The sequence below is a fragment of the Klebsiella sp. RHBSTW-00484 genome (genome assembly GCF_013705725.1).
In the GTDB taxonomy this organism is placed as follows: Bacteria; Pseudomonadota; Gammaproteobacteria; order Enterobacterales; family Enterobacteriaceae; genus Klebsiella.
Genome location: NZ_CP055484.1, coordinates 1 through 53,759, shown reverse-complemented (window position 1 = coordinate 53,759; position 53,759 = coordinate 1). Strand labels below are relative to the sequence as shown.

Genomic DNA, 53,759 nt, shown 5'->3' with positions numbered 1-53,759 from the left:
GTGTTCTTATACAACTGGCTTGTCACTATAAAATAAATGAACTAGTTAACCCCCATGAATGTTTCAACAATCAAACAGCAATTTTAAAAAAAACCATGTAATCACAGTCACAACTATGGACGCGCCTCCGATACAAACCTTGCACCTTGAAGTTCGGGCGATTTTTGTTTCATCCTTAACAGATATCCCGGCATATATCATTGAAGGCACTATCGACTGAACCAGCCCGGATACCATAATAATTTTGAAATAGTCAAATGAATAAAGGCATGCAATAAAAACAAGTTGTGTAATCAGAACTGACATTGCAATGATAACGTATTCTTTAAAGAAATAATTCCGGGAAAATAACGCACCGAACAGAACAGGGAACATCAGGAACGTTACAGGAAAAACAACAAACCAGAAAACCCGATTTCCTTCCGGAACGTCCCTTACTTCTGAGGCCAGCGCCGGAATAGTGATAAAAAACAGAGCAATACATCCAGCCCGAAAATAAATCATCCGTTAATCCTCAAAAGTTTGGTTTAAAGTCACTGGAGACATAGAGGAACTGTTTCGCCAGGTCGTCCTGGCTGATAAAGCCGTAACTGAGGGGTTTAACCTGCCCGCTTTTGGGATTGACCAGCATCATCGCGGGGAAGAACTTCACGCCGAGCTGTTGTGCCTGCCCCTGGTCCAGCCGGCTGTCGGGGAGCATGGGATTCACCACACCGTCGACGGAGACCGGTATCACGCTCAGTCCGTAGGTTTCGCGGAAGTTTTTGATGACCTGGACCAGTTGCCCGTCGATGGCCTCCCGGCCGCGGTAGAAAAACATCACGCCATAGTGCCGGGCCAGGGAGGAGATTGCCTTGCGCTGTTCGGCGTAGTCGGCAGCCAGCTGGTTTTTCACGGTGCCGTTGTAGTGGCTGTACTGCAGGTTGTAGTCCAGCTCGGGGTTTTCCAGCATGGCTTTCTTCGCGCTCATCGAGAACAGGCCTGCCTGCTGCGTCCAGTAGTTCTGGAGCCGGAAATACTTCACGAAATTGTCAGATGAGGGGTAAAGAATAGCCTCATACAGCGACCGCTTTGTGGCCGTCTGCAGCTGCGCCAGCTTCTCCAGGATGTCCTGCTTTGCCGGCGGTGGCGGAGGCGTGGCAGGCGTTTCCGGGTCTGTTTTTTTTAGCTGCTCGTTATACCACTGCCAGCCCGCATCTTTCGCCCAGGCCGGCATCAGGGTGCAACAAAGGCACCCCGCCAGTATGGCGGCATGTAGTTTTCCCATAATGAATACCTTTTTGACTGAATTAATTCGGCTGGCGTGAAATATGTTGATAGACGGTGTATTTATCGAGACTGACCGTTTTCGTTTCAGGGTCAGTGCGTCCCTCAAACCGGAAACCGTTGCAGTACAGTGTCAGATTATTCATTTCTAATGCCGTACGTTCACCGTTCCTGATAACCCACGCAGCCTGCGAGCTCCTGTCACACTGAATACCCCAGGCCCGGTTGGTGGCCAGAAACGCATTAATTTGTTTATCCCGCCACAGGCTGTAAGACATGATGCTGATCAGAAAAACGACAAACACGCCGACAAACACGATCACCAGCCCGTATGATTTGTTCTCTTTCATCCCTGCCCCTTATTTTCTTTTTTGCAAAATCCCTACTAAAGCAGAAATAAACAGGTGACTCATCAACCAGAAAAAGCCGACTATAAGGATAAAAACCACACTCTCAATATAATCACTGCCCGATGTCCCTTTGACGGCATCCCATGAAAAATACAGCACAGGGGAGATAATAATTATCGTCAGCACCAGTCTCAGAGAAAAATCGACAACAGGATGTTTAGCAAAGCTAACTATCACTTTTATCCTCCTTACCGGCATCGGTCTTTTCATCACTGAACCCCGTGATGAGGACGTAGATGACAATAGAAACGGCACCAAATCCGGCAGCCGCTGACAGGCTGTGCGCGGTAAACAGCGTGACCAGCATGGCGACGGTAACCTGGGTGACCAGCGCACCCAGGAAGAACATCAGTGCCCCACGTGTCATGGCCAGCAAGGCCATCAGCAGCGGAGTCGCCAGGATAATAATAAATAGCACAACGGATTTTAACATCGGCATCGCGCCGGTGCTCAGCCACGACATCGCACTTAATATGATAAATACCAGGATAAACGGATAAAGCATTTTCCCTTTACTGTACTTATTAAAAAGGCCATGTGTTTTCATGTTTACTTTCCTTTTTTATTTTGATGATGACTGTGTGAGAAGTTCTTTAATTCGCTGTTTTGTTTTCTCTGTCAGTTCCGCATTATCCGGGATTTTTTGGTTATTCATTAAATCCTCCATGAAGTTCGCAAAATCCAGCCGGTTAAAGTTAATTCCCTGGAGTTCAGCCATCGTGATCCCCCGGCAGTTCGGGCTGCTGGCGCCCCCGAAACTAATATGCAGTTGTCCGTTGCGGCCCTGTTCCTGAACGATCTGGGCCAGCTTGGAGTCAAACTGGCAGTAGCTGCGTTTCTTCTCCAGGCAGATCCCCAATACCTTCTTAGAGCAAAACTCCCCCACGCTAACCGTCAGCTTGTTCGTTTTTGCTTTGGCCAGTGCCTTCTCTTCGCTGCTGCAGCGTGCCAGGCCAACGTCCTGCCCCCACCCACTGTCTTTGCAGCAGTTACTGAATCCGGCCGCGAATTTTTTGCAGTACTTCGCTTTACCGGTGAACGCCTTCACATCCACGCCGTTCAACTTAGCAACATCCTCTCCTGCCGCCGCCAGCGCCGCGAGCTCAGAAACCGCCTGTCCAAAGTCGTTGTTCGTGCCGCTGACCGCTTTATCGCACTCGCCATCGAGGCAGAACACATCGCCACCACAAACCATCTGCTTTCCGCTGGTCCGGGTTTCGCAGGAGAACGTGGCATACTCGTGCAGACAGGTCCCGTCCTCCGAGCTGAACGCACACTGGCGTGATGACAACGTACAGGCCGCATTACTCATCAGGTTTTCACAGGAGCCGTTATCCGCCGGCTGAGTCAGCCAGGTGTCTTTGTATTTCCAGCATGCTTCTGTGAAGGAATACGCCTTCCCGCCCAGGTTGAGGGTTTTCGTCCCGCCCGGGCTGATACATTCTTCGCCTGTTTTCGTGCCCTCGTCCTTGCTGAACGGACAGCTTTCAACCCAGACCACCTCTGGTGCAAATACGGTTTCCGTCTCTTCCATGACCAGTATGACCGTCACCTGAATGGATTTAACATTCACTGATGGTTGGGTTTTCGACGTTTTCGTTACCGCAAAGGTCTGCCCTGCAACAACGTTCCGGTCCATGCTGAAAGACTGGTGAATTTTCCCGGTACCATCGTAGTAATGGTGGGTACAGTGCGTATTCTGGCCACCGGAGCACGTCGTCATCGTATGAGGCCAGGTCATCACATCGACAGGGAATGTTTTATCAAAGAGGCTGATTTTTTCACTGACTGCAAGCTTGCAGCTATCTCTGACCTTTCCTTCGTTGTCACACTCATCAATCCAGGGAACGGGAAGGGGTTCACCATCAACGGAAACACTTAACAGGCGCCCTGTCGACGGGATCGTCAGCGTCCCGCCCCATCGGGTGCTGTTCCGGGTAAAGGACAGCGGGACGGCCTGCTGGTATGTACGACTGACCTTTTGCGTCGTGGCGTTGTCTTTCAGCGTCGCCTCCCGCGTGCAGAAGTTCTCCACCTGCAAATCCCGCTCACACGTATGGTTCGTGAACTCGCTACGATTAACCACCTGTGCCGTACAGGCCTGACCGGTATTCCCCACAATCGAATCCGCTCTGGACTCGGTCTCTTTCGCCGCCTGAATGAACGGCGCGTCGGCCGAAATACTGTCCGGGGGACGGTTAGTAAACGACTCCGTGATGCTGTTCCCCACATCACTGCTGGCCCATTCCGCTGCGGAATCGCTTTTCAGGTTACTGTCACCGCTGGCGGAGACGCCGCCGTAATATTTCGTCTGCGCCGGTTTGCTGGTATACCCTGGCAGCGTGTCAGCCCCGTTGAAGTTCTTCAGCGCGTCAGTCCCGCTTCCCTGTATCTGTTTTGCATAATCAGCGCCCGCTTTGTAATCGGACGTGCTGTCAGCACAGGCCGGAGCCGTAAACCAGATAAATGTCCCGAGTACAGCGGCGTGCAGGGTAAGAATGAGGGGAACCGCTTTCATGACAGCCCTCCTTGTTTTTTCACAAAGCTTGCCATGATATTGAAATCGCCTCGCAGAGAGCCCCTCCGCCAGCGATTTATCCTTTTGTGAGGCCGGGTCGGGCTCAGCCGAAAACAAAGAGAATGCGCTGAATTAAAACTGCCGGTGATATCCCACCCCCAGCTGAGTTCAGGCACGGCTGACTCTGCATCCTCACACAGACATCGGCTTAGCCGGGAAGCCTGCTCTGTCCGTGCTGTGAAGGCAATATAGGGTGTAATAATATCCACCGGGTAACCATGTCCCTGGCAGGACGCGTATGTCCTGAACTCACAGGCGTTCATACAGGCAACCAGATACCGGATATCCTCGTCGATATGATGATATGGCCTCTTTTTCACGACGGACTCCTTTGCGTATCCGAAGCGGCTCCCAGCATTTTACGGGCCGTGTCTGCACAATCCCCTTTCTCAACCACCTTTTCCAGGGCCTGCTTCAGGCGAATATTGCCCTGTATGACGTCAAAACCGGCTTTGCAGCGCACAACCAGCGCGGGAACACTGCGGATGTTGTACTGAGAATAGAGCGTCGGGTCGATTTGCACGCCTTCTGTGATCCCCGCTTTAACCAGCCCCATCACTGCATCGGTCGTGGCTTTCATATCGTTATTGACGAGCCCCCGGAGCGTGGCGGGAATACCGTAGCGGTGGGTTTCATGCAGCATCCGTTTTAACCCCTCGTCCGGTATTGAGAAGGAGATGAAATACACGGCACCTTCCGCCGGTTTATCCCGGGTGGATTCACGCTGCTGACTGGCCAGGTTATCGATAAACTGCTGATCCTGGCTGGCCAGAGGGTTACGGCTGATTTGAGCTTCAAGCTCCTGCTGCAGCGCCCTATCCGGATGCTGGCGCAGTTGCTCGCTGAAGTCTTCCTGCTGTTTCAGCCACTGGCGGTTTTCCGGCGTATTAATAGTGTCTGCTGCTGAAGCAGCACTACAGAGCATACTCAGCCCCCAGGCCAGCCCGGTTATTATTTTATTCATGTTTACCTCACTCAAAGAACAATATTACTGACAGGTTGTAATACCCCTTACTGCCCATGTTATTCAGTTACAGTGATATTTCCCCACGGGGTATGCTTACTTCAGTTGTCGTTCCACAAGAATCATTAAGATGTATATACCTATCAATTTTCTTAAATAAATTGGTCACAACAATAAATTTTGTATTGACTAATACACACAGTTACGTTTTCGCCACATCAGATAGCCGAAGTTCTTTCGGGTAACCGGCGGGTTTTTCCCGACCTCCCAGCGCGTGACCGTTCGCCCCAGGGGATGGCACTGCGCGCTGTCGGGGTACATATTCACCATCTGGTACCGCCAGCGCTCCTTGGGAATAATCGGTGACGGATATTCGTAACAGACCGCGACATCGGCCCCGACGGTCTCCAGGATCTGTCCCTGCCGGTGGAGCTTGTAGGCCATGCGTTCACTCAGCAGCAGCGATGACTGCAGCGGGCTGGATTCGTTGCTGACCCACCCGCTGAAGGGATACATCGAGCCCTGAGAGCCGGCACACCAGAAGAGGATGTCCAGCGGCTTGTTGAATGCGCTGGCGATGGCATCAGCGGCACAGGCGCCCTGGGCAATCGGGTTCGCAAACAAAACAGCCTCGGGGTTCAGAATGGTGGTCAGGCTGCTGTCCACCCAGGTCGGGTCAATTTCAGAGAGGTAGGCGATATCCATATCTCCGCCCTGCAGGCAACCCGCCGACGTGATAATGCTGAGCCAGCTGGTCAGCGGATATTTGTACCAGTGCACGTGATAGAAGGCCCCGTTGACCTGCTTGTCGTCCTTTTTCGCGGTCCCCATCCCGGTTTTTCCCAGGTTGAGGCTAAACCCGCCCATATTCACCATGCACCCCGGAGAGCGGCTGACATCCGTCAGGGCCATCGGCTCCCAGTAACCGATCGCCATCCCAATACGGTAAAAAATCGGTGGCGGCATGGGGCACGTTTGAACAGGGCTGGCCGGATTCACCGTGTCCGGGCCGCCACCGGCCGCCACAGAGGCACTCCCGATGGACATCGGGAAAATGCACTGCCAGCACACATCGGAAATCGGGTTAACAAAGCGGCCTTCGCAGGACGGGTCGGCAAGGGCATTCAGACTTTGCCCCCACAACAGCACAGTGGTGAAGAAAAGCAGTAAAGGTTTCACGGCAACATCCTTATTGATGAGCGGGGAATGTCTCGATGTTCAGCCGCTCACCAGAGGGCGCCGGGGTAATGCGCGCCGGCACCCTGGTCAGGCCGAACCGTTTTGAAAGCACACCGTTCTGGTCAAAATAAATTCGGGCATCGAGCGCCACTGACGTATCCGGTACGCTCCCTTTCACCAGAATAATTTTGCTTATCAGGGTGTCGGGGACTTGCAGTTTCATCCAGGCGACCTGGTCCGGATCGTCACCGTCGATAAAGTACAGCGTCTGCATAAAGGGGACCGTTTTCAGCGGATTCAGAACGTCGCCTTTGCGCGCGAACACCCGCCCGTTGTGATCTTTCAGGTCCTCAGTCAGCCGGATACTGGGGTCGAACCAGCGCTGTTCATACTTATCCGCTTTCCCTACTCCCTCAACCGGCGCCGGTCGCTGGCTGTTCTCAATCACGCGTCCTTTGAACGCTTCCATTTCCTGCGCCCATTTCCCCGACTTCTGTAGCGCCTCGAGACGCTGAGTAATGAGCGTCAGCATGTCCTGCTCCTGAACCGGCCACAGATCACCCCAGGTTCCCAGGTCAGCCGCCGGCACGCCCGGGGAAATCAGGCAAAACGCCAGCACGGCAATACCGGTGCGTTTCATTCCCGCGTCCCCTTCATTCGGGTGGCAATGTCGGTCTGGATTTTACGGGTGACATCGGGTGCGCCCTGAACCACGGCCGGTGAAACCAGGATCAGGACATGATTCGTTTTCTGATAGTCGGCCAGGCTCTGCTCCAGCGCTGCGTTAAAGCGGTCTGAGAGCGCTTTTGACTGCGCCTCTGACAGCGGCTTCTGACTGACGCTGTCCATAAAACTGTCCAGCGTCTTCTTCATATCGAAGGCCACCACCCGTGGCGCGGTATGTGCCAGCACCAGACGCGTGATAAAGACATTGGTCGCCAGAATGGTGCCCACGAGGGCGATAACGGTCAGACTCCGTCGTAAAGTGAAGAATGTCGTTCTTTGCTGCTCAGAGTTGTTGTCCATCAGGCTACGTTCCTTATGTTGTCATGGGCAATGCGGGCTTCCAGGTCAGACATTTCTGCCGGGAAATTCCGGCTGGCCAGCTCGTACACCGCGTCGTGAATGTCCGTTCCCTGCTTTTTGCGACCTTTGATGTACTCGAAATCGGCCCCGCTTGAGGAGTACATTGCGCGGCTGAGGGGATCGACGAACAGACGATGCCAGGATGTATGTGCCTCCACCTGCAGCATGAAGGAGCTGAACCACTGGTCTTTGGCTGACCCAAAGCTGTTAATCATGTCCCGCTGCATTTGCGTAAACTGATCCGGGTAGAGCTGGTTATATTTGGCAAACTCTTTGGCAGACTGCTTAAGGATGACTTTGTATGAGGAGTTACCCCAGGCCGCCCGGGCCGCACTGGATGCGGTGGGTGAGTCGAAATCCACAATATTTTGCGTGATGGTGATATATGACCCCAGGTGGCGGCGCGCGGTACGGTAACCCTTCTCAATAAAGGTGCCGACTTTTTCGTTTTTGAAGTCCAGCAGCCGCCAGCCCTCGTCAATGACGTTCAGTTTCTTCAGGCTTCGGGGGGACTGATACATCCGGTTTTCAATGTAGATAATGAGCGAGAACATGACCGCGACCAGCAGGGAAGGCCGCGATTCAAGACCGCCCAGCTCGAGGACCACCATCCGGGCATCATCGTGCAATGACGGTTCATCGGAGTTGAAGTAATCGCCGTAGATACCATTCACCGTGTACTGGTCGAGCAGAATAATCATCTCGTCCAGGCGGCTGCGAATGGTCGGTGACTCGGCGTACTCCTGACTCTCTTTCGCGGTTTTGAGAAAATCGACCACATCATCGATACGGGCCTTATTACGCTTGCTCAGCCAGGCCGCCTGCACCGCCTGTAGCAGCAGACCTTCATGCACCTCATCCAGGTTGCCGTTCGGGCTCGCCATCACCGACATCTGGTCGCGGATACGCTCAGCCGACAGGTCAAAATTGGCGTCATCCAGAATGTTGGCAAACGGGTTGAATTTCAGTGAGTCACCGTCGAGGTAAACCCCGCCCATGTTCTCGCATAAGGACTTATAGCCGTCGCCCATGTCGAATACCCAGGCAAAACCGCCAGAGTCCAGCACGCTGCGGATCAGTGGCTGAATAAGGCCGGTTTTACCCGCCCCGGAGGTCCCGCAGACCGCCATATTGAAGTTGGTGTTGTTCATCCCCTCATAGAACAGGTCGATGAACGCCAGCTGGTTGCGATAGGTGGGCGCCAGTAATCCGGCAGGCGCTAACGGACTGTCGGCAACAACCGGCAGCAGGTTGGCCACATTGAAGGTTTCTGCCCGCTTGACGACACCTGCAGCCTGAAGCTCTTTGAAAAGCCCCTCACCGGATTTAAACGGCAGCATGGCCAGATAATTTCGCAGATGGTGGTAACGTGCGGGCAGCAGCTCAAAGCCGCCTTTACGATAGCTGTTGAGGATCTGCTGCTCGGTCGCCAGAGAGGCTTCGGCGTTATCGTCGGTGTAGGCCGTGATATTAAAGAAGTAACTCACCAGCGAGGACTGATTCGTTGCCAGCCTCTGGCGGATGTCCCCCCACTCCTGAACCTCTTTTTCCACGGACGGGAAATACTTCGCATAGGACGTTTTGCTTTTTTTCTCCAGATCGAGGTACTTCAGGTTGGCCTCGTTCTGGGTCTTCACCTGGTCCTCCACCATTAACGTCAGCGTGATGACAAACGGGCAGGAGATGGAGAGCTCCGGGTTCAAGAGGTTGGCGTAGTTGTCCGCACTGGTCCAGAGGAAGGCGATTTCCGGATCGCGGGCCAGATGATAATTGGTAACACGGGTGACTTTCTCTTTACCGTTCCGGTCCAGCAGACCAATCTTCAGGTGGTTTGCAGTGACCTGCATATCAAAACTGTCATCCACACACTGATAATTCAGGTCCTGGTACGGGTCCAGTTTGTAAGGCTTACGGTACATTTCACCCGGATCAGGGTTCACCTGTTCACGCACGATATCGACCAGGCCCTGGGCATCCAGTATCCGCGTTGGAATTTGCGCCCCCTGCAGGGAAGCCCGGATGATTTTTACCTGGTTCTCCAGCTCGACGATCTGTGCTTTCGAATGTTTCTTTCGGGGTACACAGCAGGAGATAAAGACACGGTAGTTACGCAGAGTCAGGGGTAAATCCATCCCCGGAGGCAGGGAGAACTGTGTTTCAGCCGCCCGAAGATAATAGGCGCGGGTAATGGCATTAAACTTTTTGGCCTCTTTACCGCTCCAGCTGAACTCCCGTAACCCATACTCAATATCGTCCCCGACCAGCTTGCTCGAGATAAGATTAATGGTCACCGGAACACCGCGGGGAATTTTGGTTCTCAGCAGGTTTTCCAGTGAGGCCACGATATGTGCGTTAGCGCCCGGTAAAGGCCGGGCCTCAAACATAAAGCCGACGGTTTTGGTATTAATAAACAGTCCGGTCGCAGAATCATAATCCTTATAGGGCAAAACCCGGCTGAACTGTGGGAAATTCATGCTGCCCAGCATGTCGTTGGCTTTGGCAGATTCGTCGGGCAATTTAAACGCAGACACCAGCGAATTCACGGCCTGAGCGACGGTATCCATGATGTTATTACTCATGCAGGCGTTCCTTAATGAGGGGGTAATTAACCATCTAAAATACAAATCAGATCATCGCGAAAATATCAGTATTAACGGTTTAATCACCGCAGGAGAAGGTAAGCAGGCATAAAAAACAGCAATAACATGGCGGCCCCCAGTTGCCAGAAGAAAATAACGTCCCACAAAAGCGCTCCCCGCCATAAACAGATAAGAAACGTAATAACTAACGCGGCCACATGAAAACCAACAACAGACCAAAAGAGTACTGCTGAGATTTCACTACCACTGTCTTTAATTCGTAAACAAGCAAGATAGAACACCAGTAAGCTACAGATAATAAAAACACCATCATGACTAACGCTCTGAATGAAATCAGGCGTGTACTCTCCCGCCAGTCCGTTATAAGTTAATCTGACACCAAGATAGATTAGCCAGTAAATAGCAGGAATAAGCAGAAATCCATTTTTTTTAACAAACCCCATTGTCATCACCCCTTTCATTTATTGATACCGTTCAGAGCTTTCAGTTGTTTTTCGCGAAATTTATTCATTTCACCCTCACGGATTTTTTTGCTTTCCATTAGCATTTCTTTTTCTTTACACCCTGACGCGAGTTCGTTTGCGTAACCGAGAGTTAACGGCTCAGACGAATTATCATCGTTAACGTCAAGGGCCAGCAGCAATACTTTACCCGCACAGGGTGTTTCTTTCGCAATTTCGCTCAGTTGTTCTGGAGTAGCTGGTAGTGTTTCAAGATAATCCTTGTAAAAAATACACAAAAGTAACACGCCAGGGATGCAAACTAATATAAAAATCAAGGGAGGTTTTAAAAAAAATATCTTCATTTATTTTTAGCCTCATACAATTTCCACTGCCGGATATAAACGTCATATTCAGGTTTAGGGACATTGATAGTGACACCCGCACAATCCAGTTTGTTGACAGTATCAGTAAACGTACCTGTTGGAATGTTCACCTCCAGGAGCTTGCAGTCACTCTTCCAGTGTTTCCCGGCTTCTAGGGAAGGTGCGAACAAGTTCCTGATATGAGATCATCATATTCATCCGGAGCGCATCCCAGAGGGACATCATGAGCCATCAACTCACCTTCGCCGATAGTGAATTCAGCACTAAGCGCCGTCAGACCCGAAAAGAGATTTTCCTCTCCCGCATGGAGCAGATTCTGCCATGGCAGAATATGACCGCTGTCATCGAGCCGTTTTATCCCAAGGCGGGCAATGGCCGACGGCCCTATCCGCTGGAGACCATGCTGCGTATTCACTGCATGCAGCATTGGTACAACCTGAGCGACGGTGCCATGGAAGATGCCCTGTACGAAATCGCCTCCATGCGCCTGTTTGCCCGGTTATCCCTGGATAGCGCCCTGCCGGATCGCACCACCATCATGAATTTCCGCCACCTGCTCGAGCAGCATCAACTGGCCCGTCAATTGTTCAAGACCATCAATCGCTGGCTGGCCGAAGCAGGCGTCATGATGACCCAAGGCACTTTGGTGGATGCCACCATCATTGAGGCACCCAGCTCGACCAAGAACAAAGAGCAGCAACGCGATCCGGAGATGCATCAGACCAAGAAAGGCAATCAGTGGCACTTTGGCATGAAGGCCCACATTGGTGTCGATGCCAAGAGTGGCCTGACCCACAGCCTAGTCACCACCGCGGCCAACGAGCATGACCTCAATCAGCTGGGTAATCTGCTGCATGGAGAGGAGCAATTTGTCTCAGCCGATGCCGGCTACCAAGGAGCGCCACAGCGCGAGGAGCTGGCCGAGGTGGATGTGGACTGGCTGATCGCCGAGCGTCCCGGCAGGGTAAAAACCTTGAAGCAGCATCCGCGCAAGAACAAAACGGCCATCAACATCGAATACATGAAAGCCAGCATCCGTGCCAGGGTGGAGCACCCGTTTCGCATCATCAAGCGGCAGTTCGGCTTCGTGAAAGCCAGATACAAGGGGCTGCTGAAAAACGATAACCAACTGGCGATGTTATTCACCCTGGCCAACCTGTTTCGGGTGGACCAAATGATACGTCAGTGGGAGAGATCTCAGTAAAAACCGGAAATAACGCCAGAAATGGTGGAAAAAATAGCCTAAATAGGCTGATTCGATGTGTTTGCGGGAAAAAAATCGGCCCAGATCCGCGAAATTTTAATCAGCGAGTCAGCTTGGGAAGAAATGACCTGCTTATTCGCACCTTCCCTAGCTCATCCATCGTGAATGCCCCTCTGGTAAAGACGACAACCGTGACAAACGCAGCCAACGTTATAAGCACACTAAAGATAAATGTATTACCTCTGTTGACTCGCAGATTAATTTTTTTAGGGATGATAAACATGGCCAGTGCCACGACAAACCCGGCAAAGATAAGAAATAAGCATACACCATTCAGCCAGGCAATATTAACACCGTCGATATAGTAAGCAGTCATTTCCCACCCCGGTGTATAGAGTCCATCGCATCGTTCAAAGACTCACTGATTTTTATTTCAATGCAGTACCAGAGTCTGATGCAAATAAAATGATATTCTTTCACTATCGTCTCAATCGAGATTATTGAAATTGCATGACTTCCAATCCATTCATTCATATCAGCAGTGGCTTGCGTTTCATCACGAGAGATAAAGAATGAACTCTCTTTATCGCCAGGAAAGTCTATAAAGTTAATCATCCTGTATCACTCCTGATTTTTGGATTTGTCATAAGCAGATATGGCCATGTCGTACCTGTCCGTCGCGACATTAACAACAATACCTGAACAATCCAGTCGGTTAATGTTACTGGTTAAAAAGCCGGTAGGAATATCAACCTCCTTCAGGGTGCAGTCAGTCGACCAGTATTTACCGTCCCTAATTAAGTCATCATCGCTGGGTAAAGATTCCTTGTAAATTAATAAAGCAATTATCAACACGCCAGTCAGGCAACAAAAGAAGTTTAAAACGTTATCATTACCCATAATGCTCTCCAGAAGAAAAAACACGCTACCGCCCATCCCTTTCAACGCACAGGGCACTCGTTTTAAATCCGGTATTAATTCAGTATTCACAGCGCCATTAACGGCGCTGCTAATTAGTTAATGCGGGGCTGGCCCCACGCCGATGGTGTAACAACAAATACAACCGTTGTGGGCTGGTGATAGACATCCTCAGAATCAACGTAAGGCGCTATCCATAATGACGCTGTTTGCTCACCCTTTCTTAGCGGCCTTGGATAATTACCGGGTACCGTAGACGGAGAGGTATAGGTACCAACACTAACCGGCCTGATATATACCGGAGCAGTCCGGGTTCTCAGGACGTCATCATGATTGACCGGTACCGTATTCAGGAACCCGGATTTATTGCTCACCGTCACAGCTGGCGCAGTATTTCGCACCGGATTAATGACTGGCTGAGGCGGCAGCGGGTATGAGTTTGGCGAAGACGTCCTGAAATTTCCGTCAGCCAGTCGTGGCAACCCTGCCGCAGCCGGCTTTGCTGATGCGTTTTCCTCCAGGGCTTTTGCTTTCTCATTCGCCTGCTCCATCGTCATACAGGTATCGGATGTTGTGGCATTACATTCAAAATCGGACTCTGTGCCCGCGCACCCGGTTAAGAGCAAAGCGCTGCCCAGAGGAATTAACAGTATTAATTCCTTCATATATTCCCCTTTATATTCCTGGTGGGTTATTTATGGTGTTTAACCCTTGTTGATACCCTGACTTACTGACCTGAGTTTTCGCCCCTCGACATGGCTCCCGGCGAGAACTGATGCGGGTCCAGCTTGCCCAGCTTCTTCAGCATCTCATCGGTATTAAAACCATTCAGGTTCCCGCCGGATTGCTCTGACCTGCTCTCAGGTTGTTCGGGTTGCTCCTGGTTCTGCGCCTGCTGTTGTCCATTTTTCTCCGCTTCGAGCTCCTCAATAGTTTTCAGCTGGAAACCGTCCTGAAACACTATGGTGACTTCGTTGCCCGCGCCGATCGGGATCACCGCGTGATACTGCTCAGCGCGTTTGATGTAGTAATCGCCTAACGTCTGTGCCGCTTTCGATGATCCGCCGCCAATCCCCATTTTCAGGACATCACCGGCGCCAACGGAGGCTGTGGCACCCAAACCAACAGCTGGCTGCGAAGCTCGCTCAATCCCTTGACCAATCCCTTCAACAAAGCCTGCCCCCCAGGCCCAGCCGAGGATTTTTCCGTTACGCATCACCACTTCCCCTTTTATGCCATTCTTGCCCATGAAAGAGACGTGCCCGGCTATCGGCTGGTCGATAGTTTTGTCGCCTTTGATACAGCTGATATTGCGGGTGCGAACGATGGCGCGCTCACTCGATACGTCCCCCCAGGCTTCGAGGCCGACAAAGCAACCCGTCAGGTCATAGGTTTTGCTGTTCGGCATTTCCACATGCCCAATAATTCTCAGCGACATCGGTACGGTTGATTCATTCCCGGTAACGGAAGCGTTGGCATCAGCACCTTCGATCAGCTTGCTTTTGGCAAAGCTGCCTGACGGAATGTAGGGCAGTGACTTCGTTTTCTTACCGCGGTCATAGCTGAACGTTTTGCGCTGTATCTGGTTCGGTACCGGTACGGCCTGATAGCTAACCTGTGGAGCCTGCACGGTGCCATTGCCAGGATAGAACGCTGTTGGCGGAGGGACTGCACCACCAGACTGCGCGGGGAAATTTGCCGGCTGCGGCTCCCCTTCCGGTCCCGGCGGCGGCGAGGGTGGCGAAGGCGCAGGCTCGCCGCCAGACACGGCTGGTTTCACGCCCAGCGTCTTCAGTTGCTCCTGCATGGCCACATTTTCATTGCTGAGTTTGTCGATACGGATCTGGTCTGCGCTGCGCGCTTTACTGAGCAAATCCACTTCCCCCTGCAGAGCGCCAAAGCGCTTATTCAGATCTGCTGCAGTGGCCTGCATTTCCGTGGTCGCATGTTGCTCCACCTTACTGTTGAACTGGCTGTCCACCACCCCGGTCATGTCCGGCGCCGGTTCACCCTGTACGGGGGCTTCTTCTTCTGAACTCAGATTCAGATCGGACAGATACATCCCGCCAGCAATCGCACATGCACCACCGACAAGAATGAGGACCAGCCAGAGATACTGTTTACGTTTGATTAGCGTATTAAAGTTGGCCATCAACGTGACTCCTCTGCCGTGGTGACCCAGACCTGCATGCGACCACCGCCAACCAGCTGACTCGCGGAGCCACTGAGCATGATGGCGCGCGTTCCCGCCTGCCAGAAATCGCTTTCCCGGATGTTTCGCGCCGACAGCGTTACATTTTCAACGTTGTACAGAACAACTTTTAGATGGTGACCGGTCCAGACCCGGGCCGCCGTGGCGCGAAGGCCGGCAGGCACGGATAACACTTCTGATGTGACAGGGATGGACTGGTATTCATCAGGGATCTGGCCCTGGCGAACAGCGCGGTTCAGCGAAACAAGAACGCTTTCATACGGGTTGGATTCCTCCCATGATTTAGCCGGCCCGGGCGTGCCAGTGAGCTCGGATACCAGCTGGATAGTCCGGCCCACTCCGGCACGCGGCACCGCACGGACAGAAAAGTTGAGGCCGCGCTCTGTTTCCACAATAAACGTGAATGGTTTCTTGCTGACCGTAGCAAGGATCGCCCCGCCACTGTCGGTCTGCTCCTGGTTCGTCAGCCCGCCATCCAGACTGTTAATGGCGGTGATCCGGTCTCCTGGTACCGTGAAGAGGTTTGGGTCTGTGTTGCTGACAGCGATGTTTGCCTGTCCGCCGTTGGCCAGGGGTACAACAGTCGGTGCCAGCGTACCGCTGAGGGTGGCCGATATCGCAGGTAGCGAAAAAAACAGGCAACCGGAGATAAATAACGGGTTAATTATTTTCATTATTTATTTCTCCAAAACGCGCCAGCCAGCTGACACCATCAACACGATTAAACTGCAGGACGTAACTTTTAATTTCACTGTAGGGCGCAGAATCCCCTATCCAGGTTTTCAGTTCTCCACGGTAATCCACCCGATTTTCTGCCGGATACGCACGAACAGACGTCATATAAAAAGTGGAGTTCACGTTATTGTCTTTTATCCGCTTCGCATCTTCAGCCAGCTGGACCTTAAGACTGTTCTGTGAGGCAGGTAATACATACCGGAGCAGCTGTTGATGCTGGGCGTCGACCGTTTCCGGCGTGACATTCAGACGTAATGCAATAAAGCTCATGCCCAGTTGTTCAAGATAAGAAGCGTCCGCCTGATTCTGAGAAACAGCGAAAGGCGCATTGAACAGCATGGGAGTCACCGCCACCTTCTGTTCGTTCTGAAGGCGGTAGTTATTAATCCCCAGAATGATATTGGTAGACAGACTGAGAAGAAGGACTGTCCCCATACAGATATATCCCAGCGCAATGACACGCGAGGTGCTGAGTCGGGCGCCATGTTCCATGTGTTATTCCCCACTGTTTTATTTAATCCACTGCCGGAAACAGGAGTCCGGGATATCGTGAAAAAATCCTTTAAGAAGGGATGTCGGCAGATACCAGTAAATAAGGTCGCGCAACCAGGTACTGCCCCGCCCTTTTTTGAGTTTCTTAATACCCCAGAAAACCAGTACCGCTGCAGCTATACCAAAGAGGAACTTACTGGTCCAGAAACCCCAGCCGAGGCAAATGACGGCCGGGATAAGCTCATCGAGATATAAACCAAACCAGCGGGACTGGTTTGTCAGTGTTTCCGGGAAACGGTATTTCTTTAATTCGTCTCCCGTCATCACCTTTATCCTGTTAGTAACCTGCGACCGACATACCGACGGTAATAAAGGTCGAAATGATGGCGAAGCCAAACAGGAACTTCACGTTTTTGGTCATCATATACATGATGCCGCCCGCGATAACTTCAGCCAGAACAACCCATTTGACCACGCTGGAAGACTTGCCGAAGGTGCCTTTCACGGTGGTATCACCGGATTTCATCAGGTCTGTTGCGGTGGTGGTGGCCATAGCAACGTCCGGGAAGAACGATGCCAGAACAGCCAACGGCAGCGCAGCCTTGGTCACTTTCAGCGCTGTCTTTTTATTGAAAACGCGTGACATAAAAGACGGTTTGGTTTCTTCAGAGAAAGCATTTCCCTGAACACTTAATACAGCATTCATATTTATTTCCTTTAAAAAGAATGATTATTTAAAACAGCTAGAAAACTTTAAACTACATAATTTATTATGTCTTTTTACCTCCTGGCTCAGTGATTTCTGAATTATAAAAATCCGGGAAACGTTCAAGGTGATCTTTCAATCGCAAATATGCCTCAGACGTTTTACTTCTTCTGCTTCTGTCTTTAGCTTTGATTAGCCGACGATTAGTCTCTTCATCCAGCTTCAGAAGCACATTTTTTCCTGGCGCAGATCGTGCGTTACTCCTAACCGCTCTTTCCAATCGTCCTCCAAAAAAACAGTTAATAAACTTTAATAAAGTTTACATTGACAAGAACAAAAGTAAACAAATAAAGGTGGGATTTTGAGTAAATCCCACTTACATTCATTTACCGGAAATGTCCTTTGATTATAGAAAACCCTTTTCGGGCAAGAGGCTTTGATATATTAGAAATGAGTATATGGTAAAGTGATGATGAGATTTGAAGTAAAATTAATTCATCCTGGTTACTAACCTTTAATACCCTTCGTATTTCCAAGGAATAATTTCTCGATGTTTTCTCACTAATACCAATAAGATTTGAGATCTGACCATGAGTAAAGCCGAAGGAGTGTAAATGTAGCACATACCATTTATTAACGTTCTCCTTAGCCAAAGAAGATATAAGATCGAGAAAAGAATTTTTAAAGGAAACCAACTTATCGGAAAAATCAAAATCCAGAGTTTTAATGTTAACAAAAGTCCACTTCGTATAAACCCTGTCACATACAAAAAAACCTTCAATTAAAATGCTACAATTATATTTACCGATCGTAACACCATCAACGATTTTCCCCCCTCCATATGTAATTACACGGACATCTTCCTCGTTAAGAGATCTTAAATCAGAGTGTGAGAATAGAGAAAAAACCTTACTTATATTAATATCTTCTAAAATTTTTGAAGTTAACAATAGATTGCTATGGACGATGATACCCGATGAATCCCGAATGAGACATGGACAAGACGAAACATCAGCCAGATGGAATAAAGAATTCACCAATTCCGTTTGACTGCATACTGAGTTTTGACTACGATCCTTCGCACACATAGGTTGCCTCCTTAGAAGGTTCTATGGATAGTTAGCGTCAGAGGGTGCATCCTCTGACGCTAATGTTTCTCAATTTTTAAACTACACCTGAATTATAAAACTCACTTTCAATAAAGTCACCAAATAAGCATAGATCTTTATTCTGAATAATCATCAATGAATAGAACAATTATTCATCCTTGAATAAAAAAGCACTCTATTTATACAATCAATCACCTTTCTACGAAAAGTCTTATTCTACTCTTCGTCTTCGCTCTCCTCGTCAGGGAAAAATCGGAGCATAACCTCCTGAACATCATCCCGGATATTTTCAATAAGTCCCGGCCACTCCCATCTCGGATTTCCACTGACATGAGGACTCAGGCATTCAATGCCGAGAACTTTATTAACTGTAAATTGCGTTTTAATCACACTTTCCAGTAAGGCCTTGTTGAAGGCCATCTGATTGAAACCAGATTCTTTGCGTTCCATCTGAGCTTCATAAACACGCAAGCCTAGTTCCAGCAACATTGTTGATATGCTTGAAAAGCTGATGTCCTTATCTTTTGCCCCTTCAACACGTCTTTTCTCAACAATCGCATTAATTTTATCAGCAACCTCATCACTGACATAAGCCTGAACTTTAGCCACGTCATACTCCTTATAAAAATCCAGATTTCATATTTTATAAACTCCAGCCATTACGCATGAATCGTCCACGATTCGAATCGTGAATCGAATCTAGATTCATACTGTTTTTTTGCAATTCACCAGGCGAATCACATCACGAATTGAATCTAGAGTCAATTCACCTTAACCACCTGAATTTAATATTATGAATCGTAAGCGATTCATTAGCGATTCGTTAATGAATCGTCGGTAATTCATTGACGATTCGCTATCGTATAATCTTATATTAAATAAATTAATTTAACTCACACTAAACCACTGTTCTTAAATGCAAATCTGCAAAATTTTAATTTTGCGTAGTGTGTGGTGATTTTGTGGTGAGGAGTGCATATTTGTTGAGTCTGGCCCTGGTCTGGGTTAACGTATTTGCAGGAATCGGCCCGGAGGGAGTCTTTTGAGAAAAAAACTGGCGTTTGCCGCCCTGCTTTTAATATCCACGCCTGCATGGGCTACGGATTGTTTTGATATGGCGGGTCGGGATTATCAAATAGATCCGGATCTGCTCCGGGCTATTTCATGGCAGGAGTCTAAATGGGTGGTGAATGCCATCGGAAAAAATCCGGGATCGGGCTACGGTGCCGGACTGATGCAAATCGATTCGCAGCACCATGCCCGGTTATCGGAGTTCGGTATTAAACCGGAACATCTTCTGACGGATGCCTGCCTGAATATTTATACCGGTGCGTATTATCTGGCGCTGGCGTTTAAGAAGTGGGGCGTCAGCTGGGAGGCAGTCGGTGCCTACAACGCAGGATTCCGCAGAACGGACAGGCAGGCCATGCGACGACTGGCATATGCCAGAAAGATTGAAGCTATCTACCGGGCCATCAAGGCAAATAAAAATGCCGGACAATCCCGGCTGGTTAAAAACGAAAGACCTCATGAATGAGGTCTTTTTTTCAGGTATATGATTAGTCTATCGCCCGCCAGATTAAATGCCGTTCGGGATGATGAATAATGCTGAGATAATCTTTCAGCGCATCCTGACGGGAAACAAGATATTTACAGACGCGGGCATATTCCGGTCCCATATCAGCCACTTGCCATGACAGCCAGTTCATTATCATTAGTGTAGCAATAATTCCTGCAGCATCGGCGCTGACGTCACCGTCAAAATAATTGCCGGGGATGCGCATCCTGTAAGACTGTTTTCCTTCCGGTGCGATATACCCGGTCTGCGTAGTGATGAACTGGATGCGATTAGGCGTGATATTTCCGCCGACACCCTGCGGAATGATCCAGTAAGACCAGAAACCACCGTCGTAATCGGAGTGCTGGCGTAACCAGCTAGCCGCCATATTATCTGCTGACGGCGTAAAAAAGAGGGCCGGGATAAAATCCAGACGCTCATCACCATCGGTCACTGCATAACGCAGATATTTGTCTGTTTTAAATTGTTCGTCTGATTCACGAGTGGCGGTGTTGACCTTGGTGTTGACGTTAATTGTGTGCATGCTGAACTTCTCCTTCGCGGTTTATTAAATCGTTCGACTTCATCACTGAGCGGCAAAGGGCAATTTGCAGCCGACGGGGAGGAAATAAAGGGGCGCGAAGCGTTTATATACCCCTTTATTTTCGCCACGGCTGATGCTAAAAGCCGCCCTCCGCGAAAAGATGATGTCGGGCGATATAGCGCGGGGGTGAGCATGCACACAACCCGGAACGCCAATTCGGTCTTTATCGAATTCACGTTCCGGCCATCAGAGTGGCGGGTATTTATCGCCACGGTGACAGCGGCGCATCCTGATAAGGATGCAGCAAGCGCAATTTTGAATTTGCGTCAGGATGGAAGCCCGCTGCCCGGAGGTTTACCGAAGGGCCGGGCAGAGACAGCTTGCTGGCTCTGTTCACGACAGCCGTGTCCCGCCAGGGACGACGCCCGGACCAGTTTTTATTATTTTCAGCGCAAAGGGTAAATACCAGAAGAGATAAACAGCAGGATGCCGGATGAAATATAACAGTGACAAATAAATATTAATGAAGAGAGAAACCCGCGACGGACTAATACGGGCGGCGCGTAGCGCAGCCGGTATTAGTCTGCACCGCAGGTGCGCGGCCTTTTTTCCGCAGTCGGGCAGGTTATCCCCTGCCCTTCCGGTTATTTACGCAGCCTCCGGTATTCCGCGCATAAACTCCAGCATAGCCCGGTATCGGTTCTGGTCTGCCAGACGTTTTTCGAACTCATTGAGATAATACACGGGGGTGTATCTTACCCGCCGGATCTGCATCGTCAGCGTGTTCCCCGTCACCACTTCGGCGGCTATTCCCAGCACATACAGCTGGATGAATGCCATATCCGCCGCCACCGGATCGATATCGATGCAGCTGCCGAACATGTGCATGGAAGGATTGATATCTGCCTCAAGCAGGCACTCCGCATACGCAATCAGCATCCCGGCGGCACCACAGGCCGGGTCGCTGACCGTGGCTATCCCTTCCCGGCGGATAGTGTCCCTGACGCCCGGCATCAGCATCCGGGCCATGAGGGACTGGACCGGATATGGGGTAAAATACTGCCCGCGAAAGTTATCGCCCAGCTCAAGCACCATGAAAATGGCGCCGAGGAAATCATGAAATTTAGCCTCCAGTGCGCACACCATCATGCAGAACATCTCCTGCATCTTCGCGATATCTGACGCCTCATAACGCGCGCAGATTTTCCGGCAGTGCTCAATGCTTTCCGGCGCTCTTATCCGGGCCATATCCAGTTCACTGGCGGCCAGTGACAGAAAATCACTGAACACCTCCCAGCGTCCCAGATGGCGACCCGTGTCTTTAAACACGTGGATAAACCGGCTCCGGCTGTGCTGCTCACTCATCAAACGCTGAACAGAAGGCACCACTTCCGCGACCTGCGCCCTGACCTGGATCACAGGGCTATTCTCAGCGGTTTCTCTGGCCATGTTGAACACATCGGCAAAACTCAGCTGCGACATACAATTACCTCCGCTGTTGCCGCTCCCGAAGGAGCGGCTCACCTTATCAGTTACATGCGCGTTTGAGTTCAAGCGTGCGGAGCACCTGCCCGAAGGCGGTGTTGTTCATCGCCGGGATATGGACGCCGCGCCCCTTGCGAATGCTCCGGGCAATATGCCGTCCGAAGGCTTTCAGCGCCGGGTCAATCTCCCGCGCGGCGATGTCATCGCGCAGAATGCGCTGGTGACGGCGGGGCTTTACAGCCTCAGTGGAAGGTGAAAGAATAGTCAGGGTCATACAGACCTCCATATATCGTGTATGTGAAGCCGAAAAAATCGTTCCCGCGACTTTTACGGCGTGGATAAAGCAGGGTTTTCCCTGCTTTTTTCATTTCCGGAACAGGTTAAATTCCTCCTTAATGCGCGTTTTAATCTGCGCATGGCTCAGGTTGCACACATCCCGCAGCCGGAAATATCTGGCTCCGTAGCGGGCATAAATCTCTGTCACGTCACCACAGACCATTTCCTGCAGCATGAACGTCTCCCAGCCACCGCTCTCACTCGTTGACCAGTTGAGCGGGTACATCAGACCCAGCGCATCATGGAAGGCGTGAACATCGATTTCAGCGGGCGCTTTCACCGCTGCTTTCTGGCGACTCAGCCAGTATTCGCGCTCGGCTTCTGCTGTGACCTGCATTCCCGGACGGGCTGAGGATTCGGTGAGATGTAAGTGCATGGTTTTCTCCTTCGGGTTAAGGGATGGCAGCTACATGCCGCCATCCGGGGTTGTCTACTCGTTTGCCGCCAGTTCACTCAGCAGCACATCGCGGGCTTCCTGCGCACACTCTTCTTCGGCTAACGTCAGCAGATACCCACGTTTTGCCGCCGCACCCATGAATGCCGGGCGGTCTTTCAGCGGCAGCGCGCCCAGATAATCCAGCGCATCGCCCAGCACGCGCGCCTGATACAGCTCGTAATGCATCCCGCAGCAGCGCCCCGCCTCTTTCTCGATGCGTGCCAGCACCACATCGGCGCGGATAACATCGAACGGGTTAGCGGCGTGGATGTTGCGCACAAAGCCATCAGTACGCAGAACGGACGATATGGAATGAACGATGCGGGTATTCATGAGTGTTTTCCTTTTTCTGACTTTGAGGTTTTAAAACCGTCACCCGTTGAGTTGCCGGGGCCGCGGTTTTGACGTTTTGCGGGGACCTGCTGCTCTGCTCCGCTGGTTGTTACCTTCACCCGTTTGAGAGCCGTTCGCCGCAAGGGCGTAAACGAGCACGGCCCGGTGAAGCCGTCCATGCCGGACGTGAAAAGTTTTTGCGGATTCAGGCAAAAATTTTTTATGGCCGTGCGCCAGCAGTGCATGGACGGCAAGACGGGTTGTGCTTGTCTCAGCCCCGGCGAAAGGACTCAAAGGGGTGAAACGGCACCAGGTAAGGAAAGAGCAGGAACCCGCCGCAACGTCGGAGAAGCGGCAGCGAAAACGGCGTTGCCCCTTACAGCCCGGCGTCAGTTTGCCGGGGTGCGAAAAGCGCAGGTGACGGCGCGTAAAAGGGGCGGCGCATCCGGAACGGATGCTGCAAGCCTGCCGTTGACGTCAGGCATCAGACACTAGCCGGCAGGCCCGAAACCGCCTGGCGGGTTCGGCGGAGCTTACCGCGTCCTTTCGCGGTTAGCGGAGTGTGGCTCGACGACCGGACGCGCAGCGGTCGGGAGCCGAAGGTGTCCCCGGGTCTGGCCTGTCAGAAAGAAACAGCAGAAGAGAGAATGGAACAGGGGAAGATATCAGCAGAACAGCCAGAGTCAGCCCGAAACAGAGATACCAAACCTGTGACAGAGTGGCCGTGGCGGCGCGTCAGCGCAGCCCTGCCACGCGCCGCAGGCAGGTTTTCGGCGGGCGGTCAGACAGTGACGGGGGAACGAGTCCCCCGCCAGTGCATCAGACCACCGGCGGCAGCGCCCCCGGATAGTGCCGCGCGATAATGTCGTTCACCTTCTCCACCAGGTCTGGCCGGGTAAAGGTGACGTGCGCGGAGCCTTTTTTGTATGTGCGTACTGTGAAATACTCGCACGTAAACACCTCCCCCACGCTCTTCGCACCGCCCTGACTGATAAACGCGCTCAGGTTTGCCCCCTCGGAGACGCGATTATCGGGTATGGTCTTTCCGTCGAGGATCCAGAACGGGCGGGCAAGGTCATCGATGCGGTTCTGTGCATACGTGCGCACGGAAAAATACAGCCCGCGATGATTATCCAGGACACCATCAATGATAATTTTTTTTCCCAGAAAGCACGGGTTATGCGTTTTATAGTCCCATGAGAGGTTGCGGAACACGTCAATCACGCCCTGCTCAAACGTTTCTCCCTTGCTGGCGTTAAGCGCCCGGAACGTGGCGATCACGTTGTCGAGTGTGATTTCGGGGCAGTCGTCGCTGTAGAGCTGCGTGTCCCACTCCTTGCGCTGCGCCTCGCTCATCAGCGTAAACATGCCCGTGTCATTCATCAGGCGCGTCCAGATGTCGCGATCGGCATAACGGCAGATACTGCGTTTTAAGGCGGCTTCCCGCGTGGTGCTGCAGTCGGCTGACAGGCTGCGTTCGATGATTTCGGTCATGCCTGAGATCCACCCGCGCCCGGATGCTTCAAAAATGAGTTTCTGCGCGTCACGTAGCAGCCTTATGGCTTCCAGAAAAGCCGCCACGCCACTGTTACGCTGCGCCACAATGCGCTCGACGGGCAAAGACGGGATGACCTCTCCCGCGCCGCTATGGGGGGTAATGTCGACGCTGACAGCCTGTGTGGTGGTGTGATTCATGATGTCCTCCTTCTGCTGTTGCCGCCCCTTTCGGAGCGGCTCACCTGGTTAGTTAAATGCGCGTGTCAGTTCGAGGGTGCGGAGCACCTGACCAAAATCGGCGTTTTTCATCGCGGGGATGTGAACACCACGCCCCTTGCGTATGCTTTTTGCGATATGCCGCCCGAATGCCCTGAGCGTGGGGTCAATTTCCGGTGCGGGAATATCGACGCGGGGGATGCGGGAATGACGGCGGGGCTTTACAGCGCCGTCAGACGGTGAAACAATAGAAAGGATCATTGAGTTAACTTCCTTTGGTAGTTAATGAAGCCGCAAAAAATCGTTGCTGCGATTTCTGCGGCGTGGAACAAGCCGGGTTTACCCGGCTTTTTTCATCTCTGCGTTTTGCTCTCTGCTTCTTCTGCCTCCTTTTGCACGTTGTCGGTAATGTCTTCGGGATCGCCCAGAAACCAGCCCTGAACAGGTTTGTAACGCTCAATAAACGCCTTAATCGCGCCCTTTCCGGTCATGGCTTTCACGCGGGTAAACATCGGAATAACGCCTTTTGCATCGCGTCCGGTAAATGTGATCTGATAAACACGCATCGCCTGTGTCTGCATTTTTTTCCTCCTGATTTTTAAAGAACATCACCCGTTGAGTTTCATTCGTCGCGGTGTTGACGTTTCGTGGGGTGGCTGCCGGTTGTTTCCGGGTTGTGAACCTCACCCGTTTGAGAACCTTCGCCGCAACGGGAAAGAACAGACACGGGCCGGTGCAGATGTCCGGTACGGAGGCGACATTATTTGTCGGGTTTTCGGCAAAAAATGTCGCCGGAGAGCATCAGCGGTACTGGACAGCCAGGCGGTTTGTGGCGGGATATTCCCGGGCGAAGGGGCTTAAACGGTGAAAGGCGCACGGAGCACCAGGGCAGGCACCCCGGCAACGACGGGGCGCGACGAGCGAAACGGCGTTGCGCCTTACGTCCCGGCGTTTTTTTTGCCGGGATGCAGGGAGCGCAGGTCACGGCGCGTAAAAGGGCGGCGCATCCTGACAAGGATGCTGCAAGCCTGCCGTTGACGTCAGACATCAGACACTAGCCGGCAGGCCCGAAACCGCGAGCGGGTTCGGCGGAGCTTACCGCGTCATTTCGCGGTTAGCGGAGTGTGGCTCGACGACCGGACGCGTAGCGGTCGGGAGCCGAAGGTGTCCCCTGGTCAGGCCTGCCAGAAAGAAACAGCGATACTCACGCTGTCAGAAAGCAATATCAGAGAGGCAAAGGATTTGAGGGCGATAATGAAGTGCCAGGAAAAAGAGGGGCGCGTCAGCGCTCCTCTCTCTATCCGACTTTGTGCACTTTGTCTGTCAGATGTCGCAGGCTCCACATCGATGCACGCCTCAACCGTGCTTAACCAGATTCAGGTCTGAGATTTTCCCCGGAAATAGTCTGGTCGCCTCTCAAGCTCCCGATCTATCAGCTCATCAGCAAACAGAGGCGCTGTTTTGTTGACCCGCCGCTCAAGATTCCTTCGACGCGCAGCGGCTTTGCGCTCATCGCTCCAGCGCTTAATCTGCCGCTCATCGGGAAAATCCACGCACACCGCATACCCGGCGCCCGCCACCCAGAGCGACATAATGGATTCGGGCGCAGGCTGTCCGGCCTCCACCACTTCGGATGCCAGTTCATGCGGACCGGGACACGGTGATGGTAATTTCCAGCGCAGGGAGTAACGCCACCTCATCCCCGCCTCCGGTCTGTGAGCTTGTTCGGCACCTGCCAGCGCTCTGCCTGACGCACAGCCTCCGGGGTGTCACGCACAATGAAGCCGATTTCATGAATGACACCGTACAGCGGTTCCTTCGCGTCACGCAGCCAGTCCAGGGACGCCAGCGAGGCAAACCGCGACCGCCAGTGCCAGAAAGCCGGCTCCAGCTCGCGCGCGTCAAACTCTTCGGCCCACCGGCGGTACCAGCTGCTGACCGTCTCCGGGGACTGAAAGTTCAGCTCCGTGACGGCCTGCCCCAGCAGGTTCTGCCGCAGCCGCCAGTGATGCGCCAGCGTCCGTTCTTCCCGGCGCATCCTGCGGGTGAACGCGATGTTTCTGCGCTGTAACCGGCGTTCGGTCCGGGTATGCAGCACCTCCGGGAACAGTTCAGCCTGAACATCCACCGGCAGCGGCAGCGGGCAGCACTCCCCGTGGCTGGCAATCAGTTCATCAAGCGCCTCCTCCACCTGTTTGAGGCTGGTCAGGCGATGCTTCGGGTCCCAGTTGAGGCCGGGAATGCGCTGCGCCACGGTCGTGTTCATGCGGCTGTTCCCGGTCAGCAGACGCAGGAAGGTGCGCACGTGTGGCATGGCGGGCAGACGCGCACTGACACGGCGAGATTCCTCCACCGACAGGATCGCCTGCAGCGCTGCCTGTCGGGCTGGCTTCAGGGTCACCAGAGACGTTGTTGATGCGTTCACTGTGCGCCCTCCATGACCAGCATGCTGATGATGCTGGCCTGACTGTAGCCATCGGTATCGAGCCGGGCAACCAGACTCAGCGTGTGGCTGATGGCTTCCGGCGACCAGTCAGACAGGGTGCTGATAACCGAGAACGGACGACCGCTGGCGGGGATAAACACCACCATCCAGGCCGGAGAGATATCGCCGGGACTGCACACGGCGAGATGATAGTTACCGTGTGAAGGCGTGAAGCGGACCTGTACCGGGAAAAAGCCCCCGAACTCGCTGCGGTACTCCCCGTTCATGTCCCAGTTATCCGGGCAGTTCAGGTCACGCATCACGGCATGGGTCAGTTCGCGACGCAAATCCTCCCCTCCTTCGCGCCAGTCTTCGTACTCCTGTGGGATCATGGTGTTCAGGACTTCGGGGGTAATAATATTGCGCATCATCGTCTCCTTATCGCCGCCCCGCAGGGCGGCGTCTCCGTTATCAGGCAGCGTGTGAGGTAGGTTCGTCAGTGTCAGGCGTGATGTTTACTTCTTCCGGCGTTGCAGCATCCGGGGACTGCATCCATCCCGGCACCCATCGGGTCCCGGAGAGCCACTGTTCGGCATGACTGGCGGCATCGCCTTTCTTCATTTTTTCAGCATCCGAGGCGGCCCCGGTCAGTCCGGCGTCTTTCAGCGCCGCCACAATCTGATTTTTGCTGAGTAACCCGAGGAAGTTATCCGCCGTTGGCTGCCACCAGTCACGCAGGTGGAACCCGAGTGCCGCCTCGACACCGTCAAGGTCACTGCGGCGGGTATGCCCGTGTTCGCGGGTCTGGACGCCGTCCACGGAACAGGCGGTACAGAAGGCCATCAGCGACATCAGGGTCTGTCCGTCGAGGGCAAAGAAGGTGGTAAAATCGTTCTTCCAGCCCTCCGGCAGCAGCGCCTCCAGACGGGCTTTCTCCTGCATAAGCGACTGCCATGCCTGACCCTCTTCTCCGGTCGGGGCTTCGCTGGTGAGGCCGCTGTGGTGGACCTCAAGACGCATCACGAACGGGTGCCGGGTGGTGATACAGTAGTGGAACACGCAACTGCACAGCCGCCAGACCATCAGGGCCACGGCTTTCTGTGGCTGCCTGACCAGTTCCGCCTGTACCGCCAGCGTTCTCTCGGACGACATTTTTTTCAGGAGCGGTACGCTGATACCCTCTGCCACATCCGGGGTGCTGCTGGCGACCACATGGATGGAAGCCTGAGAAACGGTACTTTCCTGTCCGTCAGCGACCGCCGCCTGCGCCTTCTTCTGCACACCGCGCTGGATGCGAAGCTCGCCGTCACTCAGACTGATCACCACGCCACAGGCCGCTTTCTGCTCCGGTGTCCATGCCCGGATCGATGCTGCATCTTCAATCTCGTCAATCAGCACCTGAATGGCGGCTTCGTCCTCAAACGTTTCAGTGGCTTCCTGCGTGGCGTACAGCGTATCGAGACGCTGCTGTTCGTCAGCGCTGAGTTCGCCCTCCGGCTCCGGCAGGACCAGATAATGCTCGCGGTCGTCACCGTAGTTCCGCACAGCCCCTTCCCGTGCCAGTGACCATGACCAGCCCTCCTGCATTTCAATCGCCAGCGCGGCGGACTCCATTTTTTCCTGCACCAGACGCCCGACCAGCACCCCGTCTGCCGTTCCGTCGCCCTCCTGCACGCTGAACAGGTCCTCGCGCACTTCGCCCCCTGCGGCCTCATACGCTTCACGACCGACAAACATAAAGCGGGCGTCGCGAACCGATATTTCGGTGTCCGTGATGGCGCGTTTCAGCAGATGGGCCGGAGCGTTGCTGTATGAAGCCTTCACCTGCTCATATACCTGTATCTGACGCGCCGGGTCACTTTCCAGACTGAGCGCCTGACACTGCTCCACATCGAGCGTGTTCTCTGCCAGCAGGGCGATAAGCTCCGGGGCAAGGCTGGCGAGCTTCAGCATGCGCTGGACGTGGCGCGAACTGTAGCCCAGCTGGTCCCCGATTTGCGCCGGGGTCTTTCCCTGCTCAGACAACGTGCGGAAACCGCTGATTTGTTCTGCCGGGTGCATCGCCACCCGGTTGTTGTTCTCGACCATTGAGGCCACCACCGCCAGTTCGTCGCTGACGCGCTTGACGATGACCTGATGCCCGGCATCGATGCGCTGCTCGCGCTGTAAAAGCTGCAGGGCCGCCAGACGACGACCGCCCGCTGCGACGCCCGACAGTCCGTCCGGCAGGGTATGAACCACCAGATTCTGAATGAGGCCGACCGCGAGAATGGAGTCAGCCATTTCCCGCACGCTCTCCGGCGGATACGGGATAGTACGGACGTTCAGCGGGGATTTGACCAGTGCTGACAGCAGCACCATCTCAATCTGTGCGGCCTCAAGCGCGGCTTTCAGGGCGGCGGATTCGGCTGGTTTCACTGCTTTTTTGCTGGTTTTCGCGGGGGTTTTTGTTTTAGACTCGGTCACTGACATAGTTAATACTCCTTCAGATTATTGATGACTGTCTGCCGGACAGCCCACCTGTCCGGCACCTCTTACGGCTTATTGCGCTCTACGTACTCCGTAGTCCCGGATATAACGGTTCATCAGGAACTCACCGCCCGGTTCAAAATTCCAGACACGCCAGACCATGCTGTCGTCATCCTGATGACGGACGACAAGGCGAAAATGGGTACCCTGGTCATCTTCAATCGCCACATTCTGATACTGCGCCGCGACCGCTTGCGCCTGACTACGGGTGAAGGTGCCATCCGGCAGGGATTCAAGGGGGGACAAAACGTTGTGGTCCATGTGTTTCTCCTTTTCTGCCCCGCCTGAGCGGGGCGTGTTCATCATGGTTTAAAAGGGCACATCCTCATCGGTCAGCGGGTAATCGTCCGGGAAAGTCTGGGGAGGAAGCTGAGACGGAGTGGCGCTCTGACGGCCTTTTTTACCGCCCTTCGCTTTCGGGGATTTAGCCGGGGCCTGAGCAGGTTGAGCCGGGGCAGCAGGATCCTGCGGCTGCGCGGGCTGCTGCGGCACGGCGCTCTCAGGCTCACCAGTTCCACGACGACCGCCGAGCATCTGCATGGTGCCGTTCTGCCCGACCAGCACCTCGGTGACATAGCGCGTGGCTCCGGTATCGTCCTGCCAGCTACGGGTGCGCATCTGGCCCTCGATGTAGACCTCCGCGCCTTTACGCAGGTATTCGCCAGCCACTTCCGCTAGCTTGCCGAACATGACAACACGGTGCCATTCGGTGTTTTCGCGCAGTTCCCCGCTCTGCCTGTCACGCCATGTTTCGGACGTGGCCAGCGTCAGGTTTGCCACTGCGCCGCCGTTGGGCATATAACGCACATCCGGGTCCTGCCCCAGATGCCCGACCAGAATGACTTTGTTTACGCCACGTGCTGCCATGATGAATCTCCTTACTCTGTTGTTTGCTTTTAAAAACCATCACCCGTTGAGTTGCCGGGGCCGCGGTTTTGACTTTTGCGGGGACCTGCTGAACGTGCCCGCTGGTTGTTACCTTCACCCGTTTGAGAGCCGTTCGCCGCAAGGGCGTAAACGAGCACCGGCGATGGCAGATGTCCAGGGCGCGGTTTACCGCGTGCCATTTACCCTGGACGGCTGACAGCGACTGTGCTTGTCTCAGCCCCGGCGAATGGACTCAAAGGGGTGAAAAAACCAGGCAAGGAATGAGCAGTAACCCGCCGCAACGACGAAACGCGCGGGCGCGAAACGGCGTTGCGCCTTACAGCCCGGCGTCAGTTTGCCGGGGTGCGAAAAGCGCAGGTGACGGCGCGACTGGGGCGGCGCATCCGGAACGGATGCTGCAAGCCTGCCGTTGACGTCAGACATCAGACACTAGCCGGCAGGCCCGAAACCGCCTGGCGGGTTCGGCGGAGCTTACCGCGTCCTTTCGCGGTTAGCGGAGTGTGGCTCGACGACCGGACGCGCAGCGGTCGGGAGCCGAAGGTGGCCCGATGGCAGATTGTGTGAAAAGTAAATGAGGAAGAGGAAGAGGAAGAGGAAGAGGAAGAGCAGCAATATCAACAACATCAACAACATCAACAACAATAGCAGCAAGAGGCAAAGCCAGAAGCTGAAGCAGAGGCAGAGGCAGAGGCAGATTCAGATTCAGAGGCAGCGGAAGAGACAGAGACAGAGACAGAGACAGAGACAGAAAGAATTCCGGTCAGGACAGAGACTCACTGCCACCGTCTTCGGGCTTCTGGTATTCGGGCGCATTTGCGCGCGGCAGCTGCTGGCTGTTGAGACGATGCCCCCGGAGCCGTTCACGAAAATATTCGCGCAGATGTTCGGGCTGTTCCCGCTCAACGAGTTCGTGAACAACAGGCTTGTTCATGCGTTCCTGCCATGCAACAGCGGCGGCCGCTTTATCGACGGAGACTTTGTCCTGCTCGTCTTTTGAGAATGAGGCGATATTCCATTTTGACATATCTACACCTGCAACGTTTTCCAGAAAGATACTGTGGATACTACGCGCATTTACAGACTTCATCGACGGATAATGGGGAAGGAAGACAGGAGAGGAGAATGCGCGGCGCCGGAGGCGCGGCGATGTTTCTCTCCGGCAGGCGCAGCCTGCCAGGGTTTTGCGCGCGGGCAGACAGGCGTCCTCCGGCCCGGACGCCTGCCATCGAGCTTACTGCTTACTGGCCCTTGCCGCCCTGTAAAATGAAGTGTCCGCCGATGTAGACGGCACACTGACAGGTCATGTAATAGCAGATTTCATCCATCACCTGGGCGGTGGTCAGTTCCCGCTGACCGGAATCACGGCGGCGGGCATTAATCAGGGCTTTGTACTGGCGCAGGATCTCGCGGCTTTGTGGTGCAAGTTTCATTTTTTTCTCCTTAACCGGCGGGCTTCCCCGCCGGACATTATTCAGTTTCTGAAGACATAACCGTCATGAAACACATACCCGCTGCTGAATAAATCCCGCGCGTATGCCTCATAATCGAAATACACGCGCAGGGATTCAGGCACCTCGTTTAACAGGTCGTTGTCCTCAACAAAGCCATAAGCAAAATCTTCCTCGCTTTCCGCTTCGCCGTAATATGCGTCATCAAAGGCGTCATAGTCGCACTCGCCGGTATATTCCGCCCAGGCCACAAAGGCGGCGGCGCGCCCGTCATTCTGTGCCTGCCGGAAAGCCTCAATAAACGCCCACTTAACAGAGGATTCAGAGGCAAACTGTGACGGGATGCCCTCGATGTCCTGAAACATCAGCTCGGGGTCTTCCTCGCCAGCGTGCAGCGTCCGGCAGGCGTCATAAAACGCGTCTTCGTCGTCAAAATCGGTTAAATCAAACCATTTGCCAAAAATACTGCCGCAGTTGTACTGGTGATACGTGCCCACGTAGACGGCCGGAGTGGTGATGGATGAATTCATTTTTTCGTCTCCCTTCGGGGCGGCATAGCCGCCCCGGTCGTTAATCAGTCCAGCGCGGCGTAAATGGCGTTGCATTCCGGGTGAAGGGTGATGTGATTCCAGAGCTGGGCATCACGCAGCATGTAAAGGTGAGTCAGGGCCGGGTTGCCGCTGTCATGATTTGCCGCCAGACGACGGTTAACGGCCAGCGATGTCAGAATAATGCCCGCTGCGTCGGCGCTCACAATGCGATCAAACCAGTTTTCACTGTTGACCAGATGAACCCGGCCACAATCCGGCATCATGTAACCGCCGCCCTCTGGCAGCCGGATAAAGTGCCAGAACTCACTGCTGTATTCAGGCATCCATTGTTTCGCCAGCGCATACACCTGCGATTCTGCGAGCATAAAATCAGCGCCGAACATGTAGGGCATAAAAGACAGGCGGTCACACTCTTCAACATTCAGGACGGGGCGTGTTGTCACATACTGCATGGTAAAACCTCCGTAATCACATGGACTGCGACACCGGGCGGTGCCGTGCCGACACGACAGCCCGGCGAAAAGCGGAAGATGCAGGGGCGACACCGGAGGCCGCAGCGCAGATAAAGCGCGAAGCCGGTCTGGACGGTTTTGGAGCGAAATTTGAGCGAGAAAACGACGGGAAGAACGGCGAGACTCATTAAAAACACTGCGACCGGGCGAGGATGGCGGCGTCAGCGCACCCTTGCATCTGCAGCGGCCGGGCTAAAGTGAAGGCACGGCACAGCCCGCACACGACACGGCGATAACAGAGGCGGGTTTTCACCCAAAAGGCCCGGAACCCGGGCCGGGTGAATGCGGAGCCGGCACGGTGACATCCTTATCGCATACGGACATCCCGCGCCGGTCAGTGGGGGGAAGTGATTTTTCTTCCCCCTCCATCATCATTCAGTTTGTGCGGGCGTCGCCCGGGCTTCACTCACCACCTCGCGCAGTACACGGCGATCAAGCCAGCGGCGGGCCGGGTCGCCGGGGAAACGCAGCATATCGGTGATAACGCCTGCGGCTTCGATTTCCTCCCGTCGTTCATTAACCACGGTCAACAGGATGGGGCAGAACGACGCCCCGCGCACCAGAACAGCGTCAAGGACGGCATCCAGTACGTCAGTGTCGTTTTCATCGAGCCAGTTTTCATGCTCGTACTCGTCAGCCAGTACGCGCCAGTCACCAAACCGCCGGTCCATCAGTCGCGGCGTGACGGACGGTTTCAGCGCAGCGGCAAGGCGGTGCGCATCCGGCCTGACGATTTCCGCTATCTGCGTGAGGGAGGCTTTCAGGAAAGCCAGCAGATCGTCACATTCTGCCGCCGTCAGCCATTCCTGTGCATAAGGCAGATGAAGTGTCTGGACGTCCGCCAGTTTTTCCGGGGGCATAAAGCCCTTTGCCGGGTACAGATACAGCCGCGCCGGGGTTCCCGCCAGCCGTCGGGCGCTGGCTGTCAGCAACCCGGCCCGGCCATATGTCAGCGGCTGGCAAAGGTGCGTGACCAGCGCCAGAATTTGCGCGGCATCGAGCGAGCCGGTGGCGACTGACCAGCCGGGCATGGTTTCAGGCGCGATTTGCATCATATCCACGCAAGGCGGCCAGCCCGTATCCTTTAGCATCCGGTCGCCGTGGCGGAGTATCAGCGCGTTGAGTGTGTCGTTTCTCATGTTATTTCCTTCGGTGAATGCCCCGCCGTTCAGCGGGGCGGACGGGTCAGGCGGCCAGTTCACGTTTCAGCCAGGCGATTTCTGCCTGAGCGTCAGCGACACTCGGATAGTGATCTACCGTCAGCGACGGCGAATGCTCGTCTTCTCCGTTAATCGCCTGTGCGGCAATATCCGTGATGCGATACAGCGTATCTACGGGGACGCTCACGCGGGGAATGCCCGGGCGAATCCCGGCGTACAGCGCCTGCACGGTGCGGAATGACACGCCTTCTTCGGTGTGCTCCCCCGTTCCCGTGCGGCCGATAAGCTCAAGCAGGGTGTGAGCCTCGGCCTCCGTCATGTTCCCGGCCAGGGCCATCACGTCTTCTTTCGTCCAGACCAGCAGGGCGTAGCGTTCTTCGTTCCCAAACATGCGTTTAAGTTTTTTGTTCAGTTCTTTACGGGTGCCATACAGCATGGTGTTGTCTCCGTGATTCAGTGGGGCGGCCTCGCCGCCCGGGATTCAGTCTCTGAAAGATTCATCGAGTAACAGGGCGATATTGAATGCCTCGTCCATCAGGACGTTGAGGCGTCGCAGGCTCACGCCAGCCAGCCGTTCCGGCAGTCCGTCGTGCTGGTAGTGGTATTTGTCTTCCAGCACTTTCAGGGTGGTTTTCAGGTCGCAGATGTTGTTCGCCAGCCCGGCCATATCGCGGCGCAGGGCTTCGTGTCCGTTGTAGTTCATTACGCCACCTCCGGAAGCCATTCATCATTCGCCGCAGGAGTGTTGACGGCCCGGCGCATGGCAGCCAGTCGTTCGGTGCCGGCCCGGTGGTACTGCGCCAGCATTTCAATGCCGATATAGCGGCGTCCGGCGCGGTATGCGGCGACGCAGGTCGAGGCACTCCCGGCGAACGGATCGAGGACAATCGCGCCCGGGGCGCTGAATGACTCAATCAGCGGCTGTAGTGCTTCGACTGGCTTTTGCGTCGGGTGTAACGGATTGCCGGTATAGGGGAAAGGCATCACGTCCGGCAGCGGTTTGAGGGGCGGCACCGGGCGGCCTTTGGCGAGCACATACGCCCCTTCATGGCAGTAGTTCACGAATCCGCGACGTCCGTTCGCGCTGCGGCGGTTCGAGCTGTAGTCTTTGGTGAACACAATCTGGCCCACGGCGTAGAAGCCCGCCGCCTTCCACGCAGCCATAAAGCGGTCCACCCGGTTCCAGCCGTAGAAGCTGACCATCAGAGCGTCTTTTTTGAGGACGCGGTACATCTCCTGCGTAGCCGGTTGCAGCCATTCGTCCGTCACATCCCCGGCAATCTGTCTGCCCTGACGGTCCTTAAAGCCCACTAAATAGGGCGGGTCGGTCACGATAAGGTCCACGGCACGGTCGGGGAATCCGCGCATCACATCAATACAGTTCCCGAGAATGAATCTGGACATGGCAGCACTCCTGTAGTCAGAGGGGACAGGAGGTATCACCGCGATACCGTTCCCTGCCGCACGCTGCCTGTTCATCGCGTCCGGTCACGGGTCAGGCCGACCGTGGAATATCGCAGCCGCCAGTGTTTTATGGCGGCGAGAATATGCCGCGAAAGCGGCTTGAAGGGCGTTCCTTAAAAGGGCGAGGGACTGGCGTACACTCTCAACGACGCCGGGCCTGAGCGGAAAAACCGCCCGTCCCGTAACAGGCCGGACGCGAGACACTGGCAGCGGGTGGCAGGCTTTCAGCGACAACAGGGGAAGGAGGAGTATCGGCATACCTGTCCACAAACGCGGGGTTTAAGATTGTGGATAACCTGAAGGCAGACAGCGGAGAAGCGCGGGAGGACAGGCGTCATCACGCCTGTTCTTTTTTCGTACAATCAGCGGCAAAGCATCAGCGGTTCCGGGACTTATCTCCGGCCACGGAGAGGCCAATATACACGCCCGTGCCCCAGATGACCTGGGAGAGCACGAAAACCCACAGCGGGACGTCGAACACCAGGAGCGGAAGCAGGCATACCGTCACAATGCCAATCATGCGACTGCCGTACTGCCTGCGTACCGGCTCGCTGCTGTCGACGGGGACGCCGGCAAAGCGAAGAACGTTTCTGAATCCAGGCGACATAAACACCTCCTCGGGTAAAAACTCATTTGTTTTCTGTATATTACAGGATACCGTCACCGCAGGTATCCTGACACACGTTTTTACAGTCAGTCATTTTTTTTCGCAACCACAGCAGCGGCTTAGCCCGGCGCTGCGTAAAGAGGCTTGCAAAAAAACAAAGGCGGCAAAATAATTACTGTATATAAATACAGTTAATGAGACGCTAAAGATGAAGTTTATTGCTGCCTCCCTGGAACCCGGGGTCATGACCCTCCCCCTTTTTACCGAGCGTTGCGCCGCCGGTTTTCCTTCACCGGCGGCAGATTACACGGAAGCGGAGCTGGACCTGAACGAGTACTGCATCCGGCACAGGGCCTCCACCTATTTTGTCCGGGCTATCGGCAACTCGATGACCGATATTGGCCTGAATTCAGGCGACCTGATGGTCGTCGACAAGGCAGAGAAGCCGGTGCACGGGGATATTGTCATCGCCGAAATGGAGGGGGAATTTACCGTCAAACGGCTTCTGTTGACGCCCCGTCCGGTACTGCAGCCCATGAACCCGGCCTACCCTGCCCTTCACCCTGACCCGGAGACGCTGCAGATTTTTGGTGTGGTGACCGCGTTTATCCATAAGACGCGCGGAGCGGACTGATGTTTGCCCTGGCCGACGTCAACTCATTCTATGCCAGCTGCGAGAAGGTGTTTCGCCCTGACCTGCGGGGGGAGCCGTGCATCTCGCTGGAAGAAGCCCCCCCGCCCAAACAGCAGATTGTCTGCAGCCGTTCTTTCGGAGAACGCGTCACGACTTACGAGGCGATGCGTCAGGCCGTCTGCCAGCATGCAGAACGCGCTGCGGAGAAGCTGCGCGGAGAGCACCAGTACTGCCGGCATATCTCGGCTTTCATCAAAACTTCGCCGTTCGCCATCAACGAGCCCTACTATGGCAATCTGGCCACAGAGAAGCTGACGACACCCACGCGGGATACCCGGGACATTATTACTGCAGCAGTCAGAGCGCTGGACAGGATCTGGGTCTCCGGCCATCGCTATGCCAAAGCCGGCATCATGCTGAACGATTTCTCCCCGACCGGCGTCTCTCAGCTGAATCTGTTTGATGACGTACAGCCCAGAGCACACAGTGATGAGCTGATGAAGGTTCTCGATGGCATCAACCATTCCGGCCTGGGGAAAGTATGGTTTGCAGGACAGGGGGTTGCCCCTGAATGGCAAATGAAACGTGAAATGCTTTCACCGGCTTATACAACCAGGTGGACAGATTTGCCCGTAGCACGGTTATGACTCTCTAAAGCCCAACACCTGCCACTTTTTCATTTTTCTATCTTGTTATCTTGCTGTCTTGTTATCTTGTTATCTTGTTATCTTGTTATCTTAATTTCATTACAAATCATCAAGTTAATAACTTAACAAGATATTATCTTAATAAGTTATTGCAAAGGTGTCGCCTGCTTGGCAATATTAAGTTGTTAACTTAACAACTTAATATGAGGCTATAATGATAATAGTACTAGGTAGTCAAAAGGGTGGGGTTGGTAAAAGTACACTGGCGGTATCTATAGCTGCGTATCTGATGTCACTGGGCAATCGAGTGATTATTGTCGACGCAGATGACCAGAAATCAGTATTAACTTGGTATAACAACCGTCCTGAAGATCTTCCCCATATTCCAGTTACAGGCGCCACAGGCAACATCAAAGCCATGCTAAAGGAACACGAAAAATCATATGACTATGTCATCGCAGACTGTGCTGGACGCGACAGTGCAGAAATGCGTAGTGGATTGATGGCCGCAGACGTATTCATTTCTCCGTTGCGGCCTTCTCAGATGGACCTGGATGTAGTACCTCATACATGCTCCGTTTTTACGGCAGCAAAAGATTTTAATGAGAATATTCGGGGGTATCTCGTATTAAACATGACTCCCACTAACATGTTTGTTAATGAAGCTAATCAGGCAGCTGAAGTACTCAAGGATTATCCTGAAATGCGCCTGGCGAACTCCCGGGTATGTGATCGGAAAGCACATCGAGATGCCTGGGCAGAATCAATGACAATTTTTGAAACGCAAAATGATAAAGCACAACAAGAAATCGAAGCGTTAGTTAAAGAGGTTATTCTGTGAGAAATAGAGCAAATACCCCGCCTCGTGATGAGGCAGCATTTATTAACGGCGGTACAGCTGGTATTGACAGTGCCAAAGGGACCGCTGAGAAATCATTGGTTGTAAGTAAAGCAAAACCCGTGAGCATTTCCTTTTTTGAAGAAAATTTAAAAGACATTGATGACCTTATAACTGCAGAGATGGTTTCAGGTAAAGGCAGAGTTAATCGTTCTGATGTCGTCAGAGCTGCGGTAGAAGCACTAAAAAGCCTTTCAAAAACAGAGGTATCAAGGTTAATCGCAGAAGCGAAACAAAGATAACAACTTGCCATCTTGTTATCTTGTTATCTTGTTATCTTGTTATCTTGTTATCTTGTTATCTTGTTATCTTGTTATCTTGTTATCTTGTTATCTTAATTTGCAATCAACTAAAATGGCCTCATCAATGGTCTTTTTTACATCACTCGTTTAATTCCCCCGCCACCTGGACATAACAGTTATTCTGTCCAGGTGGGGAGCGGAGTCCCTCATGATCATCGCCATGTAGAACCTAGCCTTTCCTGTGTAGTAATGTATGTTATATTTTTCGACTACCTGAAGGCCTTAATATGCCGATAAATTTCTCCCCTAAAGTGGGGCAAATTCTCACGTGCAATTACGGAAACTACTTGAAAGATGAGAAAGGGGATGTAGTTTCGACTGCTGTCGATGCTCATATCCCCCCGGAAATGATTAAATGTAGACTCGTCGTTGTATTGAATGGGCGTCTGAATGGCAATGCGTGTATTGTGGTTCCAATTTCGACCACAAAAGATACTGCTAAACTTAATAATGGCCTTCACGTTGAGTTACCTGAGGGGATAATTAAAGCAGCAAAATATTTTCCTCAAACAACTAGTTGGGTTAAATGCGACATGGTACAAACCGTAAGTAATCAGCGACTTAGCAGGCCTATGGAAGTAGGCAGGGGATGGATAACGCAGATGCTTTCACGTGAAATTGTGACAAACCTACAAAAAGCTGTAATCAAAGCTATCAATGCAACTGCGCTTGTTCCAGCACAGCAGGAATCCGAACAATAGTTCACTATTGACACGAACTACTGATTTGCTAGACTAGCCATGTAGCCCATAGAGGCCATTCAGATTTTCTCCCCTTGAGGGACCGCGAAGCCCAGTTGAAAAGCTGGGCTTTTGCATTTCTGTTACCTCTTGATTAGCCACCTTCCTAACAACTACAGAACTTTATGGCAATATCGCTGGCATATGCGCCAGTGAGATCATAGAGCTGCTGGTAAATCCCTCAGTTACATAATCCCCGAACTGCATTGGATATTCAGGTGATTCTGTCCATGGCTGACATAACCCGTCCCCGTTTCGCTATCCAGTACCCACTTCAGCATGACAACCCCCACGAAGATTTCTATCGTACCTGAAGGCATATTCGAATCGTTTCCGTTACCGCTGGCTAGCGTCGTGACAGAACACTATGTCCTTTAAACAATGATGTTTTTCTAATCGGAAAAATTTACATTAAGCGCAAGCTCCCTTCACTTGCACTCTGGCATTTTTACTTTGCTCTGGATCAATGAGATCGCGATTATTAGGAATGCTTTACAGTAATAAATTAACCCATAATTGGGGGAAGGAAGCGGATGATAAGGCTTCAGGCGGGTTTGGATGTAAAAAAGCCCGACTGGTAATCGGGCTTTTTTACATCCAAAACTAAGCTGGTACTCAGATTTGGAATGGAACTATCTTTAACTGACGGTTGAATGATACCCCCCACTCTTTACTCTGATCAATCTGATTTACAAGAGCCAGCTAACACATTGATTAGACTCTGACTGACTAACAGGTGGTGCTGAGTCAGTACCATTACCTGAGTGGAACTATCTTTAACTGACATTAAAGACTAAAAACTGAGTGACAGAGTGGAAGGGTTCATTCGGTGTTCTACTCTCCAGAAAAGGAGAGAAAATGGAGACTCTTACAAAAGTCATCCAGGCTCTGAAAGCGCTCATTGTGCTTTTAGAGTTAATTCGCTGGTTCTTCTAACAACCAGCTCACCCAAGAGCCAGGATTCCCTGGCTTTTTTATTAACCAATCCTAGAGCGCTCGCCAGCATGTCACATTAGGGTATATGTCAAAGATACCGGCAGCCTCCTCCGCCTACAGACTGATGTGACCAGATATGTGAGGCCATAAACGGCAAGACCACTTAAATGTCTTCAAAGACGTCTGTAACTGTAGAGTGAATGGTATGCCAGGGAAGAGGAGAGGGGGACAGAACCACCCCGGCACTGCCCCCCGGAAGAAACATCAAGTCCCTTCCACGCGAATGTTAGCATTTTTTGCCTGTGATATTATGACAGAGTTATTTTCAGAGCATGGACCAATGAAAAAGAAAACCACCACGCCCACACCCCACGATGCGACATTCCGGCAGTTCCTGACGCAACCGGATATTGCCCGGGATTTCATGGAGCTGCATCTCCCGGCAGAGTTGCAGGCCATCTGCGACCTCAGCACACTTAAACTGGAATCCGGCTCGTTTGTTGAGGATGACCTCCGTCAGTATTTCAGCGACGTTCTCTATAGCCTGAAAACCACCGGCGGCGACGGCTACGTTCACGTGCTTATTGAGCACCAGTCGTCGCCGGACAGGCACATGGCGTTTCGCCTGATACGTTACGCGGTAGCCGCCATGCAGCGCCATCTGGAAGCGGGCCATAAGAAGTTGCCCCTGGTGATACCGGTCCTTTTCTATACAGGTAAACGCAGCCCCTATCCGTACTCCACCCGCTGGCTGGATGAGTTTGACGACCCCGTGCTGGCAGGCAACCTCTACAGCAACGCTTTCCCGCTGGTTGATGTGACCGTTATTCCGGATGATGACATCGCCGGCCACCGCAGTATGGCCGCCCTGACTTTACTGCAGAAACATATTCATCAGCGCGACCTCGCTGAACTGGTTGACCGTCTGGCGCCCATTTTGCTGGCCGGATACCTGTCTTCATCCCAGGTCATATCACTGGTACACTATATAGTCCAGGCAGGCGAAACAGCCGACGCCGAAGCCTTTGTACGCGAACTGGCACTGCGTGTGCCGCAACACGGGGACGCACTTATGACCATCGCACAGCAGCTTGAGCAGAAAGGTATTGAGAAGGGTATCCAGCAGGGGATCGAGCAGGGCATCCAGCTGGGTGAACAACGTGGTATTGAAAAAGGCCGTAATGAAGGCAAACTGGAAGGCAAGCTGGAAGTTGCCCGCACCATGCTCAGGAGCGGCATTGACCGCAGTACCGTGATGAAAATGACCGGTCTGACTGAAGACGACCTGGCGCAGATCCGCCACTGATTCATCCCTCCTGATAACGCATTTACTGCCCGGATGAGGCAAAGTACCTACCCGGCATTTCATTCTGAACCCCTTGTCTGTTCAGAACTCGCTTCTGGACAGACAAGGGGTTGGACAAGCCTGCTGCGCGTCAGCCTGTAGCCGTTAAATTCGTTCTTTCAGCATCGCCACCGCCTCGGTCCCCGGCATCTGGAACTGAACCCGGTGACGTGCCGCCACATCGAGCGCAAACACCTTCGTGTAGACCTCCGTTGAGCTCACTGACTTGTGGCCCATCAGGCTCTGCAGGACCTTCAGCGGAATGCCGGCATACAGCATGTGCATCGCATAACTGTGCCGGAACGTGTGCGGTGTGACCGGCACAGAGAATGACACCCCGTCAGCGGCCGCATTCTCCACTGCTTCATTCAGCCAGGTCCGTACCGTCCGGTCAGTGACCTCCCAGATACGCGCCTTTTCGGTTCTGCCGGTACGCTTATTACGTCGCTCGAGCGGAATTTTCAGGGTGGCCACCATCATCTGCAGCTGGCTGACGTACTGGTGATCGGAGAGGGGCACCAGACGGTGGGCCTGACTGCCAGCTGGGGCACGGCCTGCTGTTCTGGCCGATTTCTCCGCTCGTTGTTTGAGCGTGGCCAGCTGCACGAACGGATACGGTGGCGACAGCGAAAAATCCCCCCTTGTCAGCGCCAGCGCTTCGTTAATTCGCGCGCCCGTGTTCCAGAGCGTCGCCAGCAGCATCTTGCGGTGAAGATCCGGCACGTAGTGGAGCAGCGCGCTGACTTCCGGCGCCAGCAGGTATTTCGGGAGTTCGTCCTGAACGAGAGCCATCTGGCGAAGTGCCAGCGCTGCTGGGTAGTCTATGGCGACAGGTAATGATGTGTTGCTTACTGGTATATAGTTAGCGGGAAGCGAAGTCATCGACATATCCCTCAGTGAAGACGCTTATGGATGGTGTCGCTGCGGTAATTTCAGAATATGCCATCATCCGTCCTGTATAGTGCATCTTCCTGCAGAAGGGTTTCAGCCGCCACGGTAATAAATGCTCGTACCGTGCAGATAGCATTCTGCACACTCCCCGAACTGATATACACGGGTTCAAGAGATTCGGTAACTCCATTACGGTGTACCAGTGCGTTTCGGGTCTTGATTACCCCCTTAATCTCCTCCAATGGCCACTCATGTGGCGTTGTCAGCATCCTTGAAAAATACCGACCTATCACTTTGTGGCTCTGAAATGTCTTCTTCGCTACAAGAGACTGAGCTCGCCAGGTATAAACCTTCTCAGGAGTGTCTTTATCCGGCTCCTGCTCGACCCATTTGGAAGCAAGTAATTTTCTTCTGTCTTCCTTATTAGGAACCAACGAATCAGCCTCGTGCAGGAACTTCTGTAAATGCGGGGGATGACTAAGAAGTGCTCTGGCGCTGTACATCAGAAAGCTGTCCAGTACACTCACGCAATGAACATAAGCCATCCGCTCTACGATCCTGGGTTGGTTGAACTGCATCAGGCTCTCTAACTCATCCAGTTCAGCCTTTGCATCCTGCAGGCGGTCAGGAATACTGGCAAGCGAAGCCTCAAAATATTGCTGCTCAGCCGCCTCTTCCATCCAGTCCTGAAACCAGCTGTATTCCTGCGCTGCCGCATCCCATTCAGGAGTTCCTTCCTCAGCATCCGGATAATTTTCCGCAATCCATTCGTCACGCCGTTCCTCCTGCATTTCAAACAGCAGTTCTTTCATACTTCCCATTTAAACCTCGCCATCAATGATGTAATCCCGCCATCCATTACTCCTCTGACCTTCAGGGGGCGATAATGTAATAGCCTTTAAAATAGTCATCTATCTGACAGGATTGCCAGGGCGGAGCACAATGTTGGAACAGCGGTTTTTTGTAGTCACCAACCAGTTGCCATGAGTCCGAGTTATCCATTCGTTCTGCAACCATTCTTCCGTTACGTTTCAGGATTTTTGGCGATTTCCAGTTATGTCTGGCGTTAATCATTTCTGTTGGCGTTGCGTATGCCGCTCCTGAATACAGCCATAGCTCTTTATGGCCATATACATCCTCAAGCTCCCGGACCACATCGTAAAATGATCTAAATGTTGGTTTACCCATACCTCGCCTCAAAAATAGTATCCGGTTCAATAGTCCCGCACTGAAATCATATGTCATCACCAGATGACACACCTTAAAGTCACTGTTGATTACTTTACCTGCCAAAATCATCACCTGAGAGATAATAATCAGCCATATAACCACGCCGTTAAATTACCGGATGGCGGTTTCGCGGTGATCCGATTTTTCATTTATTTCGCAGTTTCCGGAAGTGTACCACGGTCAGAGAATAAGCAAAGCGCTCATTTCCGGTGTCGGGCGGGCGGTCACGGGGAAGGGGAGGGACACAACATATAGCGCCATTTGCAGCTGATTAACCCCCTACATCTTGTGTCAGGGGGCCGCTGCGTGCCGGTGCATTTCGCGAAGATCCGGAACAGCCAGAAACCGGATCTGCGAGGCGGAAAATCCGCAATAGATATGATAATTAATGAACATGCATAAAATCATACTAAGAATGATATTTATCATTAATAATAAAATCATATCTGATATGATGTTTAATTGATTAGCAATAAACTATACATGATATGACTTTACACTTAACCAGACATTATCAGACGGAGCGTGCAGGATGGATGAAAAAGTATACTTTCGCCTCAGCTATGAAACGATGACCGCCGACACGGAAGACTTCATTAACGGGTGTCTCGAACGAGCCGGCCGCGCAGACTGCAATGACCCCGATGCGGAGATTGCCTGGGCACGCAGCGCGATCGAACTCTGGTACCACCTGGCGATGGCGGGCCGTGCCCCGGAAGACGTCGCCGACAGGGACCATCTGCGCCTCACCGGAATGCTCCTGCGCGCTCCCACAGCAGAACAACGTTCATGGCAGCAGTAACAACCTCCCGCAGGCCGTCGCCGCTGCAGCGACGGGTACTGATTGTGCTGGCCGCCCTCGGTGCAAAACGTCCGGGGCCGGTGGCGACGCGGGATATTGAGCGGGTGCTGGAGCAGGGCGGGGACGCCCCGGTGTACGGGCCGAACCTGCGCGCCTCCTGCCGGCGCATGGAAGCCGCGGGCTGGCTGCGCACCCTGCGAGCCCCGAACCTGCAGCTGGCCGTTGAGCTGACGGACGCTGGCCGTGCGCTGGCCGCCCCGCTTCTCGCTGACGAACAGGCGCGCGTCCTGGCGGAGCAGCGAGCGGCGGCGGTCCGGGTTCTGCCCCTGGTCAGGATGAAGGCGGTCTATGAGTCTGACTCGTTCGGTGACGAGCGGCCGGTGGCGCTGGACGATCGCTGGCATCTGGCGGTCCGGGGAGACTACGTTATCCTTCTCGACGGCACCACCTGCCTGCAGCTGTGGAATGCGGCCGGGCAGTTGACACGCCTGGAAGGCGATCCCCTGCAGATCGCCACCTGGCTGCAGGCCTGTCACGATGCGGGGATTGCGGTCCGGGTGCAGATCAATGAGAGCGCCACGCCGGAGGAGGGCGCTCTGAACGTCACCGCGCCGGCGGACCGGACCGACACCTGGTACCGCCAGCTGGACGTCGCGCTGCAGGCGGAGGGGATCAGCGGCCTGAATGAGGAGATCAGGCAGGCCGTTATCACGCCTGGTGAGGGGCTCCGCGACCTGCCGGCGCCGGCGCGCCTGCTGCAGGTTCTGCGCGACAGTGCGGAGGCGTTCCCGCTCACGGCGGCCGGCTATGAGGAAGATACGGAGGCCGCACTGGCTGACCTGCTGGCCCGCGCGGGTTTCGCCGGCGACCAGGTGCATGAGCTGCAGTGGCACCGCATCCGCTGGCCGCTGATGAGTCAGGAAGAAGCTGACCGCCGCGAGCTGAACACCCTGCTGAACGACCTGGAACGACAACAGCTGTACTGCAACCGCGAACAACTGACGGAGATTGTGTTTTCGCCGGTACGCAAACCCGGCGAGCGCTGGACGGAACGTCTGCAGTGGCTCCTGATGACGGATGGATTCGGGTTCCGCAGTCCGCTGTCCCGTGAAGCGGGCGCCAGGGCGCTGGCAATCCTGGCCGGTTACACGGGGCGGGAGGTGACGGAGCATCTGGCCACGGTGATGGTGTGGAACGACGCCGGAACAGGAGAGAGGCCCTGAGCCCATTGTCTTCAGCAAGCCACGTTCATCCTGGCGTGAGCGGCACGCGCTGCAAAAACTGACTGACGATCTCCGGCCCGGAGCATGAGAACCGGGACTGTACCCAACCACCACAAGGAACAAGAGCTGAACCATGAAAGTCACTGAAACCCGACTGGACACCCTGATCGATAATCTGAACACCCTGATTTGTGAAGATGATCTGCTCACCCGCCAGGAGCGTGAAACCCTGGTGCGGGCCGTGGCGGCCATCGGCGCCATGAAAGCACGCGTCAGCATGAAAAAGCCTACGGTACCGGCAGCATCGAAACCGAAGGAAGAGAAACAGGCACCTATACCTGACCCACGCTTTCCGAATGCCCGCCAGGCCTGGGTGGCTGAAGAGGAAACTTTATTACTGGATGCGCTCGATGGCGTCCCGAATGATGATATTGGTAAGCATCTTTTCTGGCTTTCCGAGAAACTGGGGAGAACGCCGTTCAGCGTCGCCTGTAAAATCGCGTCGCAAAGACATCTGACAAATGGCTGGAAAGAGCAGTTCAGGGAGGTTTCGGATAAAATTCGTTTGTCCGGCCTCAGTATCAGTGATTATCTGAAACAGAACAGGTCAGACCTGAACGCCTGAATGACATTGAGGAGAGCGTTTATTAGAACCACATGCCTTTAGATCGCTGTCAGCGCTCATATTCATCCTTGGTTTATTACGTAGCCTTTCCTTCGACTGAACCACGAAGGGCTATTTTAGTCCTCCGAGCATAGCCTCAATTCGCCTTGCAACATTACTCTGAATTTGTCGTGTGATTTCTTCCTTGCTGATCAGCATTTTACAGTAAGGGCAAAGCGTATTTTTAATTTCATCAATTGTTTCAACATGTAGTATGTCGTTGAAAGTTAGTGCCTGACCGCACTCGGGGCACTTGAATTTGATGCTATTCATAGTTGCAAGTCCATTTGATATTGTGCTCTTTCTCTTCGACCTTATCAGAAGGACTGTCTTGTCGCTACAAAACGGTAACGGATGGCTTGTGAATGAGCGCTAACCAACTGTCAGCACTCAGAAAGGGTGTTGAGGCGAAACTGGCATGTCGCTGCAAGCCTAGTGATACCAATGTAATTTATTGATATTTAACTTATGTTGTGCGAAAACCCATTACTCGCACCGCCAGAACGACCTCAGGGCGTTTCTGGCAGGAAACAGGAAAAACAGGCAACAAACCACCCGAAAACCCGCCAGAAACGTCCCTGATAAATGTTAACTATGTTGCATGGCTATGCAGGAAAATGAATGGCACTGAATCTGAAGGTAAACAGTCAGCAAAAGCATGATTTCAGGTAGTTTACTTCCACTTAACGCTCCAATTATGATGTGCTTCTGTCATATTCCCAGAGAACGTCAACGATGCGCTCAGCACGCCTTTTATCATCTGTAATACCGTTGCTTCTGGTAGCCTGTACCACAACAAAATCAACTGAGTTGGGTAAACCAACAGCCTCATCAGAAAAATCAGTAGATCTATTAGGGGATCTACGTGCCGGGCCGAATGCACCTGAAGCAAAAAACCTAACACCTAAACCATAAGCAACAGGGTAATAAGCGGAACTTCCCTAAATAATCTGTTTTACGATATCAGCCTATGGTCGGACCGTCATAACCCCGTTGCCGCTGAGAACGCTCCAGCTCCAGCACTTTTTCGTGCTGTTGTTGCTGAGACATCTGTTCGGCGGCTACCGCCATCTCATGACGCTGCACGACTCAGTTGCCCACTCAAGCGTTGCAATAGCTTTCGCTAATCGCGTGTGTTGGTGCAATATTTGCCGCTGCCAGCGGCTGCGATCAGGCAAATCTTTTTCATTGAGTTTGTTTTTTTATGTGAATTGTTCGCACATCACTCCCCGCATACACTTTGCAGGTATGACGGTTTGGCCGTGGTTCCGATTCTGCAATGCCGCCGTTGGCTAAATTAAAATCCATATGCCCGGATACGGACGCGTTTAGCGTAGCGGGGGAGCCGTCAACCGAGAGGATCATGCAATCCGCATCTATTTCTACGGTGTGCTCGCCAATTTTGTACAGTCGACCAGCGGGCTGGCCATCGTCGGCCATTGCGAACGTAATACCTGCCGCCACTATGGCGGCTATCAGTAAAGTCTTTTTCATAATCTTGCCATTAGCGCAAAGGAAATTGTTAATGATGGTCAATTATTGACCTTGACGTACAATAATTTTCGATATCCAAACTAACCCCTTATAGTGTGACATGCAAGATAGCTGCTCTCCAGGACATGCCAAATGAGTGGAAAGATCAGTACCGTAAGGGAGAGCGACGGAGGACTTTACTTTTGCTGCGGGATAAGCGTCCAGCGGATGGTTTCCATCAGAAGTTGATAGTGCACAGACGGGCTTTTATCCAGCCGCAAACCCTTCTCCCAGCATTCATCCGAAAATTTTTCCGCTTCATTACCGTTACGCTCTATAGGCAGTGGAAAAAAGAGCGCGTATGGTATCTGGACACACTATAGCACCCTCGCGGATCAATGATGGAGTCGCATAAACAGGAACTATTGTTTTTTACAAATGATAAAAATATTCAAATCTGGCATGAACCAGGCATCAACAACCTGAAATTAATACTGAATAGGGAACAGGGATTATGAGTTTTTTTCTTAAATCATTAGCCGCAGGTGTTTTTACGATAGCCAGCTTCAGTGTTGGGGCTACAACTGCTCCTGTTTTAGACACAACGCCACAGATGGCCTATGAGGATATCTCTCGCTCCTTAACTGAATTGCAGCCGATTACGTTTCAGTCTGGAGTGGAAAAATATAAAATATTAGTTTTTGTAGATAATCAATGTGTTTATTGCAGCTATGTTGTAAAAAACATCAAGAAATACACTGATGCAGGGCTGACTATGTCATTTCTGACGGTGGTTCCATCATCCATCAAAGACTCAGTCATTGAAGATATGGGACGAGTATGGTGTGCATCAGATCGTCAGAAAAGTTTTCAAAATGCGATGGCCGGTTTTTTGCCAGACAATGATAGCTCAGAAAAATGTAAAAATCTGGTGATTAAACAATCTGAACTTGCTGATAGACTGGGCGTTACAGTAACTCCTGCTATGGTAGTGCTGGAGCCGTCTGTGCATACTTTCCTGGGTAGTGTTTCTCCAGATAAAATTCTCTCTGAACTCCAGTAAAAGGACTAAGCGAATGGTTACCTGGAGATGAAAACTGGAGTTTCACATGAATTTAAGAGCGTTCTCAGCCCCCATACTCACCCTGGTGCTACTTATAACAGCCTGTTCAAACCATACTCAAAAAACAAACGTCAGGGTAATGCCCGGCAACGATAAATCAGCGGAAGTTGATGATCTTTTAGGTAACCTAGGGTCTCCAACATTTCCCCCGGAGCATTCAAAAATAGTCGTATATGCAGCACAAATACGGAATGCCATTGTTGCCGAAATGTACGAACCCGATGCGTATAAAGGAAAAACCTGCTCTATTCGTATCTATCTTCAGCCTGATGGTTCAGTGAACAGTGCGACAGCAAAAGAGGGTGATGCAAAATTGTGTAAAGCAGCCATTTCAGCGATTACACGAGCGAAAATACCCGCCGCACCAGATAACGAAACATATCAGAGGGTCAAAAATGCCGCTCTTGATTTCAGACTATAGAAATGAAGTTTGAGGTGGTTATTGAGGAAATGCCCTATTGTGATCTATCCGTAATCCGTTTTTTCATCGCAAAGGTCGGGTTGTTGCAGCGACACTGATATGTCGCTGCAAGCTTTGCGATCTCAATGTAATTGACTGATATTTAACATAAAACGCATTAAGCGAAGTTGAGTTGTAATGGCTCAATAGTAATGTCCGCCTGTGGCTCAATTCAGATGTCCGCGCTATGGTAAGCTTCACTGGTCCGTTTAAACTACCGGGAGGCATATCATGAGCGCAGAAAGCTCAGGAGTGTTTACTTTGAAAGAGATCAACCGGATCAAGATTATACAGGACGTCATTGAACGTCGCATCACAACGCGCCGTGCGGCCGAGCACCTCGGTATCAGCGACAGGCAATGCCGCAGACTTCTTGCCCGTTACCGTGAAGGCGGACCGCTTGGTATGGCCAGCAGACGATGTGGCATGCGTGGTAACCGCCAGTTGCCACCCGGGCTCGCAGATCAGGCTCTGGAACTGATCAAGACGCGTTATGCTGATTTCGGTCCGACTCTGGCGCGTGAAAAGCTCGAAGAACTCCACGGACTGTTTCTTGGCAAAGAAACTGTCCGGCGCATCATGGTGCGGGCTGGCTTATGGGTTCCCCGTAAACAACGTGCCGCAAGGATCCCTCAACCACGGTACCGGCGTCCGTGTACTGGTGAGCTGATACAAATAGATGGCTGTGATCACGACTGGTTTGAAGGCCGTGGCCCGGCCTGCACCGCGCTGGTCTATGTTGATGATGCAACCAGCAAACTGATGGAACTGTTGTTTGTTAAATCGGAGTCCACGTTTTCTTACTTCGAAGCCACGCGGCGCTATATCGATAAGCATGGTAAACCGCTGGCACTGTACAGCGATAAAGCCGGTGTTTTTCGTGTTAACAATAAACACGCCACAGGCGGAGACGGGCATACTCAGTTTGGGCGAGCCATGCATGAACTGAACATCCAGACTATCTGTGCAGAAACCAGTCCCGCCAAAGGGCGTGTAGAACGAGCTCACCTCACTTTACAGGATCGTCTGGTCAAAGAGCTGCGGTTACAGGGCATTTGTTCAATGGAGGCTGCAAATGACTTCGCTGAGGCCTATATGGCTGACTATAACCGCCGTTTTGGCAAAGTACCGCGACATGATTTTGACGTACACCGTGCTGTAGAACATGATGAGGACCTGGGGCTTATTTTCACTGTTCGTGAAAAACGTAAAGTCTCAAAATCGTTGACGATACAATATGATAAAATGTTGTACCTGATTGAAGACAGCGAACTGAGTCGCCGTGCAATAGGTAAATATATCGATGTGTATCACTATCCTGATGGCAGAAAAGAGCTGCGCCTGAACGGTACGCTACTTCCCTACTCTACCTACGACCGACTGTCAGAAATCGACCAGGGCGCGATTGTCGATAACAAGCGTCTTGGCCGAACCCTGGAGTTTATCAGTCTGGTGCAGAGCAAGCGGGATAACACGCGCTCTCAGTCAATTCCCGCTGGAGATGGCCCTTCCCGACGACGGCCAAAGCAGGAAGGGAAGAAATCCCAGCGCTCACTGGATAATGATGACATGCTCGAAGCACTCAAACAGCTTCAGTCACGTTCAGAGGACATTTTTGGTAAAAGAGCCCGCTGATGGTACTCACTGGCCGGACAGTGGTTGCTCACCAGTTGATATTGTCCGGCCAGACCCATGATGTATTATTCATTTCGTTCAGCATCTTTATGTCCTGCTTTTCACGGGCATACTTACCCCATAATGAATGAAAAGAACGAACAATACTGATTAACTGCTTTTTTCTTTGCTCCGGAGATAGGCTGATAAAATAGCAGCACCTGCTGTCAATATTATCCTCAATGAAATTAAAATCAGAGTCTGATGCATATTTTACTGTTAGCATAATATCATTCGACGTTGTTCTCTCAGACTCTGTTAATGCTGATTCTATCAGGTATTCAAAGGCATACATGACAGACAGCTGGTTTTTGTCTGTCTGAATATAACCCATTGAGTTTCTGAGTATTGAGGACTGTACCAGGACCAGAGGCCATAAAAGCTCAACACCATAAAGCTTATATGTATCATGTTGATCATACTGATGTTGCTCAACACGACGATTACCTTCCCGTGCTTTACGAATATCATAGGCAAGGGATAACATAAATCCGTCTTTAACTTTAATCAGTGGGCTTTCATCCACGATGTAATGAATGAGTTCATGTAATTCATTCAGGGCTTCTGAATCTCCCCACAGTATAAAACCTGCATTGTTCGGCGTTAACTCGTATCGAAGCATGGGCTCAATCATCCTGTTGTTTCAGTCGGAGGAAAGTCTATCAGTAAAGAGAATGAGAGATCAAAGTGGTCATTTTAATTGAGCTGGATAACGGACATTTCAATTGAGCCTTGACAAATACTGTAACAGCAAAGTTGTAATATCTGCCTATAGCTAAGTTAAGATATCCGGCGTGTCTAAAAGTGGCTCATCTTAACTTTAGCTGGTCAAACTTATATACATCGATTCCCAGGTTCAGCCAGCCGTGAAACGTGGGCCGGTCCGGTAACGCTCGTCATGAGCCAGCATTTTCTCAACCAGAGTAAAGTCATTCCTTTCACAGAAAACATACTGCTCAGAAAACTGAACCTGCAGCGAATTGTAACGGGTGACATTCTCCTGGCTCAGCGGAAAAGACAGATAGTCCGTAAAACGCCGGATATGCTCAAGCATCTCAAACGGGCGCATATGTGCAGGTATGCGATGCGGCGCGCGTGCCAGTAAAAATTCAATGTTCTGCCGGTGCTGAAGCATTTCTTCCCGTATGGAAGGGCAGTACAGGGCGAGCATCAGCGTGGACGACAGCGGCAGATAAATTTCTATACCGCGAACCGCCAGCCCGAGGTTGCCGTATGGCGCGAAGTCATTATTGTTCTGCAGGACCACAGGGTTATCAGACACGTAGAACGGATGATCGGCCGTGGTCTCAAAGAGATACCAGTCTTTATTCAGGTAATGGTCAATATGGGGCGCCTGATCGGCCAGTAAACGCAGAAAAACGTGCCGGGTATCGCGATCTGGCGATATACCCAGGGCATCGGTCACCTGGTCAGCTGTCGCGCCGATGCCAGCCAATTTATCCGCAAGCACAGAGACCATTCCGGCTAAACGCTGCTGCTCGCCAAAGGTACGCGCACGCTGCACGGCCACAAACACGGCCAGTTTGTACCGCTCCTCCTCGGTCAGCCGGCGGATATCCCTGTGCTGCAGCAGCGCGGCGATCACCTGCGCGGCATGGTGTTCGTAAATCCCCAGCAGTGGCTCCAGACTCAAGCGATCGGGGTGACCGTCAAGATTGTAAAAGGTGTTGCGCACGGTGGCGTCGTCGGGCGTGGTGGCGTAACTGCCTCCGCGGGCCTTGTCAAAGGCGTGCAACCGCCGGCGCTCACCTTTTCCCGGCGCACTGAAGTGCTTCAGTAAAAAACGTGGCACCGTGTGCTGCCGGACGACGTCGGTCTGTAGGTTCAGGGGATCGGCCATAAAATCAACTCCATGATAAAGCGGGTATTGATACACCGCTAAAATAATAACTATCTACTTATAAGACTTGAACCGCTTTTAATGCGTAGGTCTGAAGCTTTTAAAATCTACCTGTCGTGATAGCTGTCCATATTGATGATTGCAATTAGTTATGATGCACGGCTAATTTTAAAGCTAATGTATGCGTACATTAGCTTTAAAACACGGCTCAGCCTCCGACATCTCATCAGCCAACAGGCTCGATGAGCTCTGGTCCCTGATTCTTCACATTACCAACAGCGCGCGTTACAGGATGCCATTTGAAATGTTCAGCTGACACAGCTCCATCAGCAGCAATTTCTTCAGCCTCCTTACCCGAAACGTCCTGTTTGGGATCGTCTCAGAAAACGGAATCTATGGTCACTCCCGTTTTTGCAACACCGATTTTGACGATAAGTTGGCTTGCTTGAATCTATCCGGCGTCTGAATGGGATTTTATTCCCGCGCCTCGATGAGTTCCGCGCCTGATGAACCTCCAGAAAATATACGGCTTCAGCGAGCCTTTCCGTTTTACAGGTTCCTCAACAGGCCGGTGGGCCGTTT

71 protein-coding genes and 3 pseudogenes (1 of these 74 running past the window's edge) are annotated in these 53,759 nt (G+C 52.6%); 17 read left to right on the top strand and 57 right to left on the bottom strand.

The window, feature by feature from the left end:
* Positions 1-101 carry the final stretch of a hypothetical protein gene (locus HV213_RS32175; protein WP_064386183.1) on the top strand. It extends 259 nt beyond the left edge of the window, so only the last 101 of its 360 coding nucleotides appear in the window; its start codon lies off the left edge, out of view; the stop codon is at positions 99-101.
* A 413-nt stretch (positions 102-514) separates the two neighbouring features.
* On the opposite strand, the gene traF is transcribed toward HV213_RS32175, so the two are convergent.
* From traF to HV213_RS32115, 12 genes are all read right to left on the bottom strand, one after another.
* Positions 515-1,267 carry a type-F conjugative transfer system pilin assembly protein TraF gene (gene traF, locus HV213_RS32170; RefSeq protein ID WP_148853187.1) on the bottom strand — a complete coding sequence of 251 codons (753 nt, stop codon included), beginning with the start codon at positions 1,265-1,267 and terminating at the stop codon, positions 515-517.
* Positions 1,268-1,289: 22 nt separating this feature from the next.
* Entirely contained in the window at positions 1,290-1,616 is a 327-nt protein-coding gene (locus HV213_RS32165; protein ID WP_148853185.1) for a hypothetical protein, read from the bottom strand.
* A gap of 9 nt (positions 1,617-1,625) precedes the next feature.
* A complete protein-coding gene (trbE, locus tag HV213_RS32160) occupies positions 1,626-1,874 on the bottom strand; it encodes a conjugal transfer protein TrbE (protein WP_263451157.1) in 249 nt (82 codons plus the stop codon).
* Positions 1,843-2,223, bottom strand: coding sequence for a hypothetical protein (locus HV213_RS32155; RefSeq protein ID WP_142255964.1), 381 nt, complete (start codon positions 2,221-2,223; stop codon positions 1,843-1,845). Before HV213_RS32155 ends, trbE begins: the two co-directional genes overlap by 32 nt.
* Positions 2,224-2,238: 15 nt before the next feature.
* Positions 2,239-4,194: a type-F conjugative transfer system mating-pair stabilization protein TraN gene (gene traN, locus HV213_RS32150; protein ID WP_148853181.1), complete on the bottom strand. Its 1,956-nt coding sequence runs from the start codon at positions 4,192-4,194 to the stop codon at positions 2,239-2,241.
* Between the two features lie 376 nt (positions 4,195-4,570).
* Complete coding sequence (gene trbC / locus HV213_RS32145) at positions 4,571-5,218, bottom strand: type-F conjugative transfer system pilin assembly protein TrbC (protein WP_132468252.1); 648 nt, start codon at positions 5,216-5,218, stop codon at positions 4,571-4,573.
* 189 nt (positions 5,219-5,407) lie between these two features.
* Positions 5,408-6,385, bottom strand: coding sequence for a conjugal transfer pilus assembly protein TraU (traU, locus tag HV213_RS32140; protein ID WP_157349379.1), 978 nt, complete (start codon positions 6,383-6,385; stop codon positions 5,408-5,410).
* A gap of 22 nt (positions 6,386-6,407) precedes the next feature.
* Positions 6,408-7,037 (bottom strand): type-F conjugative transfer system protein TraW, encoded by a 630-nt coding sequence (gene traW, locus HV213_RS32135; RefSeq protein WP_132468253.1) that lies wholly within the window; start codon positions 7,035-7,037, stop codon positions 6,408-6,410.
* A complete protein-coding gene (trbI, locus tag HV213_RS32130; protein ID WP_132468254.1) occupies positions 7,034-7,423 on the bottom strand; it encodes a type-F conjugative transfer system protein TrbI in 390 nt (129 codons plus the stop codon). The genes traW and trbI overlap by 4 nt, the downstream gene beginning before the upstream one ends.
* A complete protein-coding gene (gene traC, locus HV213_RS32125) occupies positions 7,423-10,062 on the bottom strand; it encodes a type IV secretion system protein TraC (RefSeq protein ID WP_132468255.1) in 2,640 nt (879 codons plus the stop codon). Before traC ends, trbI begins: the two co-directional genes overlap by 1 nt.
* An 83-nt stretch (positions 10,063-10,145) precedes the next feature.
* Positions 10,146-10,544, bottom strand: coding sequence for a hypothetical protein (locus tag HV213_RS32120; RefSeq protein WP_224253887.1), 399 nt, complete (start codon positions 10,542-10,544; stop codon positions 10,146-10,148).
* The gene (locus tag HV213_RS32115) at positions 10,541-10,888 is read right to left on the bottom strand and encodes a hypothetical protein (RefSeq protein WP_064386070.1); all 348 of its coding nucleotides are present in this window, start codon (positions 10,886-10,888) and stop codon (positions 10,541-10,543) included. Before HV213_RS32115 ends, HV213_RS32120 begins: the two co-directional genes overlap by 4 nt.
* Positions 10,889-11,132: 244 nt before the next feature.
* On the opposite strand from HV213_RS32115, the gene HV213_RS32110 reads away from it, so the two are divergent.
* On the top strand, positions 11,133-12,113 hold the full coding sequence (locus HV213_RS32110) for an IS5-like element ISKpn26 family transposase (RefSeq protein ID WP_000019450.1): 981 nt from the start codon (positions 11,133-11,135) through the stop codon (positions 12,111-12,113).
* 100 nt (positions 12,114-12,213) lie between these two features.
* Here the strand turns inward: HV213_RS32110 and HV213_RS32105 are convergent, their stop codons facing one another.
* The 12 genes from HV213_RS32105 to traM all read right to left on the bottom strand — a co-directional run bounded on the left by HV213_RS32105 (position 12,214) and on the right by traM (position 18,894).
* Complete coding sequence (locus HV213_RS32105) at positions 12,214-12,489, bottom strand: hypothetical protein (RefSeq protein ID WP_181486541.1); 276 nt, start codon at positions 12,487-12,489, stop codon at positions 12,214-12,216.
* Positions 12,486-12,728: a hypothetical protein gene (locus HV213_RS32100; RefSeq protein ID WP_064386074.1), complete on the bottom strand. Its 243-nt coding sequence runs from the start codon at positions 12,726-12,728 to the stop codon at positions 12,486-12,488. Before HV213_RS32100 ends, HV213_RS32105 begins: the two co-directional genes overlap by 4 nt.
* Positions 12,729-12,734: 6 nt before the next feature.
* Positions 12,735-13,103, bottom strand: coding sequence for a hypothetical protein (locus HV213_RS33455; RefSeq protein ID WP_224253886.1), 369 nt, complete (start codon positions 13,101-13,103; stop codon positions 12,735-12,737).
* A gap of 23 nt (positions 13,104-13,126) precedes the next feature.
* A complete protein-coding gene (traV, locus tag HV213_RS32090; protein WP_074182910.1) occupies positions 13,127-13,696 on the bottom strand; it encodes a type IV conjugative transfer system lipoprotein TraV in 570 nt (189 codons plus the stop codon).
* Between the two features lie 62 nt (positions 13,697-13,758).
* Positions 13,759-15,183 carry an F-type conjugal transfer pilus assembly protein TraB gene (traB, locus tag HV213_RS32085; protein WP_064386076.1) on the bottom strand — a complete coding sequence of 475 codons (1,425 nt, stop codon included), beginning with the start codon at positions 15,181-15,183 and terminating at the stop codon, positions 13,759-13,761.
* Positions 15,183-15,917, bottom strand: coding sequence for a type-F conjugative transfer system secretin TraK (traK, locus tag HV213_RS32080; protein ID WP_064386077.1), 735 nt, complete (start codon positions 15,915-15,917; stop codon positions 15,183-15,185). The genes traB and traK overlap by 1 nt, the downstream gene beginning before the upstream one ends.
* Positions 15,904-16,470: a type IV conjugative transfer system protein TraE gene (gene traE / locus HV213_RS32075; RefSeq protein ID WP_064386078.1), complete on the bottom strand. Its 567-nt coding sequence runs from the start codon at positions 16,468-16,470 to the stop codon at positions 15,904-15,906. Before traE ends, traK begins: the two co-directional genes overlap by 14 nt.
* 18 nt (positions 16,471-16,488) lie before the next feature.
* Entirely contained in the window at positions 16,489-16,794 is a 306-nt protein-coding gene (gene traL / locus HV213_RS32070) for a type IV conjugative transfer system protein TraL (RefSeq protein ID WP_032744112.1), read from the bottom strand.
* Positions 16,795-16,807: 13 nt separating this feature from the next.
* Positions 16,808-17,176, bottom strand: a complete 369-nt coding sequence (gene traA, locus HV213_RS32065; RefSeq protein WP_064386081.1) for a type IV conjugative transfer system pilin TraA — start codon at positions 17,174-17,176, stop codon at positions 16,808-16,810.
* Positions 17,177-17,240: 64 nt separating this feature from the next.
* Entirely contained in the window at positions 17,241-17,402 is a 162-nt protein-coding gene (locus tag HV213_RS32060; protein WP_172686697.1) for a TraY domain-containing protein, read from the bottom strand.
* Between the two features lie 160 nt (positions 17,403-17,562).
* Positions 17,563-18,264, bottom strand: coding sequence for a hypothetical protein (locus HV213_RS32055; protein WP_094898581.1), 702 nt, complete (start codon positions 18,262-18,264; stop codon positions 17,563-17,565).
* Positions 18,265-18,501: 237 nt separating this feature from the next.
* Positions 18,502-18,894 (bottom strand): conjugal transfer relaxosome DNA-binding protein TraM, encoded by a 393-nt coding sequence (gene traM, locus HV213_RS32050; RefSeq protein WP_053390193.1) that lies wholly within the window; start codon positions 18,892-18,894, stop codon positions 18,502-18,504.
* A gap of 433 nt (positions 18,895-19,327) precedes the next feature.
* Here traM and HV213_RS32045 point away from each other — a divergent pair, with 433 nt between their 5' ends.
* Positions 19,328-19,822, top strand: a complete 495-nt coding sequence (locus HV213_RS32045) for a transglycosylase SLT domain-containing protein (protein ID WP_053390245.1) — start codon at positions 19,328-19,330, stop codon at positions 19,820-19,822.
* Between the two features lie 22 nt (positions 19,823-19,844).
* Here HV213_RS32045 and HV213_RS32040 read toward each other — a convergent pair whose 3' ends face one another.
* The 14 genes from HV213_RS32040 to ssb form a co-directional block, all read right to left on the bottom strand.
* Positions 19,845-20,387, bottom strand: a complete 543-nt coding sequence (locus HV213_RS32040; RefSeq protein WP_053390246.1) for an antirestriction protein — start codon at positions 20,385-20,387, stop codon at positions 19,845-19,847.
* Between the two features lie 648 nt (positions 20,388-21,035).
* The gene (locus HV213_RS32035) at positions 21,036-21,869 is read right to left on the bottom strand and encodes an N-6 DNA methylase (protein ID WP_053390248.1); all 834 of its coding nucleotides are present in this window, start codon (positions 21,867-21,869) and stop codon (positions 21,036-21,038) included.
* A 46-nt stretch (positions 21,870-21,915) separates the two neighbouring features.
* Positions 21,916-22,146 carry a CCDC81 family HU domain 1-containing protein gene (locus HV213_RS32030; RefSeq protein ID WP_032744242.1) on the bottom strand — a complete coding sequence of 77 codons (231 nt, stop codon included), beginning with the start codon at positions 22,144-22,146 and terminating at the stop codon, positions 21,916-21,918.
* Between the two features lie 90 nt (positions 22,147-22,236).
* Positions 22,237-22,584 carry a hypothetical protein gene (locus HV213_RS32025; RefSeq protein WP_053390249.1) on the bottom strand — a complete coding sequence of 116 codons (348 nt, stop codon included), beginning with the start codon at positions 22,582-22,584 and terminating at the stop codon, positions 22,237-22,239.
* A gap of 54 nt (positions 22,585-22,638) precedes the next feature.
* Positions 22,639-22,977: a hypothetical protein gene (locus tag HV213_RS32020; RefSeq protein WP_053390250.1), complete on the bottom strand. Its 339-nt coding sequence runs from the start codon at positions 22,975-22,977 to the stop codon at positions 22,639-22,641.
* A gap of 819 nt (positions 22,978-23,796) precedes the next feature.
* Positions 23,797-24,672 carry a DUF4942 domain-containing protein gene (locus HV213_RS32015; RefSeq protein WP_022644946.1) on the bottom strand — a complete coding sequence of 292 codons (876 nt, stop codon included), beginning with the start codon at positions 24,670-24,672 and terminating at the stop codon, positions 23,797-23,799.
* A 48-nt stretch (positions 24,673-24,720) separates the two neighbouring features.
* Positions 24,721-24,951, bottom strand: a complete 231-nt coding sequence (locus HV213_RS32010) for a CCDC81 family HU domain 1-containing protein (protein WP_020804025.1) — start codon at positions 24,949-24,951, stop codon at positions 24,721-24,723.
* Between the two features lie 92 nt (positions 24,952-25,043).
* A complete protein-coding gene (locus HV213_RS32005) occupies positions 25,044-25,271 on the bottom strand; it encodes a hypothetical protein (RefSeq protein WP_022644716.1) in 228 nt (75 codons plus the stop codon).
* A gap of 795 nt (positions 25,272-26,066) precedes the next feature.
* Positions 26,067-26,390, bottom strand: a complete 324-nt coding sequence (locus HV213_RS32000; RefSeq protein ID WP_022644947.1) for a hypothetical protein — start codon at positions 26,388-26,390, stop codon at positions 26,067-26,069.
* On the bottom strand, positions 26,387-27,115 hold the full coding sequence (locus HV213_RS31995) for a plasmid SOS inhibition protein A (RefSeq protein ID WP_075809007.1): 729 nt from the start codon (positions 27,113-27,115) through the stop codon (positions 26,387-26,389). The genes HV213_RS32000 and HV213_RS31995 overlap by 4 nt, the downstream gene beginning before the upstream one ends.
* Positions 27,112-27,546 carry a conjugation system SOS inhibitor PsiB gene (gene psiB / locus HV213_RS31990; RefSeq protein WP_100663258.1) on the bottom strand — a complete coding sequence of 145 codons (435 nt, stop codon included), beginning with the start codon at positions 27,544-27,546 and terminating at the stop codon, positions 27,112-27,114. Before psiB ends, HV213_RS31995 begins: the two co-directional genes overlap by 4 nt.
* Positions 27,547-27,586: 40 nt before the next feature.
* Complete coding sequence (locus tag HV213_RS31985; protein WP_075809005.1) at positions 27,587-29,587, bottom strand: ParB/RepB/Spo0J family partition protein; 2,001 nt, start codon at positions 29,585-29,587, stop codon at positions 27,587-27,589.
* 69 nt (positions 29,588-29,656) lie between these two features.
* Positions 29,657-29,905 carry a DUF905 family protein gene (locus HV213_RS31980; protein WP_075809004.1) on the bottom strand — a complete coding sequence of 83 codons (249 nt, stop codon included), beginning with the start codon at positions 29,903-29,905 and terminating at the stop codon, positions 29,657-29,659.
* A 48-nt stretch (positions 29,906-29,953) separates the two neighbouring features.
* Entirely contained in the window at positions 29,954-30,511 is a 558-nt protein-coding gene (gene ssb, locus HV213_RS31975) for a single-stranded DNA-binding protein (RefSeq protein WP_075809003.1), read from the bottom strand.
* Between ssb and HV213_RS31970 the strand changes: the two genes are divergently transcribed.
* The gene (locus tag HV213_RS31970; protein WP_181486544.1) at positions 30,510-30,728 is read left to right on the top strand and encodes a hypothetical protein; all 219 of its coding nucleotides are present in this window, start codon (positions 30,510-30,512) and stop codon (positions 30,726-30,728) included. The genes ssb and HV213_RS31970 overlap by 2 nt on opposite strands.
* A 64-nt stretch (positions 30,729-30,792) precedes the next feature.
* A complete protein-coding gene (locus tag HV213_RS31965) occupies positions 30,793-30,945 on the top strand; it encodes a hypothetical protein (RefSeq protein ID WP_181486540.1) in 153 nt (50 codons plus the stop codon).
* 347 nt (positions 30,946-31,292) lie between these two features.
* Here HV213_RS31965 and HV213_RS31960 read toward each other — a convergent pair whose 3' ends face one another.
* From HV213_RS31960 to HV213_RS31920, 10 genes and pseudogenes are all read right to left on the bottom strand, one after another.
* Complete coding sequence (locus HV213_RS31960) at positions 31,293-31,556, bottom strand: DNA polymerase III subunit theta (RefSeq protein WP_075809001.1); 264 nt, start codon at positions 31,554-31,556, stop codon at positions 31,293-31,295.
* 214 nt (positions 31,557-31,770) lie between these two features.
* Positions 31,771-31,962, bottom strand: a complete 192-nt coding sequence (locus HV213_RS31955; RefSeq protein WP_075809000.1) for a hypothetical protein — start codon at positions 31,960-31,962, stop codon at positions 31,771-31,773.
* Positions 31,963-32,003: 41 nt separating this feature from the next.
* Positions 32,004-32,510 (bottom strand): antirestriction protein ArdA, encoded by a 507-nt coding sequence (locus HV213_RS31950; protein WP_075809032.1) that lies wholly within the window; start codon positions 32,508-32,510, stop codon positions 32,004-32,006.
* Between the two features lie 44 nt (positions 32,511-32,554).
* Positions 32,555-32,983, bottom strand: coding sequence for an antirestriction protein (locus tag HV213_RS31945; RefSeq protein ID WP_075808999.1), 429 nt, complete (start codon positions 32,981-32,983; stop codon positions 32,555-32,557).
* Between the two features lie 431 nt (positions 32,984-33,414).
* Entirely contained in the window at positions 33,415-34,182 is a 768-nt protein-coding gene (locus HV213_RS31940) for a hypothetical protein (protein ID WP_075809031.1), read from the bottom strand.
* A 46-nt stretch (positions 34,183-34,228) separates the two neighbouring features.
* The gene (locus HV213_RS31935; RefSeq protein ID WP_060415454.1) at positions 34,229-34,639 is read right to left on the bottom strand and encodes a DUF1380 family protein; all 411 of its coding nucleotides are present in this window, start codon (positions 34,637-34,639) and stop codon (positions 34,229-34,231) included.
* Positions 34,640-34,684: 45 nt separating this feature from the next.
* Positions 34,685-34,906 carry a hypothetical protein gene (locus tag HV213_RS31930; RefSeq protein WP_020804418.1) on the bottom strand — a complete coding sequence of 74 codons (222 nt, stop codon included), beginning with the start codon at positions 34,904-34,906 and terminating at the stop codon, positions 34,685-34,687.
* Positions 34,906-35,607: a DNA methylase gene (locus tag HV213_RS31925; RefSeq protein ID WP_075808998.1), complete on the bottom strand. Its 702-nt coding sequence runs from the start codon at positions 35,605-35,607 to the stop codon at positions 34,906-34,908. The genes HV213_RS31930 and HV213_RS31925 overlap by 1 nt, the downstream gene beginning before the upstream one ends.
* A 71-nt stretch (positions 35,608-35,678) precedes the next feature.
* Positions 35,679-35,873, bottom strand: a pseudogene (locus HV213_RS33445) (hypothetical protein); the annotation flags it as partial.
* Between the two features lie 170 nt (positions 35,874-36,043).
* Positions 36,044-36,274 carry a hypothetical protein gene (locus HV213_RS31920; RefSeq protein ID WP_075808997.1) on the bottom strand — a complete coding sequence of 77 codons (231 nt, stop codon included), beginning with the start codon at positions 36,272-36,274 and terminating at the stop codon, positions 36,044-36,046.
* A gap of 208 nt (positions 36,275-36,482) precedes the next feature.
* Here HV213_RS31920 and umuD point away from each other — a divergent pair, with 208 nt between their 5' ends.
* From umuD to HV213_RS31890, 6 genes and pseudogenes are all read left to right on the top strand, one after another.
* Positions 36,483-36,908: a translesion error-prone DNA polymerase V autoproteolytic subunit gene (umuD, locus tag HV213_RS31915; RefSeq protein WP_032743916.1), complete on the top strand. Its 426-nt coding sequence runs from the start codon at positions 36,483-36,485 to the stop codon at positions 36,906-36,908.
* 59 nt (positions 36,909-36,967) lie between these two features.
* Positions 36,968-37,555 (top strand): annotated as a pseudogene (locus HV213_RS31910) (DinB/UmuC family translesion DNA polymerase); the annotation flags it as partial.
* Positions 37,556-37,769: 214 nt separating this feature from the next.
* Positions 37,770-38,396, top strand: coding sequence for a ParA family plasmid-partitioning AAA ATPase (locus HV213_RS31905; RefSeq protein WP_023304044.1), 627 nt, complete (start codon positions 37,770-37,772; stop codon positions 38,394-38,396).
* Positions 38,393-38,695: a hypothetical protein gene (locus tag HV213_RS31900; RefSeq protein WP_071847026.1), complete on the top strand. Its 303-nt coding sequence runs from the start codon at positions 38,393-38,395 to the stop codon at positions 38,693-38,695. Before HV213_RS31905 ends, HV213_RS31900 begins: the two co-directional genes overlap by 4 nt.
* Before the next feature lie 287 nt (positions 38,696-38,982).
* On the top strand, positions 38,983-39,456 hold the full coding sequence (locus tag HV213_RS31895) for a type II toxin-antitoxin system PemK/MazF family toxin (RefSeq protein ID WP_023304043.1): 474 nt from the start codon (positions 38,983-38,985) through the stop codon (positions 39,454-39,456).
* Positions 39,457-40,771: 1,315 nt separating this feature from the next.
* Entirely contained in the window at positions 40,772-41,737 is a 966-nt protein-coding gene (locus tag HV213_RS31890) for an Rpn family recombination-promoting nuclease/putative transposase (RefSeq protein WP_023304042.1), read from the top strand.
* 144 nt (positions 41,738-41,881) lie between these two features.
* On the opposite strand, the gene HV213_RS31885 is transcribed toward HV213_RS31890, so the two are convergent.
* The 3 genes from HV213_RS31885 to HV213_RS31875 are packed head-to-tail and all read right to left on the bottom strand — an operon-like array spanning position 41,882 to position 43,960.
* Positions 41,882-42,658 (bottom strand): site-specific integrase, encoded by a 777-nt coding sequence (locus HV213_RS31885; protein WP_023304041.1) that lies wholly within the window; start codon positions 42,656-42,658, stop codon positions 41,882-41,884.
* A 50-nt stretch (positions 42,659-42,708) separates the two neighbouring features.
* Positions 42,709-43,488: a hypothetical protein gene (locus HV213_RS31880; RefSeq protein WP_000535296.1), complete on the bottom strand. Its 780-nt coding sequence runs from the start codon at positions 43,486-43,488 to the stop codon at positions 42,709-42,711.
* A gap of 52 nt (positions 43,489-43,540) precedes the next feature.
* Positions 43,541-43,960, bottom strand: a complete 420-nt coding sequence (locus tag HV213_RS31875) for a hypothetical protein (RefSeq protein WP_224253935.1) — start codon at positions 43,958-43,960, stop codon at positions 43,541-43,543.
* Positions 43,961-44,429: 469 nt separating this feature from the next.
* Here HV213_RS31875 and HV213_RS31870 point away from each other — a divergent pair, with 469 nt between their 5' ends.
* The 3 genes from HV213_RS31870 (at position 44,430) to HV213_RS31860 (ending at position 46,547) form a co-directional block, all read left to right on the top strand.
* On the top strand, positions 44,430-44,699 hold the full coding sequence (locus HV213_RS31870; RefSeq protein ID WP_020804424.1) for a hypothetical protein: 270 nt from the start codon (positions 44,430-44,432) through the stop codon (positions 44,697-44,699).
* Positions 44,687-45,922, top strand: a complete 1,236-nt coding sequence (locus HV213_RS31865) for a hypothetical protein (RefSeq protein ID WP_181486539.1) — start codon at positions 44,687-44,689, stop codon at positions 45,920-45,922. Before HV213_RS31870 ends, HV213_RS31865 begins: the two co-directional genes overlap by 13 nt.
* Before the next feature lie 133 nt (positions 45,923-46,055).
* Entirely contained in the window at positions 46,056-46,547 is a 492-nt protein-coding gene (locus HV213_RS31860; RefSeq protein ID WP_004200903.1) for a hypothetical protein, read from the top strand.
* Between the two features lie 111 nt (positions 46,548-46,658).
* Here HV213_RS31860 and HV213_RS33855 read toward each other — a convergent pair whose 3' ends face one another.
* The 3 genes from HV213_RS33855 to HV213_RS31855 form a co-directional block, all read right to left on the bottom strand.
* Positions 46,659-46,859 (bottom strand): ECs_2282 family putative zinc-binding protein, encoded by a 201-nt coding sequence (locus HV213_RS33855; RefSeq protein ID WP_023280894.1) that lies wholly within the window; start codon positions 46,857-46,859, stop codon positions 46,659-46,661.
* A 690-nt stretch (positions 46,860-47,549) separates the two neighbouring features.
* Positions 47,550-47,672 carry a hypothetical protein gene (locus HV213_RS33660; protein ID WP_254913144.1) on the bottom strand — a complete coding sequence of 41 codons (123 nt, stop codon included), beginning with the start codon at positions 47,670-47,672 and terminating at the stop codon, positions 47,550-47,552.
* A gap of 99 nt (positions 47,673-47,771) precedes the next feature.
* On the bottom strand, positions 47,772-48,122 hold the full coding sequence (locus HV213_RS31855) for a hypothetical protein (RefSeq protein WP_004200891.1): 351 nt from the start codon (positions 48,120-48,122) through the stop codon (positions 47,772-47,774).
* 451 nt (positions 48,123-48,573) lie between these two features.
* Between HV213_RS31855 and HV213_RS31850 the strand changes: the two genes are divergently transcribed.
* The 3 genes from HV213_RS31850 (at position 48,574) to HV213_RS31840 (ending at position 51,277) form a co-directional block, all read left to right on the top strand.
* Positions 48,574-49,122, top strand: coding sequence for a thioredoxin fold domain-containing protein (locus tag HV213_RS31850; protein WP_001567366.1), 549 nt, complete (start codon positions 48,574-48,576; stop codon positions 49,120-49,122).
* Between the two features lie 46 nt (positions 49,123-49,168).
* Positions 49,169-49,603 carry a cell envelope integrity protein TolA gene (gene tolA / locus HV213_RS31845; protein ID WP_001567367.1) on the top strand — a complete coding sequence of 145 codons (435 nt, stop codon included), beginning with the start codon at positions 49,169-49,171 and terminating at the stop codon, positions 49,601-49,603.
* A 270-nt stretch (positions 49,604-49,873) separates the two neighbouring features.
* A complete protein-coding gene (locus HV213_RS31840) occupies positions 49,874-51,277 on the top strand; it encodes an ISNCY-like element ISKpn21 family transposase (RefSeq protein WP_001567368.1) in 1,404 nt (467 codons plus the stop codon).
* 28 nt (positions 51,278-51,305) lie between these two features.
* On the opposite strand, the gene HV213_RS31835 is transcribed toward HV213_RS31840, so the two are convergent.
* The 3 genes and pseudogenes from HV213_RS31835 to HV213_RS31825 all read right to left on the bottom strand — a co-directional run.
* On the bottom strand, positions 51,306-51,938 hold the full coding sequence (locus HV213_RS31835; RefSeq protein ID WP_001567369.1) for a DUF6904 family protein: 633 nt from the start codon (positions 51,936-51,938) through the stop codon (positions 51,306-51,308).
* A 234-nt stretch (positions 51,939-52,172) separates the two neighbouring features.
* Positions 52,173-53,177 (bottom strand): DUF4238 domain-containing protein, encoded by a 1,005-nt coding sequence (locus HV213_RS31830; RefSeq protein WP_044352188.1) that lies wholly within the window; start codon positions 53,175-53,177, stop codon positions 52,173-52,175.
* 226 nt (positions 53,178-53,403) lie between these two features.
* Positions 53,404-53,547 (bottom strand): annotated as a pseudogene (locus HV213_RS31825) (SOS response-associated peptidase); the annotation flags it as partial.
* Between the last annotated feature and the right edge of the window lie 212 nt (positions 53,548-53,759).

Excerpts from the sequence above, each read along its gene's own strand:
- HV213_RS32110 (WP_000019450.1), top strand. The coding sequence starts at position 11,133 with ATGAGCCATCAACTCACCTTCGCCGATAGTGAATTCAGCACTAAGCGC.
- HV213_RS32100 (WP_064386074.1), bottom strand. The coding sequence starts at position 12,728 with ATGATTAACTTTATAGACTTTCCTGGCGATAAAGAGAGTTCATTCTTT.
- traC (WP_132468255.1), bottom strand. The coding sequence starts at position 10,062 with ATGAGTAATAACATCATGGATACCGTCGCTCAGGCCGTGAATTCGCTG.
- HV213_RS31945 (WP_075808999.1), bottom strand. The coding sequence starts at position 32,983 with ATGCAGTATGTGACAACACGCCCCGTCCTGAATGTTGAAGAGTGTGAC.
- HV213_RS31880 (WP_000535296.1), bottom strand. The coding sequence starts at position 43,488 with ATGGGAAGTATGAAAGAACTGCTGTTTGAAATGCAGGAGGAACGGCGT.
- HV213_RS31870 (WP_020804424.1), top strand. The coding sequence starts at position 44,430 with ATGGATGAAAAAGTATACTTTCGCCTCAGCTATGAAACGATGACCGCC.
- HV213_RS32105 (WP_181486541.1), bottom strand. The coding sequence starts at position 12,489 with ATGACTGCTTACTATATCGACGGTGTTAATATTGCCTGGCTGAATGGT.
- HV213_RS32005 (WP_022644716.1), bottom strand. The coding sequence starts at position 25,271 with ATGCAGACACAGGCGATGCGTGTTTATCAGATCACATTTACCGGACGC.
- HV213_RS31850 (WP_001567366.1), top strand. The coding sequence starts at position 48,574 with ATGAGTTTTTTTCTTAAATCATTAGCCGCAGGTGTTTTTACGATAGCC.
- traA (WP_064386081.1), bottom strand. The coding sequence starts at position 17,176 with ATGAATGCTGTATTAAGTGTTCAGGGAAATGCTTTCTCTGAAGAAACC.
- trbI (WP_132468254.1), bottom strand. The coding sequence starts at position 7,423 with ATGGACAACAACTCTGAGCAGCAAAGAACGACATTCTTCACTTTACGA.
- traL (WP_032744112.1), bottom strand. The coding sequence starts at position 16,794 with ATGACGGGAGACGAATTAAAGAAATACCGTTTCCCGGAAACACTGACA.
- HV213_RS32025 (WP_053390249.1), bottom strand. The coding sequence starts at position 22,584 with ATGCACTTACATCTCACCGAATCCTCAGCCCGTCCGGGAATGCAGGTC.
- traE (WP_064386078.1), bottom strand. The coding sequence starts at position 16,470 with ATGGAACATGGCGCCCGACTCAGCACCTCGCGTGTCATTGCGCTGGGA.
- HV213_RS31905 (WP_023304044.1), top strand. The coding sequence starts at position 37,770 with ATGATAATAGTACTAGGTAGTCAAAAGGGTGGGGTTGGTAAAAGTACA.
- HV213_RS31865 (WP_181486539.1), top strand. The coding sequence starts at position 44,687 with ATGGCAGCAGTAACAACCTCCCGCAGGCCGTCGCCGCTGCAGCGACGG.
- HV213_RS32010 (WP_020804025.1), bottom strand. The coding sequence starts at position 24,951 with ATGATCCTTTCTATTGTTTCACCGTCTGACGGCGCTGTAAAGCCCCGC.
- HV213_RS32000 (WP_022644947.1), bottom strand. The coding sequence starts at position 26,390 with ATGAGGTGGCGTTACTCCCTGCGCTGGAAATTACCATCACCGTGTCCC.
- HV213_RS32165 (WP_148853185.1), bottom strand. The coding sequence starts at position 1,616 with ATGAAAGAGAACAAATCATACGGGCTGGTGATCGTGTTTGTCGGCGTG.
- traK (WP_064386077.1), bottom strand. The coding sequence starts at position 15,917 with ATGAAAATAATTAACCCGTTATTTATCTCCGGTTGCCTGTTTTTTTCG.
- HV213_RS31890 (WP_023304042.1), top strand. The coding sequence starts at position 40,772 with ATGAAAAAGAAAACCACCACGCCCACACCCCACGATGCGACATTCCGG.
- trbE (WP_263451157.1), bottom strand. The coding sequence starts at position 1,874 with ATGCCGGTAAGGAGGATAAAAGTGATAGTTAGCTTTGCTAAACATCCT.
- ssb (WP_075809003.1), bottom strand. The coding sequence starts at position 30,511 with ATGGCAGCACGTGGCGTAAACAAAGTCATTCTGGTCGGGCATCTGGGG.
- HV213_RS31860 (WP_004200903.1), top strand. The coding sequence starts at position 46,056 with ATGAAAGTCACTGAAACCCGACTGGACACCCTGATCGATAATCTGAAC.
- traW (WP_132468253.1), bottom strand. The coding sequence starts at position 7,037 with ATGAAACGCACCGGTATTGCCGTGCTGGCGTTTTGCCTGATTTCCCCG.
- traN (WP_148853181.1), bottom strand. The coding sequence starts at position 4,194 with ATGAAAGCGGTTCCCCTCATTCTTACCCTGCACGCCGCTGTACTCGGG.
- tolA (WP_001567367.1), top strand. The coding sequence starts at position 49,169 with ATGAATTTAAGAGCGTTCTCAGCCCCCATACTCACCCTGGTGCTACTT.
- HV213_RS31980 (WP_075809004.1), bottom strand. The coding sequence starts at position 29,905 with ATGGACCACAACGTTTTGTCCCCCCTTGAATCCCTGCCGGATGGCACC.
- HV213_RS31840 (WP_001567368.1), top strand. The coding sequence starts at position 49,874 with ATGAGCGCAGAAAGCTCAGGAGTGTTTACTTTGAAAGAGATCAACCGG.
- HV213_RS31965 (WP_181486540.1), top strand. The coding sequence starts at position 30,793 with ATGAGCAGTAACCCGCCGCAACGACGAAACGCGCGGGCGCGAAACGGC.
- HV213_RS31830 (WP_044352188.1), bottom strand. The coding sequence starts at position 53,177 with ATGGCCGATCCCCTGAACCTACAGACCGACGTCGTCCGGCAGCACACG.
- HV213_RS32015 (WP_022644946.1), bottom strand. The coding sequence starts at position 24,672 with ATGAATCACACCACCACACAGGCTGTCAGCGTCGACATTACCCCCCAT.
- HV213_RS31950 (WP_075809032.1), bottom strand. The coding sequence starts at position 32,510 with ATGAATTCATCCATCACCACTCCGGCCGTCTACGTGGGCACGTATCAC.
- HV213_RS31920 (WP_075808997.1), bottom strand. The coding sequence starts at position 36,274 with ATGTCGCCTGGATTCAGAAACGTTCTTCGCTTTGCCGGCGTCCCCGTC.
- HV213_RS31835 (WP_001567369.1), bottom strand. The coding sequence starts at position 51,938 with ATGCTTCGATACGAGTTAACGCCGAACAATGCAGGTTTTATACTGTGG.
- HV213_RS31925 (WP_075808998.1), bottom strand. The coding sequence starts at position 35,607 with ATGTCCAGATTCATTCTCGGGAACTGTATTGATGTGATGCGCGGATTC.
- HV213_RS31940 (WP_075809031.1), bottom strand. The coding sequence starts at position 34,182 with ATGAGAAACGACACACTCAACGCGCTGATACTCCGCCACGGCGACCGG.
- HV213_RS32115 (WP_064386070.1), bottom strand. The coding sequence starts at position 10,888 with ATGAAGATATTTTTTTTAAAACCTCCCTTGATTTTTATATTAGTTTGC.
- HV213_RS33855 (WP_023280894.1), bottom strand. The coding sequence starts at position 46,859 with ATGAATAGCATCAAATTCAAGTGCCCCGAGTGCGGTCAGGCACTAACT.
- HV213_RS31955 (WP_075809000.1), bottom strand. The coding sequence starts at position 31,962 with ATGAAACTTGCACCACAAAGCCGCGAGATCCTGCGCCAGTACAAAGCC.
- trbC (WP_132468252.1), bottom strand. The coding sequence starts at position 5,218 with ATGAATAAAATAATAACCGGGCTGGCCTGGGGGCTGAGTATGCTCTGT.
- HV213_RS31960 (WP_075809001.1), bottom strand. The coding sequence starts at position 31,556 with ATGTCAAAATGGAATATCGCCTCATTCTCAAAAGACGAGCAGGACAAA.
- HV213_RS31895 (WP_023304043.1), top strand. The coding sequence starts at position 38,983 with ATGCCGATAAATTTCTCCCCTAAAGTGGGGCAAATTCTCACGTGCAAT.
- HV213_RS32120 (WP_224253887.1), bottom strand. The coding sequence starts at position 10,544 with ATGAAAGGGGTGATGACAATGGGGTTTGTTAAAAAAAATGGATTTCTG.
- HV213_RS32020 (WP_053390250.1), bottom strand. The coding sequence starts at position 22,977 with ATGAATACCCGCATCGTTCATTCCATATCGTCCGTTCTGCGTACTGAT.
- traB (WP_064386076.1), bottom strand. The coding sequence starts at position 15,183 with ATGGCCAACTTTAATACGCTAATCAAACGTAAACAGTATCTCTGGCTG.
- HV213_RS31935 (WP_060415454.1), bottom strand. The coding sequence starts at position 34,639 with ATGCTGTATGGCACCCGTAAAGAACTGAACAAAAAACTTAAACGCATG.
- HV213_RS31930 (WP_020804418.1), bottom strand. The coding sequence starts at position 34,906 with ATGAACTACAACGGACACGAAGCCCTGCGCCGCGATATGGCCGGGCTG.
- HV213_RS32155 (WP_142255964.1), bottom strand. The coding sequence starts at position 2,223 with ATGAAAACACATGGCCTTTTTAATAAGTACAGTAAAGGGAAAATGCTT.
- HV213_RS31985 (WP_075809005.1), bottom strand. The coding sequence starts at position 29,587 with ATGTCAGTGACCGAGTCTAAAACAAAAACCCCCGCGAAAACCAGCAAA.
- traF (WP_148853187.1), bottom strand. The coding sequence starts at position 1,267 with ATGGGAAAACTACATGCCGCCATACTGGCGGGGTGCCTTTGTTGCACC.
- HV213_RS32055 (WP_094898581.1), bottom strand. The coding sequence starts at position 18,264 with ATGTGTGCGAAGGATCGTAGTCAAAACTCAGTATGCAGTCAAACGGAA.
- HV213_RS32035 (WP_053390248.1), bottom strand. The coding sequence starts at position 21,869 with ATGTCGCAGCTGAGTTTTGCCGATGTGTTCAACATGGCCAGAGAAACC.
- HV213_RS31885 (WP_023304041.1), bottom strand. The coding sequence starts at position 42,658 with ATGACTTCGCTTCCCGCTAACTATATACCAGTAAGCAACACATCATTA.
- HV213_RS31970 (WP_181486544.1), top strand. The coding sequence starts at position 30,510 with ATGATGAATCTCCTTACTCTGTTGTTTGCTTTTAAAAACCATCACCCG.
- traV (WP_074182910.1), bottom strand. The coding sequence starts at position 13,696 with ATGAAGGAATTAATACTGTTAATTCCTCTGGGCAGCGCTTTGCTCTTA.
- HV213_RS32030 (WP_032744242.1), bottom strand. The coding sequence starts at position 22,146 with ATGACCCTGACTATTCTTTCACCTTCCACTGAGGCTGTAAAGCCCCGC.
- umuD (WP_032743916.1), top strand. The coding sequence starts at position 36,483 with ATGAAGTTTATTGCTGCCTCCCTGGAACCCGGGGTCATGACCCTCCCC.
- HV213_RS32040 (WP_053390246.1), bottom strand. The coding sequence starts at position 20,387 with ATGCACACAATTAACGTCAACACCAAGGTCAACACCGCCACTCGTGAA.
- psiB (WP_100663258.1), bottom strand. The coding sequence starts at position 27,546 with ATGATGCGCAATATTATTACCCCCGAAGTCCTGAACACCATGATCCCA.